The 56896-nt window shown below is 57.3% G+C and carries 52 protein-coding genes (2 of these 52 only partly in view); 28 read left to right on the forward strand and 24 right to left on the reverse strand.

Annotation, left to right across the window (positions count from 1 at the left end):
- The 3 genes from V2S86_RS23150 to asd all read right to left on the reverse strand — a co-directional run.
- A protein-coding gene (locus V2S86_RS23150; RefSeq protein ID WP_330764313.1) for a DUF2931 family protein crosses the window boundary here: on the reverse strand, nt 1-492 show its 5' portion. Its footprint begins 174 nt before the window's first position; the window shows 492 of its 666 coding nt (coding positions 1-492); it begins with the start codon at nt 490-492; its stop codon lies beyond the left edge, outside the window.
- Nucleotides 483-2363 carry a phospholipase effector Tle1 domain-containing protein gene (locus tag V2S86_RS23155; RefSeq protein WP_330764314.1) on the reverse strand — a complete coding sequence of 627 codons (1881 nt, stop codon included), beginning with the start codon at nt 2361-2363 and terminating at the stop codon, nt 483-485. Before V2S86_RS23155 ends, V2S86_RS23150 begins: the two co-directional genes overlap by 10 nt.
- 395 nt (nt 2364-2758) lie before the next feature.
- On the reverse strand, nt 2759-3862 hold the full coding sequence (gene asd / locus V2S86_RS23160; protein WP_065506727.1) for an aspartate-semialdehyde dehydrogenase: 1104 nt from the start codon (nt 3860-3862) through the stop codon (nt 2759-2761).
- 239 nt (nt 3863-4101) lie between these two features.
- Between asd and V2S86_RS23165 the strand changes: the two genes are divergently transcribed.
- Nucleotides 4102-4695 (forward strand): YhgN family NAAT transporter, encoded by a 594-nt coding sequence (locus V2S86_RS23165; RefSeq protein WP_004951434.1) that lies wholly within the window; start codon nt 4102-4104, stop codon nt 4693-4695.
- A 45-nt stretch (nt 4696-4740) separates the two neighbouring features.
- On the opposite strand, the gene gntK is transcribed toward V2S86_RS23165, so the two are convergent.
- The 4 genes from gntK to V2S86_RS23185 form a co-directional block, all read right to left on the reverse strand.
- Entirely contained in the window at nt 4741-5271 is a 531-nt protein-coding gene (gntK, locus tag V2S86_RS23170) for a gluconokinase (RefSeq protein WP_330764315.1), read from the reverse strand.
- A gap of 172 nt (nt 5272-5443) precedes the next feature.
- Nucleotides 5444-6760, reverse strand: coding sequence for a gluconate transporter (gene gntT / locus V2S86_RS23175; protein WP_004951440.1), 1317 nt, complete (start codon nt 6758-6760; stop codon nt 5444-5446).
- Between the two features lie 385 nt (nt 6761-7145).
- On the reverse strand, nt 7146-8141 hold the full coding sequence (gene gntR / locus V2S86_RS23180; protein WP_065506730.1) for a gluconate operon transcriptional repressor GntR: 996 nt from the start codon (nt 8139-8141) through the stop codon (nt 7146-7148).
- Nucleotides 8142-8272: 131 nt separating this feature from the next.
- A complete protein-coding gene (locus V2S86_RS23185; RefSeq protein WP_330764316.1) occupies nt 8273-8968 on the reverse strand; it encodes a pirin family protein in 696 nt (231 codons plus the stop codon).
- Between the two features lie 387 nt (nt 8969-9355).
- Between V2S86_RS23185 and V2S86_RS23190 the strand changes: the two genes are divergently transcribed.
- Together V2S86_RS23190 and V2S86_RS23195 are read left to right on the forward strand one after the other, a co-directional pair.
- Nucleotides 9356-9877 carry a GNAT family N-acetyltransferase gene (locus V2S86_RS23190; protein ID WP_330764317.1) on the forward strand — a complete coding sequence of 174 codons (522 nt, stop codon included), beginning with the start codon at nt 9356-9358 and terminating at the stop codon, nt 9875-9877.
- On the forward strand, nt 9870-11048 hold the full coding sequence (locus V2S86_RS23195; RefSeq protein WP_330764318.1) for a P1 family peptidase: 1179 nt from the start codon (nt 9870-9872) through the stop codon (nt 11046-11048). Before V2S86_RS23190 ends, V2S86_RS23195 begins: the two co-directional genes overlap by 8 nt.
- Nucleotides 11049-11236: 188 nt before the next feature.
- Here V2S86_RS23195 and iolE read toward each other — a convergent pair whose 3' ends face one another.
- Genes iolE through V2S86_RS23220 form a run of 5 tightly spaced genes read right to left on the reverse strand, consistent with a single transcriptional unit; the run spans nt 11237 to nt 16511 of the window.
- Nucleotides 11237-12133 carry a myo-inosose-2 dehydratase gene (gene iolE / locus V2S86_RS23200; protein WP_006328609.1) on the reverse strand — a complete coding sequence of 299 codons (897 nt, stop codon included), beginning with the start codon at nt 12131-12133 and terminating at the stop codon, nt 11237-11239.
- Nucleotides 12134-12189: 56 nt separating this feature from the next.
- Nucleotides 12190-13074, reverse strand: a complete 885-nt coding sequence (locus V2S86_RS23205) for a sugar phosphate isomerase/epimerase family protein (RefSeq protein WP_004951456.1) — start codon at nt 13072-13074, stop codon at nt 12190-12192.
- Nucleotides 13075-13112: 38 nt separating this feature from the next.
- Nucleotides 13113-14126 carry a Gfo/Idh/MocA family protein gene (locus V2S86_RS23210; protein WP_004951458.1) on the reverse strand — a complete coding sequence of 338 codons (1014 nt, stop codon included), beginning with the start codon at nt 14124-14126 and terminating at the stop codon, nt 13113-13115.
- A gap of 48 nt (nt 14127-14174) precedes the next feature.
- Nucleotides 14175-16115: a 3D-(3,5/4)-trihydroxycyclohexane-1,2-dione acylhydrolase (decyclizing) gene (gene iolD / locus V2S86_RS23215; RefSeq protein WP_330764319.1), complete on the reverse strand. Its 1941-nt coding sequence runs from the start codon at nt 16113-16115 to the stop codon at nt 14175-14177.
- A gap of 48 nt (nt 16116-16163) precedes the next feature.
- Entirely contained in the window at nt 16164-16511 is a 348-nt protein-coding gene (locus tag V2S86_RS23220) for a hypothetical protein (RefSeq protein WP_330764320.1), read from the reverse strand.
- Between the two features lie 86 nt (nt 16512-16597).
- On the opposite strand from V2S86_RS23220, the gene V2S86_RS23225 reads away from it, so the two are divergent.
- Nucleotides 16598-18526 (forward strand): bifunctional 5-dehydro-2-deoxygluconokinase/5-dehydro-2-deoxyphosphogluconate aldolase, encoded by a 1929-nt coding sequence (locus V2S86_RS23225; protein ID WP_330764321.1) that lies wholly within the window; start codon nt 16598-16600, stop codon nt 18524-18526.
- Nucleotides 18527-18723: 197 nt separating this feature from the next.
- Nucleotides 18724-19560, forward strand: coding sequence for a MurR/RpiR family transcriptional regulator (locus tag V2S86_RS23230; RefSeq protein WP_065506740.1), 837 nt, complete (start codon nt 18724-18726; stop codon nt 19558-19560).
- 42 nt (nt 19561-19602) lie between these two features.
- Here the strand turns inward: V2S86_RS23230 and iolB are convergent, their stop codons facing one another.
- Both iolB and V2S86_RS23240 read right to left on the reverse strand, forming a co-directional pair.
- Nucleotides 19603-20424 (reverse strand): 5-deoxy-glucuronate isomerase, encoded by an 822-nt coding sequence (gene iolB / locus V2S86_RS23235; protein WP_330764322.1) that lies wholly within the window; start codon nt 20422-20424, stop codon nt 19603-19605.
- An 86-nt stretch (nt 20425-20510) separates the two neighbouring features.
- The gene (locus V2S86_RS23240) at nt 20511-22016 is read right to left on the reverse strand and encodes a CoA-acylating methylmalonate-semialdehyde dehydrogenase (protein WP_330764323.1); all 1506 of its coding nucleotides are present in this window, start codon (nt 22014-22016) and stop codon (nt 20511-20513) included.
- A gap of 558 nt (nt 22017-22574) precedes the next feature.
- Here V2S86_RS23240 and V2S86_RS23245 point away from each other — a divergent pair.
- Both V2S86_RS23245 and V2S86_RS23250 read left to right on the forward strand, forming a co-directional pair.
- Nucleotides 22575-24017, forward strand: a complete 1443-nt coding sequence (locus tag V2S86_RS23245; RefSeq protein ID WP_330764324.1) for a sugar porter family MFS transporter — start codon at nt 22575-22577, stop codon at nt 24015-24017.
- A gap of 31 nt (nt 24018-24048) precedes the next feature.
- Nucleotides 24049-24885: a TIM barrel protein gene (locus V2S86_RS23250; RefSeq protein WP_330764325.1), complete on the forward strand. Its 837-nt coding sequence runs from the start codon at nt 24049-24051 to the stop codon at nt 24883-24885.
- Between the two features lie 42 nt (nt 24886-24927).
- Here the strand turns inward: V2S86_RS23250 and fetB are convergent, their stop codons facing one another.
- Both fetB and fetA read right to left on the reverse strand, forming a co-directional pair.
- A complete protein-coding gene (fetB, locus tag V2S86_RS23255) occupies nt 24928-25701 on the reverse strand; it encodes an iron efflux ABC transporter permease subunit FetB (RefSeq protein ID WP_330764326.1) in 774 nt (257 codons plus the stop codon).
- The gene (fetA, locus tag V2S86_RS23260; protein WP_330764327.1) at nt 25688-26365 is read right to left on the reverse strand and encodes an iron efflux ABC transporter ATP-binding subunit FetA; all 678 of its coding nucleotides are present in this window, start codon (nt 26363-26365) and stop codon (nt 25688-25690) included. Before fetA ends, fetB begins: the two co-directional genes overlap by 14 nt.
- A gap of 53 nt (nt 26366-26418) precedes the next feature.
- Here fetA and V2S86_RS23265 point away from each other — a divergent pair, with 53 nt between their 5' ends.
- Complete coding sequence (locus tag V2S86_RS23265) at nt 26419-26556, forward strand: hypothetical protein (protein ID WP_330764328.1); 138 nt, start codon at nt 26419-26421, stop codon at nt 26554-26556.
- Nucleotides 26557-26589: 33 nt separating this feature from the next.
- Here the strand turns inward: V2S86_RS23265 and V2S86_RS23270 are convergent, their stop codons facing one another.
- From V2S86_RS23270 to V2S86_RS23280, 3 genes are read right to left on the reverse strand one after another with little or no spacing between them, the layout of a single operon-like run.
- Complete coding sequence (locus V2S86_RS23270) at nt 26590-26871, reverse strand: FaeA/PapI family transcriptional regulator (protein WP_126485857.1); 282 nt, start codon at nt 26869-26871, stop codon at nt 26590-26592.
- A 15-nt stretch (nt 26872-26886) separates the two neighbouring features.
- Nucleotides 26887-28068 carry an FKBP-type peptidyl-prolyl cis-trans isomerase N-terminal domain-containing protein gene (locus tag V2S86_RS23275; RefSeq protein WP_330764329.1) on the reverse strand — a complete coding sequence of 394 codons (1182 nt, stop codon included), beginning with the start codon at nt 28066-28068 and terminating at the stop codon, nt 26887-26889.
- A 2-nt stretch (nt 28069-28070) separates the two neighbouring features.
- Nucleotides 28071-28484 (reverse strand): hypothetical protein, encoded by a 414-nt coding sequence (locus V2S86_RS23280; protein ID WP_330764330.1) that lies wholly within the window; start codon nt 28482-28484, stop codon nt 28071-28073.
- A gap of 763 nt (nt 28485-29247) precedes the next feature.
- Between V2S86_RS23280 and V2S86_RS23285 the strand changes: the two genes are divergently transcribed.
- The 9 genes from V2S86_RS23285 (at nt 29248) to V2S86_RS23325 (ending at nt 38135) form a co-directional block, all read left to right on the forward strand.
- Complete coding sequence (locus tag V2S86_RS23285; RefSeq protein ID WP_330764331.1) at nt 29248-29778, forward strand: fimbrial protein; 531 nt, start codon at nt 29248-29250, stop codon at nt 29776-29778.
- Nucleotides 29779-29863: 85 nt separating this feature from the next.
- Nucleotides 29864-30415 (forward strand): fimbrial protein, encoded by a 552-nt coding sequence (locus V2S86_RS23290; protein WP_330764332.1) that lies wholly within the window; start codon nt 29864-29866, stop codon nt 30413-30415.
- Nucleotides 30416-30498: 83 nt separating this feature from the next.
- Entirely contained in the window at nt 30499-33000 is a 2502-nt protein-coding gene (locus V2S86_RS23295; RefSeq protein WP_330764333.1) for a fimbria/pilus outer membrane usher protein, read from the forward strand.
- A gap of 19 nt (nt 33001-33019) precedes the next feature.
- Complete coding sequence (locus V2S86_RS23300; RefSeq protein WP_442995948.1) at nt 33020-33775, forward strand: fimbrial biogenesis chaperone; 756 nt, start codon at nt 33020-33022, stop codon at nt 33773-33775.
- An 11-nt stretch (nt 33776-33786) separates the two neighbouring features.
- Nucleotides 33787-34401, forward strand: coding sequence for a fimbrial protein (locus tag V2S86_RS23305; RefSeq protein ID WP_330764334.1), 615 nt, complete (start codon nt 33787-33789; stop codon nt 34399-34401).
- Nucleotides 34379-35323 (forward strand): fimbrial protein, encoded by a 945-nt coding sequence (locus tag V2S86_RS23310; protein WP_330764335.1) that lies wholly within the window; start codon nt 34379-34381, stop codon nt 35321-35323. Before V2S86_RS23305 ends, V2S86_RS23310 begins: the two co-directional genes overlap by 23 nt.
- Nucleotides 35324-35333: 10 nt before the next feature.
- A complete protein-coding gene (locus tag V2S86_RS23315; protein ID WP_330764336.1) occupies nt 35334-35861 on the forward strand; it encodes a fimbrial protein in 528 nt (175 codons plus the stop codon).
- Between the two features lie 25 nt (nt 35862-35886).
- On the forward strand, nt 35887-37521 hold the full coding sequence (locus V2S86_RS23320; protein ID WP_330764337.1) for a PglL family O-oligosaccharyltransferase: 1635 nt from the start codon (nt 35887-35889) through the stop codon (nt 37519-37521).
- Between the two features lie 2 nt (nt 37522-37523).
- Nucleotides 37524-38135: a helix-turn-helix transcriptional regulator gene (locus tag V2S86_RS23325; protein WP_330764338.1), complete on the forward strand. Its 612-nt coding sequence runs from the start codon at nt 37524-37526 to the stop codon at nt 38133-38135.
- Between the two features lie 12 nt (nt 38136-38147).
- Here the strand turns inward: V2S86_RS23325 and ctlX are convergent, their stop codons facing one another.
- Nucleotides 38148-39074, reverse strand: a complete 927-nt coding sequence (ctlX, locus tag V2S86_RS23330; RefSeq protein ID WP_330764339.1) for a citrulline utilization hydrolase CtlX — start codon at nt 39072-39074, stop codon at nt 38148-38150.
- A 134-nt stretch (nt 39075-39208) separates the two neighbouring features.
- On the opposite strand from ctlX, the gene V2S86_RS23335 reads away from it, so the two are divergent.
- Nucleotides 39209-39631 carry an Lrp/AsnC family transcriptional regulator gene (locus V2S86_RS23335; RefSeq protein ID WP_330764340.1) on the forward strand — a complete coding sequence of 141 codons (423 nt, stop codon included), beginning with the start codon at nt 39209-39211 and terminating at the stop codon, nt 39629-39631.
- 338 nt (nt 39632-39969) lie between these two features.
- Nucleotides 39970-40848, forward strand: coding sequence for a transcriptional regulator (locus V2S86_RS23340; protein WP_330764341.1), 879 nt, complete (start codon nt 39970-39972; stop codon nt 40846-40848).
- 149 nt (nt 40849-40997) lie between these two features.
- Here the strand turns inward: V2S86_RS23340 and V2S86_RS23345 are convergent, their stop codons facing one another.
- Entirely contained in the window at nt 40998-42194 is a 1197-nt protein-coding gene (locus V2S86_RS23345) for an NAD(P)/FAD-dependent oxidoreductase (protein WP_330764342.1), read from the reverse strand.
- Nucleotides 42195-42495: 301 nt separating this feature from the next.
- Here V2S86_RS23345 and pitA point away from each other — a divergent pair, with 301 nt between their 5' ends.
- On the forward strand, nt 42496-43998 hold the full coding sequence (gene pitA / locus V2S86_RS23350; RefSeq protein WP_330764343.1) for an inorganic phosphate transporter PitA: 1503 nt from the start codon (nt 42496-42498) through the stop codon (nt 43996-43998).
- A gap of 75 nt (nt 43999-44073) precedes the next feature.
- On the opposite strand, the gene uspB is transcribed toward pitA, so the two are convergent.
- Entirely contained in the window at nt 44074-44409 is a 336-nt protein-coding gene (uspB, locus tag V2S86_RS23355; RefSeq protein ID WP_004951547.1) for a universal stress protein UspB, read from the reverse strand.
- Nucleotides 44410-45022: 613 nt separating this feature from the next.
- Here uspB and uspA point away from each other — a divergent pair.
- The 8 genes from uspA to V2S86_RS23395 all read left to right on the forward strand — a co-directional run bounded on the left by uspA (nt 45023) and on the right by V2S86_RS23395 (nt 54139).
- Nucleotides 45023-45469, forward strand: a complete 447-nt coding sequence (uspA, locus tag V2S86_RS23360) for a universal stress protein UspA (protein WP_330764344.1) — start codon at nt 45023-45025, stop codon at nt 45467-45469.
- A gap of 197 nt (nt 45470-45666) precedes the next feature.
- Nucleotides 45667-47010 (forward strand): NADP-specific glutamate dehydrogenase, encoded by a 1344-nt coding sequence (gdhA, locus tag V2S86_RS23365; RefSeq protein WP_330764345.1) that lies wholly within the window; start codon nt 45667-45669, stop codon nt 47008-47010.
- Between the two features lie 339 nt (nt 47011-47349).
- A complete protein-coding gene (locus V2S86_RS23370; RefSeq protein ID WP_065506745.1) occupies nt 47350-48336 on the forward strand; it encodes an autoinducer 2 ABC transporter substrate-binding protein in 987 nt (328 codons plus the stop codon).
- Nucleotides 48337-48436: 100 nt separating this feature from the next.
- Nucleotides 48437-49936 (forward strand): sugar ABC transporter ATP-binding protein, encoded by a 1500-nt coding sequence (locus V2S86_RS23375; RefSeq protein ID WP_330764346.1) that lies wholly within the window; start codon nt 48437-48439, stop codon nt 49934-49936.
- On the forward strand, nt 49929-50918 hold the full coding sequence (locus V2S86_RS23380) for an ABC transporter permease (RefSeq protein WP_013814917.1): 990 nt from the start codon (nt 49929-49931) through the stop codon (nt 50916-50918). The genes V2S86_RS23375 and V2S86_RS23380 overlap by 8 nt, the downstream gene beginning before the upstream one ends.
- Nucleotide 50919: 1 nt before the next feature.
- Nucleotides 50920-51873: an ABC transporter permease gene (locus V2S86_RS23385; RefSeq protein ID WP_330764347.1), complete on the forward strand. Its 954-nt coding sequence runs from the start codon at nt 50920-50922 to the stop codon at nt 51871-51873.
- 29 nt (nt 51874-51902) lie between these two features.
- Nucleotides 51903-53540 carry an FGGY-family carbohydrate kinase gene (locus tag V2S86_RS23390; protein ID WP_330764348.1) on the forward strand — a complete coding sequence of 546 codons (1638 nt, stop codon included), beginning with the start codon at nt 51903-51905 and terminating at the stop codon, nt 53538-53540.
- Nucleotides 53540-54139 (forward strand): KpsF/GutQ family sugar-phosphate isomerase, encoded by a 600-nt coding sequence (locus V2S86_RS23395; protein WP_330764349.1) that lies wholly within the window; start codon nt 53540-53542, stop codon nt 54137-54139. Before V2S86_RS23390 ends, V2S86_RS23395 begins: the two co-directional genes overlap by 1 nt.
- Before the next feature lie 36 nt (nt 54140-54175).
- Here the strand turns inward: V2S86_RS23395 and rsmJ are convergent, their stop codons facing one another.
- Both rsmJ and prlC read right to left on the reverse strand, forming a co-directional pair.
- The gene (gene rsmJ / locus V2S86_RS23400; RefSeq protein ID WP_330764350.1) at nt 54176-54922 is read right to left on the reverse strand and encodes a 16S rRNA (guanine(1516)-N(2))-methyltransferase RsmJ; all 747 of its coding nucleotides are present in this window, start codon (nt 54920-54922) and stop codon (nt 54176-54178) included.
- A gap of 7 nt (nt 54923-54929) precedes the next feature.
- Nucleotides 54930-56896, reverse strand: the 3' portion of a protein-coding gene (gene prlC / locus V2S86_RS23405; protein WP_330764351.1) for an oligopeptidase A. Its footprint extends 76 nt past the window's final position; the window shows 1967 of its 2043 coding nt (coding positions 77-2043); its start codon lies off the right edge, out of view — the gene reads right to left on this strand; its stop codon occupies nt 54930-54932.

The following is a 56896-nucleotide window of genomic DNA, read 5'->3' on the forward strand; positions in this document are numbered from 1 at the left end:
GACTAGCCAGACGGCAACCTTACCTTCCGGAGCCAGCCCAACTTGTATGTTGTCGTAATACGTGGGATCCCCCTGATAATCCTTATGCACGCTGGGCTGCCGCATTTTCTCAGTGTCAGATTGAGCAAAAGTAAGCCGGGTTTCATACACCTTTTTGTCAATGATGGAATCCCAGCAGAAAAAAAGATGTCTGGGGGGGGATTTTATTTTATTCCAGTACCCGCTGGGCGCTCGCGAGTCGTTGTTCCACTCACCGATAACCTTATCCATATCGGGAGTACTGTTCAGCGTATTAAATCGATAGTCTGTACCATCCACATCAAGAATAACGGCGAACGTTACCAGCGCAGGCAGCGCCTTAGGCGTGAAAAAATTAAATTTCCACTCTGTTGGTACATCGCTTTTGGCTGCGGTAGCGTTAGGTTGGCCTGCCCCTTGGCAGGCCGTCAACGTCAGTACCGAAAGCAGTCCGGCCAGACGCATTATTTCCATGTTTTATTCCCGTCCATATCGTAGACCGTCCGCTGCCAGCGTTCGTCTGGGCGATTGGTGAAAGTGACCAGTTTCGCTGGCTTGACAGCCCCCGTAACCATCCCCTGTCCGTCGCTTATCACGCTGTTCCAGTTGGCTGAGCAGTGGAGATATTTTTCCGCAAGCCCGTATATTTCCGGCGTGGTAAAACCAATGGCCGATTGGCCGCTGCGAGCGGCACGCCCCATAACGATAGCTTTTTCACACAAACCATTAAGTTCTGGAGGAAGCCTTAACTCTGCATTTGTTTCTCGTATAGGATCAAAACTCGCTCCCGCATCCTGTGCCGCATCAAGCATCACCCGTAGCACCACCTTTGACCAATCATTACGGGTAGGTCGGTCGATAATCAGCGCCGCGCCGCTGCGCTTTTGCGGTGTGCCATAACGATCGGCAGGCATTCTGTCGTCATGCCAGGCGTTGATTTCAATCTCTACGCTCTGAAACACAGGAGCGATAGCCGGATAGGTATCCATCACCTTGAGCTGCTCACAGGTCTGTTGATAAATCCGGGTATGGCTGTCGGCGGTAGACAGGGGCACGGTTTCGAACTGGGGACGGGTAAGAAAATAGGCTTCGTGCTCGTCGGGATTGTAGCCGCCGCCAATGTCTGAGTGCACGCCGGGTAAGGCCAGTTCCGGCCACGCCGGTTTGACGCTGTTCAACGCGAAGTTAGAGCGGCATTCATGCTGTGCGGTGATGTGGAAAACCTTCTCCGCCACACCCGGACGAAGCACAATATTCACCTCACCGGTATCGGCACTGTGTGGGTTGAGGCCGTTAGCCGGGGTACCGATAGCGGCCACCGTATCAAATATCCCCAGAAAACGGGTTTTACCGCCGGGGGTACCTGAGAATTCAACCTCACCCAACCCAGCCTTTATGGCCGCAATAATAGCGCTGTCCTGACCGAACACCCGGTTAGCAAAATGCCGTGCTGCCGCCGCTCCTCGACTAAAGCCGAAAATATCAAACTGCAATTCTTTGATGATGCAAGAGCCGGTGTCGGAGTGCTTGCCCAGATAATCTCGAATGCTGGCAACCAGCGTCGTGACCGCCTTGTCGGTTTTGCTTACTACACCGGTATTGCCTCTGCCAGTACCCATCCCGTAACTACTATCACCTTTGCCACTCTCCGTGCCGATCCCATCGATATAAATGGCACCTTGTCCGTACCCCGTATCAGTGGTGAGTTTTTGGTTATACAGCGTATGGAGCCAGTGCACATTAGTGTAATAGCCAAGATGGCTTCCCGCTGCGGTGCCACTGTAGCCACGCTTTAACTGAACACACTGGAAATAAGCAGACTGAGCATCGGCATTATCCATCCCAAAATGTTCCCCGGAACAGGCATTAAGACTGGCTGCAGTATTATCAGCATTGTTGCCGGTGCCGTCAAAGAACACCCCGATGGTCAACGTAATTTCGCGTTTCTTTTTCTTCGCCGCCTGCGCGTGTTGTTCCGGCTCGTCGGACTGCTGGGCCTTTTTCTCCGCAGCACGGGCGCGTTCCGCTGCCCGTCCGGCGTTACAATCTCGTTCATAGGTGTGCGTATCAACGGAGGGGATGAACCGCGCACGGCACGGACATGAGCTGTAACTGTCAAGAGAACCCGCCCACTCTTTCGCGGCTCCGCCCACCTCATAGGTATCACCCATACCGCCACAAACCCGGAACCGCCCCTCATGCTTCCCGCAGGTCACGGGGTCGTCCTCTCTGACCTGCTGTCGCTCGATACCACCGATTTCGTAGGTGTCGTCAGGTGCGCCGGAAAGAATCCGGCCCCCGCAGGTGGTTTTATCTAGGTGATACAGAAAAAATCCCGTCGCCATATGCCGTCCTTAGCAAGCCTGCGGTAAGCACAAAAAACCGTTCCCCATAGGGGTTCCTTCATTAGCCATTTCACCGAATTGCTCAGCGCTGAAAGGCGATTTATATTGGCAGGCCAGAACATCCGGGGTCAGTTCATTGGTGTAAAAGGGGGTGTTTTGCATGTTGATTATCCTTAATCTAAACGCGAAATGAATCGCCAGCATAAAACATGAGCGCTGATTATCCACATAAAAATTATGATTTTGCGGTGTTGGACCACATACGTATTTGCTCAACGCTAATGCCGCTTGAATGATATCTATTGCAACCTTGCAAAAACAAAAAAGCCCGCAACCATGCGAGCTTTAAGGGTTTTCACGCTTTAGTGATGCCTCCTGCGCTGTAAGTGAATATCCTACAGCAGGATGCGCAGCATACGGCGCAGCGGCTCTGCCGCGCCCCACAGCAGTTGGTCACCCACGGTGAACGCAGACAGGTATTCCGGCCCCATATTCAGCTTGCGCAAGCGACCGACCGGCGTGTTCAGCGTCCCGGTTACCGCAGCCGGCGTCAACTCACGCATGGTCAGCTCACGGTCGTTCGGGATCACCCGCACCCAGTCATTGTGGGTCGCCAGCATCTGTTCGATTTCCGGCAGCGAAACGTCTTTTTTCAGCTTCAGGGTGAACGCCTGGCTATGGCAGCGCAGCGCACCGACACGCACGCACAGACCGTCAACCGGGATCACGCTGGAGGTGTTCAGAATCTTGTTGGTTTCCGCCTGGCCTTTCCACTCTTCGCGGCTCTGGCCGTTATCGAGCTGTTTATCGATCCACGGGATCAGGCTGCCGGCCAGCGGCACGCCGAAGTTATCGGTCGGCAGTTTGCCGCTGCGGGTAGCCGCAGTCACTTTACGTTCGATATCCAGAATGGCCGAAGCCGGGTCCTGCAGCTCTTTCGCCACGTCGGCATGCAGCATGCCCATTTGGGTCAGCAGTTCGCGCATGTGGCGCGCGCCGCCGCCGGAAGCCGCCTGATAGGTAGAGACGGAAGCCCACTCCACCAGATCGTTGGCGAACAGGCCGCCGAGCGACATCAGCATCAGGCTGACGGTGCAGTTACCGCCCACAAAGGTCTTGATGCCTTTATCCAGGCCCTGCTGAATCACCGCGTGGTTGACCGGATCCAGGATGATAATCGCGTCATCCCCCATGCGCAGAGAAGATGCTGCGTCAATCCAGTACCCCTGCCAGCCGCTTTCACGCAGCTTAGGGTAGATTTCATTGGTATAATCGCCGCCCTGGCAGGTAATAATAATGTCGAGCGCGCTCAGCGCGTCAACATCGTAAGCATCTTGCAGCGTGCCCTGCTGGCCGCCGAAGGCCGGCGCCGCAGAACCGTGCTGCGAAGTGGAGAAAAAGACCGGGCGAATGGCATCGAAATCGCGCTCTTCCGTCATGCGTTGCATGAGTACGGAGCCGACCATTCCACGCCAACCGATGAAACCAACGTTTTTCATAATAACTGTCCTGCCTTGGAGGATGACTACTTGGAGTTGTGTGCAATATCTCTCCACCTTACAAAATGTCAGCGCGGGCGCAAAGTGAATTTATTCGATGGGTGAGCGATTCTCAGCAATCCTTCTTATATACCCGCAGTCTTTCAAGCCGCAGCGGTGTTATCAGCGCTTGAAAGCCCTCGGGCATGGCCTGTGCACCGTCGGGATGGGCGGCGTGTTTTTTTAATTCTGAGGTAATAATGACAGAGATGATTTCAGTCACGGTATTGCTGTTTTTAATTATGGATCCGCTGGGCAACCTGCCGATTTTCATGTCGGTGCTCAAGCATCTGGAACCGCGCCGCCGGCGGATGGTGTTGATTCGCGAGCTGCTGATCGCCCTGCTGCTGATGCTGATTTTCCTGTTTGCCGGCGAAAAAATCCTGGCGTTCCTCAACCTGCGTACCGAGACCGTGTCCATTTCCGGCGGGATTATCCTGTTCCTGATCGCCATCAAGATGATTTTCCCCTCGCAGGAGGGCAATAGCAGTGGCCTTTCCGCCGGTGAAGAGCCTTTCCTGGTGCCGCTGGCGATCCCATTGGTCGCTGGGCCTTCGATTTTGGCGGCACTGATGCTGCTCTCGCACCAGTATCCGAACCAGATTTCGCATCTGGTGGTGGCCCTGCTGATTGCCTGGGGTATTTCCGCCGCGATATTGCTGATGTCGAACCTGTTCCTGCGCCTGCTGGGCAGTAAAGGAGTCAGCGCGCTGGAAAGGCTGATGGGGTTGATTCTGGTGATGCTGTCGACCCAGATGTTCCTGGACGGCGTGCGGGCTTACATGAAGTTGTAGTTAACATACTGGCGCCTGGCGGCGCCGGTATCATGACGCAGCCGGTTATTGCGGGGCTGCGACACTGCGAATGTAAGCCAGCGTATCAGCGACCACGCCGTCCAGCGGCTGGTTGATATCAATCGCATGCACGTCCTGCTCCTGCGCGCCCGGCTCTTCAAGCGTCGCGAACTGAGAAACCAGCATCTGCGGCTTGAAGAAATGCCCCTTGCGCTGTTTCAAGCGCTCTTCAATCACCGTCTTATCCCCTTTCAGATAGATAAAATGCAGGTTGCTGTTGCCCTCGCGCAGCCGGTCGCGGTAGCTTTTTTTCAGCGCCGAACACACCAGCAGCGACACGTCATTGGTGCGCTGCATAGCGAAAATGGCGTCGTTCAATGCCGTCAGCCACGGAGCGCGATCGTTGTCGTCCAGCGCGTGCCCGGACGCCATTTTGTTGATATTGGCGCGCGGGTGCAGGTAGTCGCCGTCCAGCATCGCGGCATGGGCCTGGTGGGCGACGTCGCTGGCGACGGCGGATTTACCGCTGCCTGAAACGCCCATCAAAATAAATACGTGGTGTTGCGGATTGTTCATAATTTCATGCCCTTATGGGGACTCACGCAGGTTTGTGCGGTGGATTGCGCCGCCCAATGCGCCCCAAACTCAAAATGATGCCCGGAGCCGCGCGGCATCCGATAGCCTCAGAATATCCTATGAATTTCAAGCTGCAGCCAACCACGCCGCAGCTTGAAAGGCGACGGGTAAATTATACGACCGTTGCCAACAGCAGGCAGCCCACCAGCCCGCAGACCGAGATGATGGTTTCCAGCACCGACCAGGATTTGAGGGTCTCCATGATGCTCAGGTTGAAATACTCCTTGAACAGCCAGAAACCCGGATCGTTGACGTGAGAGAAAATCACGCTGCCCGAACCGACCGCGATCACCATCAGCTCCGGGCTGACGCCGGTGGTGGCAATCAGCGGGGCGACGATACCGCCGGCGGTGATCGCCGCCACGGTCGCGGACCCCAACGCCAGACGCAGCGCCGCGGCGATGGACCACGCCATCAGAATTGGCGATACGTTGCTGCCTTCCATCAGACCGGCGATGTATTTCTCTACGCCGCTGTCGACCAGCACCTGCTTGAACGCGCCGCCACCGCCGATGATCAACAGCATCATGGCGATAATTTTGATTGAATCGGTGATGGTGCCCATCACTTCATCCATGGTGCGGCCGCGGTTAAGACCAAAGGTGAAGATAGCGATCAGCACCGCAATCAGCGTCGCCATCACCGGATCGCCGAAGAACTCGGCAAAGCGCAACAGCGTATGGCCCTTCGGTAGCACCATTTCGGCCACTGCGCGCAGTGCCATCAGGATCACCGGCACCAGAGAAGTGGCAACGCTGATGCCAAAACTTGGCATTTCTTCTTCGGTGAAGATTTTCGGGTTATACAGGCCTTCCGGTACCGGCTTGTCGATGCCTTTCAGGAAGCGGGCGTAGACCGGGCCGGCCAGGATCACCGTCGGGATGGCCAGCAACGTGCCATACAGCAGGGTTTTCCCCATGTCGGCATGGAAGATGGTGGCGATCGCCGTTGGGCCAGGGTGCGGCGGCAGGAAACCGTGGGTCACCGACAGCGCAGCCGCCATCGGCACGCCAACGTACAACAGCGGAACGCGCGCGGAGGCGGCGATGCTGAATACCAACGGCAGCAGCAGCACGAAGCCGACTTCATAGAACAGGGCAAAACCGACGGTAAAACCGGTCAGCACCACCGCCCATTGAATGTGTTTTTTACCGAACTTGTCGATCAGCGTAGTGGCGATGCGCTGAGCGCCGCCACAGTCCGCCAGCAACTTGCCGAGCATGGCGCCAAAGCCCATGATCAACGCCAGGCTGCCCAGCGTGCCGCCAACGCCGGCCTTGATGGAGCCGATCACTTTATCCACCGGCATGCCCTGTGCGATACCTACCGCCAGTGCGACTAAAACCAGAGAGATAAAGCCGTTCAGCTTAAAGCGAATCATCAGCAGCAGCAGCAACGCTACGCCGCCTGCAACAATCACTAATGGCATAATTTTTCTCCAACCCTTTTATCGCGACTCTCTTTACCCTAGACCGTAAAGCGTGCGCTTGTTGTATTTTCAGGCTCTTCCCCGGTGTCAGAAGGCGAGCTGTAGGTGGTACTGAGTCAAAGGTTCTGTCCCTGCTTGCAGGGGGCGATTTACTCGCCCCGCTCCGTGCGGCCGCGGCATGCTGCGCCCCTGCACGGTCATTGACCTCGTTGTTACCGGTATCATGATACCGGTAACAACACGAGTGACGGAATCGGGTAAACGACTAAAATTCGCGTTCTGGGATAGAGATCAAACTTACGGCAGCAATAAGCGGCAAGCGCACAGGCAGGAAGTGAAACGCGCCGAACGGCGCGTGGTTCAAAATGGGATTAGTTGAAAACGATCAAATACTGCCGCCGGGGATAACGGTAAAACCCACGTCTACCATGCGCGGACAGACGGTTTCACCCCGTAACCGCGCCAGCAGACGCTCGGCGCCGATTTGCCCCATCCTTTCACGCGGCGTCAGCACGCTCGCCAGTTTCGGCACCATCACCTGACCGATATCGTGGCCGTGGAAGCCGGCAATCGCCATCTGATCGGGGATCGACAATCCCTGACGCTGACACTCAAAGGTGGCGCCAATCGCCAGGTCATCGTTGGTGCAGAAGATACTGTCAATCTGCGGATAGTCGCGCTGCGCCTGACGCAGCAGTTCGCCGCCGGCGGAATAGGACGACGAACGCGCGGTCATGACGCTGTACGGCTCCAGGCCGGACTCGCGCATTGCCTGCTCATAACCCTGCTGTTTGATAATGGTACGCTCATCCTGACGTGCGCCGAAATACACCACGTGGCGGTGGCCGTGAGCGATGATTTGCTGAGTCATCTGGCGCGCGGCTTCGAAGTTATTGAAGCCCACCGCCAGATCAATGCACGGCGACACGCAGTCCATCAGTTCCACTACCGGGATGCCCGCCACCTCAATCATCTTTAGGGTACGCGGGGTATGGTGGCGTTCAGACAGGATCAAGCCGTCGATATTGTAAGACAACAGCGAAGTCAGGCGCTGTTCTTCACGTTCCGGCAAATAGCCGTAGTGCGCCAGCATGGTCTGGTAATTGTGCGCGTCGGTCACGCTCTCGATACCGCGCAAGACTTCGGCAAACACCTGGTTGGTTAACGACGGCAGCAGTACGCCAATGGCGCGGCTGGTCGAATTGGAAAGGATATCCGGCGCACGGTTGGGAATGTAGCCCAGCTCATCAAGCGCGACGGCAATTTTTTGCTGCAAGGCGAAAGAAACCTGATCGGGATTGCGCAGATAGCGGCTCACCGTCATCTTGGTCACGCCAACCTTGTCTGCAACATCTTGAAGTACCGGCCGTTTTTTCTTCATTATCAATGAACTGGCTAACCGTGAAAGGGCGTTCATGTTAGCAAAAAAAAACCGGGGCCGATATTGTTGGTTGCCGGATGGCTGAATGCAAAAAGGGCTCATCGCGTGAGCCCTTGATATTTACCGCTTAATCACACGGGCGGCAGATCGAACAGCAGGATTTCACTGTCTTCATCGGCCTGAATCGACAGCTCGGCTTCATCCCACACCGCGAAAGCATCGCTGGTGCCGGCCTGTTGACCGTTGATCACCACTTTGCCGCGTACGACCTGGATCCAAACGCGGCGCTGCGCCTCAATCTGATACGCCGACTGCTCGCCTTTGTTCAGCGCCCAGCGTGACAAAGTCATATCCTGGAACACCTTCAGCGAACCCTCGCGCGCATCCGGCGACAGCACTAACTGGCGGCCCTGCGGCGCATCGAACATACGTTGCTCATAACGCGGCTCCAGCCCGACCTGATCAGGAATAATCCAAATCTGATACAGGTGCAGCGGACGATCCTTATTCCCGTTGTATTCAGAGTGGCGCACCCCGGTGCCCGCACTCATGATCTGGAACTCACCGGCCTGGATCTGCTCTTTGTTGCCCATGCTGTCCTGATGTTCTACCGTGCCGCTCAGCACGTAGGTCAGAATTTCCATGTCTTTATGCGGGTGAGTGCCAAAACCCTGCCCCGCGTCGATCACGTCTTCGTTGATCACCCGCAGCGCCGAGAACCCCATAAAATCGGCATCGTAGTAGTTGGCAAATGAGAAAGTGTGCCAGCTGTCCAGCCAACCGTGATTGGCATGACCACGATCTTCTGCTTTACGTAAATAAATCATATTCAACTCTCCTCAACGTTTTTTTACAGTCTAGTCCCGGCAGCAGAATAAGAAAGCGTAAAAAACTCATCCCTCTGTTCAAAAAATTAGATGGATTCGAGAGGTCATTTTCAGCGGAGTTGTTGAAGACGCCAAGGGGCAAAAACAGGCAAAAAAAAAGCCAGCACCCGAGCTGGCTAAGTAACACTGGAAGCAATGTGAGCAATGTCGTGCCTTCGCAGGAAGAGTATCAAAGGGTGATGCTCTCCCCGGAACGCATCGCAATAATAATCATTATCATTCGCACCTGTAAAGCGTTATTTTGCCCCAGCCGAAATAATGTTGACTCGTTAGGATAAACGGATAAATTCAAAGGTTATTCAACCGGTAAGCAACAGGAGCAGCGTCATGAGTGAAATAGTGGTTCGTCACGTAGAAGCGGCAGATGCGCAGGCCTTACATCAGCTTTACTCTCAACCACAACTTTACCGTGACACGCTACAGCTCCCACTAGCCTCTCAAGAACTGTGGCATCAACGTTTAGCCAACCTCGAGCCGGGCACCCACAACCTGGTGGCCTGTATCGACGGGCAGATCGTCGGCCAGCTTGCCGTGATGCTGAACCAGCGCCTTCGCCGCCGCCATGTGGCGACCTTCGGCATTGGCGTCGATGCGCGTTATCACGGCAAAGGCGTCGGCAGCAGCCTGATGAAGGCGATGATCGATCTCTGCGACAATTGGGCAGCCATCGAACGCATCGAACTGACGGTGTTTACCGACAATCAGGCCGCCATTGCGCTCTACCGCAAGTTCGGCTTTGACATTGAAGGTACCAGCCGCGCTTATGCCATGCGCGATGGCGAGCTGGTGGATTCTCATCATATGGCGCGCTTTCGCAGCGAGCAGCGGGAAAAAGCGCATCATGAGTGATACGGAAAATGAATCAGGGCCGGTTAACCGGCCCTTAACCGTCAGCCGCCGCGCTTTTGTACAGACGCTGGCCTGCGTAACGGGTGCCATCGGCATCCTTTCTCCCACCACCTTCCTGGGGGCCGCCATGCCAACCTTTCCCGCCGTGCGGACCGGCGCCCGCAATCTGATTACCGATGTGCCCGGCCTGAAGGTCGGCGTCGCCCAGAGCAGCCAGGTACGTACCGGCACCACGGTTATCCTGCCGGATAGCCCGGCGATCGCCGCCGTCGACGTGCGCGGCGGCGGTCCGGCAACCCGTGAAACCGACGCGCTGGGGGAGGATAATCTGGTGCAAACCGTCGATGCGCTGGTACTGAGCGGCGGCTCGGTATACGGGCTGGCGGCCGCGGACGGCGTCGCCGCCTGGCTGGGGCAACAAGGCCGCGGCTACGCCCTGCGGCCTGCTCCGGGCGTGCCGGTTTCCCCCATCGTACCTACCGCCTGCCTATACGATCTCAACAACGCGGGCGATAAAAACTGGCAGCTTGACCCGCCTTACCGCCAACTGGGGATAGAAGCGGCCGGCAAAGCGGGCCACGACTTCCCGCTCGGCACCGTGGGCGCAGGCTATGGCGCCATGACCGGCATGGGCAAGCTGAAAGGCGGCCTCGGCTCGGCTTCCATCGTGGCGGCTAACGGCGCTACCATCGGCGCGCTGGTGGCGGTCAACAGCCTGGGTTCGGTGGTCGCTCCCGGTACCCGTGCTTTCTGGGCCACGCCTTATGAAATCAACGGTGAATTTGGCAACGGCGGTGCGGCCGCGCTGGCGCAGCTGCATGGCCAGGGCGAAGACTGGATGCCCACAGAGCCGACAGGCGGCAGGAAAAACACCACACTGGCCTGCATCGCCACCGATCTGGCGCTGACCCGGGTGGAGTTGAAACGCGTGGCGATCATGGCGCAAGACGGCATGGCGCGCGCCATTCGCCCATTGCACAGCCCGTTCGACGGCGACGTGGTGTTTGCCTTGTCCACCGGCAAGCGCGAGGTTCAGGGCAGCCGCGAGCTGGCGGTGCTGCAAATTGGCGCGTTGGCGGCAGACACGCTGGCGCGGGCGATCGCCCGTGGCGTCTACGCCGCTACTCCATGGCCCGGCAGCCAGGTCACTACCTGGAAAACCCTTGCCTGATCCCGGCAAATAAAAAAGGTGCCTTGATAACTCAGGCACCTTTTTATTTATACCCAAAATAATTGGAGCTGCATCCAGGCGGCAAGGGTGCTTATCCCGATGAGCTTACTCAAGTAAGTGATTCGGGTAAGTGCGGGCAGCCAACACAGAGGCAGCGTCAAGTATGACGGGTACCTTTCCCGGCCCGATTAAATGCCGGCGGTCTCCTTGATATAACGGCGCGCCTTCACCGCATATTCAAACGGGTTGGCCAGCGCCGGATCCTGTTCGGCCTCCACCACCATCCAGCCCTTGTAGCCCCGCTCATCCAGCAGTTTAAACACCGGACGGAAGTCGATCACACCATCACCCGGCACGGTGAAGGTGCCCTTCTTCACGCCGTCGAGGAAGCTCAGCTTATTGGCCTTCACTTCCGCCACCACCTCGTCACGCACGTCTTTCAAATGCACATGGTTAATGCGCGGCAGATACTTTTCCAGTATCGCCATCATCGCCTGCTGGCTGCCTTCCGAGTAGTAAGCGTGGCCGGTATCAAACAGCAGATAGACGTCGTCATTCACCATGCTCATGTAGCGGTCAATCTCTGCGGTAGTCTGGATGCCGGTGCCCATGTGGTGGTGCAGGCAAACCTGCATCCCCTTGTCGGCGGCAATTTTCGCCAGCTCATTGTAGCCATCGGCCACCCGCTGCCACTCTTCGTCGCTGAAATACGGCTTCTCTTCGAACACCCCTTTGGTGGTGCCCTGGATGCTCTTGCTCTGCTCGGAACAGCCGATCACCCTGGCGCCCATCGCATGCAGGAAATTCATATGGTTGATAAATTCATCGATGGTTTTTTCTTTCTGGCCGTCGGCAAAAAAGGTACTGAACCAGGCGTTGCAGATCTGGATACCGCGAATATCCAGCATCGGCTTCAACACCGCCGGATCGCGCGGGTACTTGCTCCCGACTTCGCTGCCGGTGAAGCCGGCCAGCGCCATTTCACTGACGCACTGCTGGAAAGTGTTCTCTTTGCCCAGTTCGGGCATATCGTCATTGGTCCAGCCGATCGGCGCGATGGCCAGTTTCACGTTGTCTTTGTTCATGTTCAGCCTCAATAATCGGATGCGCGCCAACGGAATTAGCCGACGCGCCGAAAAGGTTATTTGCCCAGCAGCTCTTTCTCGATGCGCTCTCGGGTCGCCACTGCCTGGCTTTTCATTTTTTCCGGGTAGCCGAACAGCGAAGTGCAGATGATCGATTCGCCACCGACCTTGAAGTTGCGGTTGGCGAACTCCATATCGCGCAGGGTCTGGAACAGAGCGTCGAAATCCACCTCGCCTTCGCCAATACCCACGTGCTGGTGCACGGCGGCGTCCACCCCCGGCGGGTTGACGATATAGCGGCAATGTTTGGTATGGTTCATGGTGTCGGCGATCAGCACGTGAGAAAGATCGTCGCCGGCATATTTCAGCATGCCGGCCACGTCGCCCTGGCCCTTGTCGTAATAGAAGCTGTGCGGCACGCTGTAGAGGTACTTGACGTGGTCGCTGCGCAACGATTTCACCATGTCGGCGGTTTCGTTGCTCAGTTCGCAGAAATCCCATGGATGAGACTGGATCTCCATGCGGATGCCTTCGCGCTCAATGATCGGCAACAGCTCCTCCATTGAGCGGTACCACAGCTCCTCGCAAATTTCCGGCTCATTAGGATTGCCGGCCAGCTCGGTGTTGATCACCTGCACGCCCATTTCCACCGCAATTTCTATCATCCGGCGCCAGTTTTTGACCGCCGCCTGGCGGCGATCCTCGCCCGGGCCGGACCAGCGGTACACCACGATAAACGAGGAAATCTCCACACCGGTCGCTTTCAGCGCGTTCTTGTATTCCGCCATCACCTCCCGGCCGGCTTTCGGATGCTTATAGAACGGATTGATCTGCGGGTGCGGCGACTGTTCGATATACCGATAGCCCCAGTCCGCTACCTGCTGAACCATTTTGGTGATGCCCAGGTCCCTGATGACATCAACATCAAAAGCGATCTTCATGGTCATTCCTCTTAAACGTGGGTTCGGCGGTCAGCCCATTAGTGGTTGTAGAATGCCGGGCGCGGCGGCAGAGTCACCGGCACAATCTCGCCGCTGAGCTGCGCGGCCACGCAGGCATCGGCAGTCACAGAGGCCGCATAGCCGTCCCAGGCGGAAGGCCCGGTCAGTTTCCCGGCCAGCACGTCGTTGATAAAGCCTTGCAGCTCAACGTCATAAGCGTCGATAAAGCGGTCTTTCCAGTCGGTCAGGATCTCGGTAGAGAGCTTGGCGCCGCTGCGCATCTGCACCGACGAAGGCTCCGGCAGTTTGGCGATGCCGGTTTCCCCCACCACTTCACACTGGATGTCATAGCCGTACTGGCAGTTAACGAAGATTTCGACGTCAATGCGCGTGCCCTTGGCGGTTTCAAACAGCACAATCTGCGGATCTTTCAGGTGCGGGAACGCCTTGGGGCTTTTACGCGGGAATACCACCTGCACCGAGACATAGTCGTCATCCAGCAGCCAGCGCAGCACGTCGATCTCGTGAATCAAGGTGTCGGTAATCGCCATATCGGTGGTATAGGCCTCTCCGACGGTCGGGTTGCGGTGTGCGCAGTGCAGCATCAGCGGCTCGCCGATCTGGCCGCTGGTCAGCACCTGTTTCAACGCGCGGTAGCCGCGATCGTAAGGGCGCATAAAGCCCACCTGCACCAGGCGTTTGCCGTGCTTCGCTTCGGCTTCGACGATGTTTTTACAGCCCTGTGCGGTGACCGCCAGCGGCTTCTCGCAGAACACCGGCTTGCCGGCTGCGATGGCCGCCAGCACAAATTCTTCGTGGCTCGGGCCCCAGGAGGTGACCAGCACCGCCTGCACGTCCGCCGCCTTGATCAGGTCGTGGCCGTTGTCATACACCTTCGCGTCCAGCTTCAGATCGCTCACAACCTTGGCGGCGTTGTCGCGATTGATGTCGTTGACCGCCACGATGCGGCTGCCCTGCAACACTTTGCTGCAACGGCGAATATGATCCCGACCTATTGCGCCGGTGCCAATAACCCCAATGTTCAATGTCATCTTCGTTATCCTCTTCAAATAGTTGCGGCAGACGCCAGGTCTGGGTAATCAGTAATCGCGGGCCTTATCGATGTTTTCCTGCAGCTTGCGGGCCACGGCGACAATTTTTTCGCTGTCGGCAACCTGGGCACCGCCCACGCGCCACCAGCTGAGATACTTGTGCACCATGGTTTTTGGCAGCACTTTGATGTCCAACAGGGTGGAAACCTTCTGCAGGCGGGCATCGGCCAGCGCGTCGATCAGTTGTTGTTCGGTGGTGACGCTGTAGGTTTTACAGCCGTAAGCCGCCGCCAGCATGGCGAAATTGACCGGCACAAAATTGCCGTCGAGCTTGCCGCCCTGCGGGTTGCGGAAGCGGAATTCGGTGGTGTAGCTGTCCATGCCGTGTTCCATCTGCAGGTTGTTGATGCAGCCGTTGGTCATGTTGTCGAACAGCACCACGTTGATTTTGCAGCCTTCCTGGATCGAGGTGACCAGTTCGGAATGCAGCATCATAAAGGCACCGTCGCCGACCATCGCATACACCTCGCGCTGCGGTTCGGCCAGCTTGACCCCCAGTGCAGCGTTCACCTCGTAGCCCATGCACGAATAGCCGTATTCCACGTGATAACCGTGCTCGCCGTGGTTGTGCCACACGCGCTGCAAGTCACCCGGCAGGCTGCCGGCGGCGGCGACGATCACGCTGTCCTGCGGCAGGTGCTGATTCAACACGCCCAGCACCCGGCTTTGGGTCAGCAGCGAGTCGGTCTGTTCGATAAATTCGGCGAAAACGCGGCCGCGATCGAGATGATCGTCAATTTCCGGCACAAAGCCTTCGCCGGTGTATTCCACCGCATAAACGCGGGCGGTTTCCTGCTGTTGAGCGCTGCGCGCCTCGGCAATGGCATCGCCCCAGCCGGCACGGTAATCGGATTGCGCCAGCAGGGCGCTCAAGGCGACCAGCGCCGCACGGGCATCGGCCAGCACCTGTACGCCGTCGAGTTTGCCGGCGTCAAAACCGCTGACGTTGATATTGAGGAAATCGACATCCGAATGCTGGAACAGCCATTTTGACGAGGTGGTGAAGTCGGTGTAACGGGTGCCTACGCCAATCACCAGATCGGCCTGTTTGGCCAGCGTATTGGCCGCCAGACAGCCGGTTTCGCCGATGCCGCCCAGGTTAAACGGATGGCTGGAAGGCACGGTGCCCTTACCGGCCTGAGTTTCCACAAACGGAATGTGAAAACGTTCGGCAAACTCGCGCAGCGCCTGCCCGGCCTGCGAATACTTCACCCCACCGCCGCACACCAGCAGGGGCTTGCGTTTGGCGGTCAACAGCGCCAGCGCATCCGCCAGCATGCCTTCGGTCGCCGGGCGGCGATCGAGCCGATGCACGCGCTTTTGGAAAAAGTAGTCCGGGTAGTCATAGGCTTCGCCCTGCACGTCCTGCGGCAGGCACAGCGTGACCGCGCCGGTTTCCGCCGGATCGGTCAGCACGCGCATCGCGTTGATGCAGGCGCTCATCAGCTGTTCCGGCCGCACGATGCGATCCCAGTATTTGCTGACCGCGCGGAAAGCGTCATTGGTGCTGATGCTGAGATCGTAGGACTGTTCGATCTGCTGCAACACCGGGTCCGGCTGGCGCGACGCATAGACGTCGCCCGGCAGCAGCAATAAAGGAATGCGGTTGGCGGTGGCGGTCGCGGTGGCGGTGATCATATTGGCGGCACCGGGGCCGACGGAAGAGGTGCAGGCGTAGATCTGCTGACGCAGCTTCTGCTTGGCAAAGCCGGTCGCCGCGTGGGCCATGCCCTGCTCATTGCGCCCCTGATGCACCACCAGCTCGCCGCTGTCTTGTTCCAGCGCCTGCCCCAGGCCGAGGACGTTGCCGTGACCGAAAATCGCAAAGATGCCCTTTACGAATTTGGTTTCCACGCCGTCGACCAGCAGATACTGGTTGTCGAGGAACCTGACGAGTGCCTGTGCCATGGTTAATCTGATCTTGCCCATTTCTCCACCCTCTACATTATGCCTATGGCTTTCCAGCGGTGCCGCTCACTAAACCGACAACGTGAAACGTGAAGCGATTATAAACAAATATATTTTCCATAAAATCACATTACAGAAGAAACATTTCATTTTGCGATAAAGATCGCATAATGATGAAAACGCCATTTCATCCATGCCCTTAGAATTCACCGACTTAGCCGCCCTTTCCCCCCGGCGCGTCCCCATCCCAACCGCGCCAAATCCGCCTTCGCACCCGATGCTACCGGCCTGTGCCCCGCAAAGGTCAACCTCGGTTGCAGCGCGTTTTTCTCTCAGGCGGAGCGCGGTTTTACCCCCCGGTATCCCCGCTTTCATCACGCTTTTAAATGCATCACATTTTTGGGGTGTAAATTTCATTCAATCTTGAAATTGAAATTTTTATTCCTCATACTCCAAAATATGCTTCGCAGTCGGGGTTTTGCTTAATACAGAAGGAAACGGGTATGGCTACACAAGAAAAACAACTTGATGTCATTTGTCTCGGGCGTATCGCCGTCGATTTCTATGCACAACAGATCGGCGCACGCCTGGAAGATGCCAGCACATTCTCCAAGTATCTCGGCGGCTCTTCCGGCAACGTAGCCTACGGTACCGCCATTCAGGGGTTGAAGTCCGGAATGCTGGCCCGTGTCGGCGATGAACATATGGGCCGTTTCCTGCGCGAAGAGCTGCAGCGCGTCGGCGCCGACACCCGGAGCCTGATCGTCGACCCACAGCGCCTGACCGGACTGGTGATCCTCGGCATCAAGGATCAGGAAACCTTCCCGCTGATTTTCTACCGTGAAAACTGCGCCGACATGGCGCTGACGCCGGACGATATCGACGAATCCTATATTGCCTCGTCACGCGCGCTGGCCATTACCGGTACCCACTTGTCGCACCCGAACACCCGCGCTGCGGTGCTGAAGGCGCTGGAATACGCCCGTCGCCACGGCCTGCGCACCGCGCTGGATATCGACTATCGCCCGGTATTGTGGGGCCTGACCTCGTTGGGCGACGGCGAAACCCGCTTTGTCGAATCCGAGAAGGTCACCCGCGAACTGCAAGAGGTGCTGCACCACTTTGATTTAATCGTCGGTACCGAAGAAGAGTTTCATATTGCCGGCGGCAGCACCGACACGCTGACCGCGCTGAGCAACGTACGCAAAGCCACCCGGGCCACGCTGGTCTGCAAACGCGGCGCGCAAGGGTGCTCGGTCTTCGAAGGCGAGATCGCCGCCGACTGGCAGCAGGTAAAACTGCATTCCGGCGTGCGGGTTGAGGTACTGAACGTGCTGGGTGCCGGCGATGCCTTTATGTCCGGCCTGCTGCGCGGTTATCTGAACGATGAAGGCTGGGATCAGGCCTGCCGCTACGCCAACGCCTGCGGTGCGCTGGTGGTTTCGCGCCACGGTTGTGCGCCGGCGATGCCCACCAAGCTGGAGTTGGACGACTATTTGCAGCGCGAACGGGAAGTGAAACGCCCGGACCGCGACCCACGGCTCAACCACCTGCACCGGGTGACCACCCGCAAAAAACAGTGGCCGGAACTGTGCGTCTTCGCCTTCGATCACCGCAAGCAGCTGGCGGATATGGCGCGCGAAGCCAACGTCAGTGAAGAACGCATCCCCCAATTGAAAACCCTGCTATTGACGGCAGCGCAACAGGCCGCAGAAGATGCCGGGCTGGAGGGCAACAGCGGCATTCTGGCCGACACCACTTACGGCCAGGCGGCGCTGAACGAAATCACCGGCCAGGGATGGTGGATTGGCCGGCCGGTCGAGCTACCCAGCTCGCGCCCGCTGCGGCTGGAGCATGGCAATATCGGTTCGCAACTGATCGACTGGCCGCAGGAACACGTAGTGAAATGCCTGGTATTTTACCACCCGCATGACGCCGTCGAACTGCGCCGCGAACAGGATGAACTGATTAGCGACGTCTACCGCGGCTGCTGCAAATCCGGCCACGAGCTGCTGCTCGAGGTCATTTTGCCGGAAAGCAATGCCGATAAAGACGAGGGCTACTATCTGGACATGCTGCAACATTTCTACCGGTTGGGCGTAAAACCGGATTGGTGGAAACTGCCGCCGCTGAGCGCCGAGAACTGGCGACAGGTCGGTGCGTTGATCGAGGCTAACGATCCCTTCTGCCGCGGCGTACTGATCCTGGGGCTGGATTCGCCGGAGGAAACGCTGAAGGCCGGCTTCGCCGCCGCGGCGGATGCACCTTGGGTGAAAGGCTTTGCCGTTGGCCGCACCATTTTCGGCCAGCCTTCACGTCGCTGGTTGCAGGGCGAGCTGGATGACGCCGGCCTGATCGAGCAGGTGAAACAAAAATACCTGACGCTGATCGGTTTCTGGCGCCAATACCGCCCCGGCCACGACGCCAGTTAATCGACAAAGACTCCCCTTACAGCGATTTTCGCCGCTTTAAGGGGATTTTTTTGCCTGTTTTCTGTGAAGTAACGCAACTTGCAATCGAATAAATCGCTTTTAGATGAAATGAAATTTCCGCTCCATCTGTTAGAATGGCCTGTCAACAACTCAGGCGTCAGGCCGACACGCCTTAGCCCCCACTGCGAGCCGAATGGATGAACAACCCAACTCAACTTTCGCTGTTACAGGACGAAATTCGCCACCGTTACGAAACGCTGAGCAAGCGTTTGAAACAGGTGGCGCGTTACATTTTGGATAACAGTAACAGCATTGCTTTCGACACCGTTGCCTCCATCGCCGCACAGGCCAGCGTCCCGCCTTCCACGCTGATCCGCTTCGCCAACGCGTTTGGCTTTAGCGGTTTCAATGAAATGAAACAGGTTTTTCGCCAGCACCTGATGGAAGAAACGGTCAACTACACCGAACGCGCGCGCCTGTTTCGTCAGACCTCGACCGACGACAACGTCGCACCGGAAAAACCGGCGGAAATTCTTAACGTGTTCACCATGGTCAACGCTCAGGCGCTGCAACAGTTGGCGATGCAAACCAGCTCAGAGCAGCTGGACCGTGCCGTTGAATTGCTGAACAACGCCGAGAACATCTACGTGATTGGCCTGCGCCGTTCCTTCAGCGTCGCCTCCTACCTCACCTATGCGTTGCGCCACCTTGAACGCCGGGCATTCCTGATCGACGGGTTGGGCGGCATGTTTACCGAGCAATTGAGCATGGTGAAACCCAAAGACGTGGTGATTGCCATCAGCTACTCGCCGTATGCGCAAGAAGCGCTGGAGCTGGTGGAACTGGGGGCCAAACGCGGGGCGCAACAGATCGCCATCACCGACAGCCAGGTCAGCCCGCTGGCCGCTTTCAGCGACGTGTGCTTTGTGGTGCGCGAAGCGCAGGTGGACGGTTTCCGCTCGCAGGTCGCCTCAATGTGTCTGGCGCAAACCCTGGCGGTATCCTTGGCGCTGAATAATGCCAAAGACGAGTAACGCTGAATAATAACAGGCCCGGCATGCCGGGCCTGTTAACGCTTATTTCGCCGCCGGATAACCGTCGCTGTTAATCCAGGCGTGGTCTTTTTCCCAGGTGAATTTCCACAGCCGCACCGGCCCGGCCATCACGTTGAGGTAGTAGCTGTCGTAACCGGCCAAGGTCGCCACCGGGTGGTAACCGCGCGGTACCTTGACCACGTCACGGTTATACACCGGCATGCACTCATCCAGTTCGCGGTCGTCGGTATAGACTCGCTGCAGGCAAAAGCCCTGTTCAGGCTGAATGCGGTGATAGTAGGTTTCTTCCAGATAGGTTTCATCCGGCGAGTCTTCCTGATCATGCTTGTGGCTGGGGTATGAACTGGTATTGCCTTCATCGGTGTACACTTCCACCACCAGCAGGCTGTCGGCGGGTTCGCTGTCCGGCAGAATGTTGTGCACCAGACGCTGATTGCGCCCCTTGCCGCGCCGCTCGACGCCCACATCCGCCGGCGTAATCAGGCGCGACGGCAGATGCCCTTTGCCCGGTGCGCTGCACACCGCCAGCTCCAAATCGCTTTCCGCCCGCACGGTAATCTTGTCGTGATGCGGCACGTAGACCGCATAAGGCGGCGTACGCTCAAACGGGCTCATGCGTTTGCCGATATGCGGATATTCCGCCCGCAGGGTGGCGACGGAGGCAATGCCGGCGACCAGCACCAGGCACAGCTCTTTATCGCCGCTTTCCAATTGCAGCGTCTGGCCGGCTTCGAGGCGATAGACATCGAACCCAACAAAGCGCCAGTCGGCATTCTCTGGGGTGACGTGCTGGATGCGCCCCTCGGCGTTCGGCTGCTGACATTTGGCGAGCAATGAGGACATGATTATTCTCCTGTTAACCTATAGCGTTACAAATGCAGCGGCCGTCACTCCAATGAAGTAACGGCCCTGGTCTGTCGGTACGGGGATTAACCCAGCGTCGGCATACTGTATTCCGACACCGTCTGCTGCCCGGTCGGCCAGCGCGCTGTGGCGGTTTTCATGCGGGTGTAGAAACGCACGCCGTCGGTGCCGTGCACGTTCAGGGCGCCGAACACCGAGCGCTTCCAACCGCCGAAGCTGTGAAACGCCATCGGGACCGGCACCGGCACGTTAACCCCCACCATGCCGGCCTGCACTTCCTGCACGAACTGGCGCGCATAGTGGCCGTTGCTGGTGAAAATGGCGCTGCCATTGCCAAACTCATGACTGTTCACCGTGTTGATGGCGGTTTGGTAATCCGGTACGCGGACAATGCCCAGCACCGGCCCGAAGATCTCTTCACGGTAGATGCGCATGTCGGAGGTCACGTGGTCAAACAGGGTGCCGCCAACGTAATAGCCATCCGGGTAGCCCGCTACCTGATAGTTGCGGCCGTCGGCCACCAGCGTTGCGCCCTCTTCCACACCCAGATCGATATAACCCAACACTTTCTTCTGGTGCGCCGAAGACACCAGCGGCCCCATTTCGTTTTCTTCGCCGCCCTGCTGGATCCCTGGGCCCACGCGCAGCTGGGCAATCAGCGGTTTCAGCCTGGCGATCAGCTTGTCGGCCGTGTCGTCACCCACCACCACCGCCACCGGCAGTGCCATGCAACGCTCGCCGGCAGAACCGAATGCCCCGCCCATCAGGGCGTTTACGGTCGCGTCCAGATCGGCGTCCGGCATGATGATGGCCTGATTTTTCGCTGCGCCAAAGGCTTGTACCCGCTTGCCGTGGGCGCTGGCAGTGGTATAGATGTGTTCCGCTACCGCAGACGAACCGACAAAGCTCACCGCCTGAATGTGCGGATCGGTACACAGCTGGGCGGCATTTTCGTTAGAACAATGAACCACGTTGAATACGCCGTCCGGCAAGCCGGCCTCTTTCAGCAGCTCGGCCAGCCTTACTGAGGCCGAAGGCACCAGCGCCGGCGGCTTGAGAACGAAGGTATTGCCGCAGGCCAACGCGATAGGGAACATCCACATCGGCACCATCGCCGGGAAGTTGAACGGGGTGATGCCCGCCACCACGCCCAGCGGCTGCATCAGCGAGAAGCTGTCGACGCCGCTGCCGACGTCCGCCGAATACTCGCCTTTGATCAAATGCGGAATGCCGCAGGCAAACTCGACCACTTCCAGGCCACGGGTCAATTCGCCCAGCGCATCGGAATAGACTTTGCCGTGTTCACTGACGATGAGCTGCGCCAGTTCTTCGCGATGCTGTTCCAGCAACGCCTTAAAATTGAACATGATGCGCGCACGGCGCAGCGGTGTGGTGCGCGACCAGTCGGTAAACGCCTGATGGGCGACATCGATGGCCTGTTTCACCTCGGCGGCGGTACTCTGCGTGACGCGACGTTCAACCTGGCCGGTAGCCGGGTTATGCACGTCGACGGTTTGATTGCTGCTGCTCAGGCACACTTGCCCGCCAATAAAGTTACCCACGGTTTTCATGTCTCACCCTCTTTTAAGTCCGCTGTCGCCTGGCCGCATGCGGGGCTGCCGCTCGCCGTGGCGTTTGAGTCACACTGCCAGCTCATGCCCGCAAGCAGGCTAAATCCTGACCGGATAAAGCAAACTCTATTTCATTGAAAAAAAAGTTTCAAATAAATTATTTTAGAAATTTTGTTTTTAGTGCGAGAGGTCGCAATTTTGCCGTGTCGTCATACAGGCTCATTGCATTGCGGTAAAAAAGTGCGCTACCCGCCGGCCCGGCATTGGGCGGCAGTTTATCCTGACTTTTATACAGAAAGAGAGCGGTGGCCGCTCAACGCAGCGGGGCCGGGCGCACGTGAATCCGTCGGTAACGCCAGTTTCCCGTTTACACTTTTTTTTGAACTGGATCTAAAAATCAATATTTCATTATTCACTAATTATGAAATAAATGTTTTTGTTTAAGGAAGAAATGCACCCATATCACCGCCTTGATGACAGGTACGGTTCACGCTTCTGCTCCCTTTTCCCTACAACGCACCATGCGGGCAGAAGCCAGGCTAAAAATCGGAGCAATAAATGTCATACCAGCGTAAGCGCAATACCGGCTACATCATGAAGATTTGCGGGGTCGCCGCTCTGGGTGGCCTGCTGTTCGGCTATGATACCGCCGTGATCTCCGGCGCGATCGAATCCCTGAAAACCTATTTCAACCTCAGCCCGGCCGAAACCGGCTGGGCGGTATCCAACGTGGTGATCGGCTGCGTGGTTGGTGCCTTTGCCGCCGGGCCGCTGGCGGGGCGTTATGGCCGCAAGAAGGCCCTGATGCTGGCGGCGCTGCTGTTCACCGTCTCGGCCATTGGCTCCGCGTTGGCACCGACCTTCACCTGGTTTGTCATTTACCGCATTATCGGCGGGCTGGCGGTGGGCATCGCCGCCACCGTCTCACCGATGTACATGTCCGAAGTGTCGCCGAAAGACATGCGCGGCCGCGCACTCAGCATGCAGCAGTTCGCCATCGTGTTCGGCCAAATCGTGATCTTTTACGTTAACTTCAAGATTGCCAGCATCGCCAGCGAAGCCTGGCTGGTGGAGATGGGCTGGCGCTGGATGTTCGCTTCCGGCGTGCTGCCCTGCATCTTGTTCTGCATTCTGGTGTTCATCATTCCGGAATCCCCGCGCTGGAGCGTGATGGTCGGCCGTGACGATCAGGCGCTGGCGATGCTGACCCGCGTCTCTAACGCCGAGCATGCCAAAAACGTACTGCGGGAGATCAAGGACTCGATACGGCAGGATCAACAATCCAGCAAGCAAAAACTCAGCTACGCCGACAAGCGCGTGCGTTTCATCCTGTTTGTCGGCTGCATGATCGCCATGCTGCAACAGGTCACCGGCGTTAACGTCATGATGTATTACGCGCCGGTGGTGCTGAAAACCGTCACCGAGAATGCGCAGGAAGCGCTGTTCCAGACCATCTGGATTGGCGTGATGCAGTTGGTCGGCTCGGTGATTGGCGCCATGCTGATGGATCGCATGGGCCGTATCCCGCTGATGCGCTGGGGCACGCTGGGGGTCATCGCCGGGCTGCTGATCACCTCTTATGCGCTCTATACCGAGGCTACCGGCTATTTCGCGCTGTTCGGCATGCTGTTCTTCATGGTGTTTTACGCGCTGTCCTGGGGCGTCGGCGCCTGGGTGCTGGTGTCGGAGATTTTCCCCAACCGCATGCGGTCGCAGGGCATGAGCATCGCCGTCGGCTGCATGTGGCTGGCCAATTTTGTGGTTTCTCAAACCTTCCCGATGATCAACGACAATCCGTATCTGTTCTCCCAGTTCCACGGCGCCTTCCCGATGTGGATTTTCGCGGCGTGCTGCCTGTTCAGTTACTGGTTTGTCAGCCGTTATATCCCGGAAACCCGGGGCGTTTCCCTCGAGAAAATGGAAGACGTGGTGATGGCGAAACGCTATCGCCTGCCTTTGTCCGAAACGCAGCCGGTGCCGTTGCAAGACGGCAAGCCCTAAGCTTTCTCAACCCCTTCAGGAGTAATGCATCATGACCATTGCGCCAGAGCGTTTTTGCATCAACCGCAAGATCGCGCCGAATCTCGATTTGGCATCCTTTTTCCGCCTGGTGAAAACATGCGGGCTCAGCAAAGTCGAGCTGCGCAACGATATGCCGAGCGGCAAGGTGACCGACAGCCTGAGCAACGAGCAACTCACTGCGTTGGCGGCCAAATACGGCATCGAGATCATCACTATCAACGCCCTCGGCAGGTTTAACCTGCTGGACGACGAGGCCACGCTGCTGAAAAACGCCGAGGCGCTGCTGTCGCAAGCCCAGGCCATCCATAGCAAGGCGCTGGTGCTGTGCCCGCATTGCAGCGCGGACGATCGCCGCAGCGAAGAGCAGAAAAAGACGGATACGTTGGCAGCCCTGAAGCTGCTCGCCCCGCTGTTTAAACACTACGGCGTGCAGGGCTATGTTGAACCGCTGGGCTTCGGCATCAGTTCACTGCGCTCGTCGCTGCTGACGCAGTCGCTGATCGGGGATTCCGGCGCGCCCTACAAAATCGTGCTCGATACCTTCCACCATTATTTAAGCGAGGTGGCACAACCCGAGTTCGATGCGCAGATTGACATCGATGGCATTGGTCTGGTGCACCTTTCCGGCGTGGAAGATCCGCTAAGCAAAAGCGCGTTAAGCGACGAAGAACGCATCATGCTGAGCGACAAAGATCGGCTGGAAAGTAAAAAGCAGGTGCAGAATCTGGAGCGCCTCGGTTATACCGGCATTTACGCCTTCGAGCCGTTCTCTTCGCAACTGGATAGCTGGTCAGAGGCGGATATAGAACGTGAAATCCGCCGGAGCATCGCCCTGCTGCAAGGGTAGCAGAGAGCATAACGGCCTCTTCGGAGGCCGTTTTTTTTAACGCTACTTCAGCCTACTGACCACCAGTTGATGGCGGGCGTTATAGAACTTACGGTAGGCCAGATAGCAGGCAATAATGGTCGACAGGGCGGCGGTGGAAAGCAGCATAAAGGTCACCATGATCTGGTACTTAATCGCCTTGACCGGATCAATGCCGGCGAAGATCAAACCGGACATCATGCCCGGCAGGCTGACCAGCCCGACGGTTTTGGCCGAGTCCACCGTCGGAATCAACGATGCGCGAATGCTGTCGCGGATCAACGCCGTCGAGGCAAACTTCGGCGACGCGCCCAAACTGAGCATCTCCTGGATCTTCTGCTGATCGCCTTTAAAACGCTGCCCCAGATTGTTGTAACACAACCCAACCGCCACCATCGCATTGCCGGCGATCATGCCGGAAATCGGGATCACCTGCATCGGCGTAAACTCTATCGAACCGGTCAGCACCAACACCACCAGCGTCAATACCGCACCCGTGGTAATGGCGATAAATGAGGTAACAAACGCATGCTCAATATATTTACTGCGCTTTTGCGCGTTATACGCGGCGTTAAAACAAATAAACAGCACCATCAACACCGTCAGAATGGCATTGTTCACGTCAAAAATGTATTTCAGCACGTAACCGACAATAATCAGCTGCACTACCGCGCGGCAAATGCTCCAGATAATGTCTTTTTCCAGCGCCAGTTTTTCTTTATGGCTGATCAAAATGGCGATGACCACCAGTATCATCGACAGCCCTAAGGATTCATTGGTGATGTTATGCTGGTTCATCGGTTTTCTCCTGTGCCCGTGCGCCGTGTGCGCTCAGGGTAATCACATCGTCCGCATGTTTGATTTCGTCTTTATCGTGCGTGACCCATAGCGCCGCGACGCCATGCTGCGTCACCAACTGATGAATAATCTCGTTGACATTGCGCTTATTATCTTCATCCAGCGCGCTGGTAATTTCATCCAGCAACAGCACCTTGGGCATAAATTGCAGGTTGCGGATCAAGGAAATACGCTGTTTCTCTCCACCGGATAATTCGTTAACGCTTTTTTCCAGCTTATTTTCCGCCAACCCAAAACGTGCCAGGTCGGCCTTCATTTTTTGCTCGTCCGGCTTTTGCTTGCGGATCAGGTAAGGTAGCGCAATATTGTCATACACCGTATCGCCAAACAGCGCCGGGGTCTGAAAACAGTAAGAGACCTGTTGGCGGTATTCTTCCGGCGGCATATCGGTGATGGGTTTACCGTCAAAGATAATTTTTCCGCGGGTCGGATCGATCAGAGAGGAAACGATTTTAAGCAGGGTGCTTTTTCCGCAGCCGGACGGCCCGGTAATCAGTTTGAATTCGCCCTGCTTTAGGCCGAAAGAGACGGAATCCAAAATAACCTGGCCGTCTATTTGATAATGAATATCATCCAATAAAAGTATTTCTTTGCTTTCCTTCATAATATACCCGCATCGCCATAAAACGCCGTTCAATCAGCCGGCAAGTATACCCTATGAATTTCAAGTTGCAGCAGGCGGCCGGCTCGTTCATCCCCTGTCAGGGCTGTGGCGCATTGGGCAAAGGGTCGCCGGGTAACAAAACAACCGGGCTGGGGGCGCGCAACCCCCAGACTTATTATGATCCGCTGTGAAAGGTAGTCCAAAATTTGAAACAAAAAGGGGAGTTACGCTTTTTGGGTCGACGTGCAGATATACCAGCGTAACGAATTATTGATGCTGCGGTGGGTACAACGCACTTTTCCCTCTTTTTCCAACGCCAATAACAGCGTGCGCGTGGTGTAAATATTTTCGCCGCATTTGTCTGCCAGCTCCCTTGTTTTAGGCCACTGTTCCGGCGGTGGCGGGTGATGCCCCCCCGCTCCCGTCGCCCGTTCCATACACAGTTTTCGTAACACGTTTAGCATATGCGATTTCCTGATTTCATAGGTTATCGGCGCCTTCGCCATCACGTCCTCCTGGGGTTACTTTTGCCTCTCCTTATCCGGCGGCAGCACGTCGGCCACGCGCAGGGTGTAAATCATGGTGGTGCCTGGCGGGATGGCGGGTGGGCTGCCCTTCTCGCCATACGCCAGTTCCGGCGGCACCACCAGAGTAATGGACCCGTGTTTGTCGAGTTTGCCGATAGCTGCGCGAAACAGCGGCGGGTATTGCGCCAGCGGCAGCGAGATGGTCGTGCCGGCCAGCTCCATATCCTTAATCACCGTGCCGTCGGGCAGGCTTTCACGCACCACGATGCTGACGTTATCGCCCTCTCCTATCCGCCCGTCGCCGGCGTAATCCACGCGGTAATAGAACCCGAGCGCATCCTTTTGCACCCCCGGCCTTGTGGCAAAATCGGCGAGATAGGCTTTACCGTCCTGCTGCAGGCTTTGCTGCCGTTGCCGTTGCGCCTGCTGCAAAGCGCGGTCTGCGGCTTGCAGCGCGCCGTCGATGGCGGCGTTGTCCAACCGAGGTTTGCCGTTCAACGTATCGGCGATACCCGCCAGCAAACGGGCCCGGTCGGCTTCAATACCCAGCTGTCGGTTCTGTTCTTGCAGTTGCACAATGTCGCGCCCGAGCGAGACCCCGGCGGCATACGCCCGTTTATCCGCATCGCTGACCAGCGCCGGCGGCTGTTGCAACGTTGCCAACTGTCGGCTGAGCTGCTGCAGCCGCTGTTTTTGTTCTCCCGCGATCCGCTGTTGACGCGCCAACGATGCCGCCATGGCGATCAGATCCGGCGGTGGCGCAATGGCCCGTCGGATACCCTTCAGCGCCGCCGCCAACGGCCGGATATCCACCACCGCAGGCGCAGTGGAAGGCGGTACGGTAGCCTGAACCGCTAACAGCCGCTCCAGCCGACGGACAGTGTCGGCCTGCTGCTGAATCACCTCGGCCTGTTGACGGAGAGTCTGATTCAGCGCCGTCAGCCGGGCTGCCTCCTCTCTCGGCACGATACTGGGCCTGGGTTTGGCGGCAACCGGCGGAGAAGCCGACGGCGCCTTTTCCGCTACCGACGGTGCCGAAGCCACCGCCTGTTGCTGCTCGGCAAATTTCAGCAGCGCGGGAATACCGTCATCGGCCGGCGTTTTGCCCACCGCCGACACGCTGCCTGCCACCAGTAACAAAAGAAAAGCTGCGGCTCCTTCCGCACACTTTTTCATGGCTACAGGCTCTCCACCCGGCTGGACAGATCGGCCATCAGCTCATGCTCGACGTCGGCACAGAACTTTTCAGTTTTATATTTATAAAGCGCGTCGATAGCCTTACGGGTACTTTCATCGACATGACTGCGAATACCGGCATATCCAGAGGCGTTGGACAGCAGCCCATTAAAATAAGCAATCCGTTTCTGGTAACTTTGCGGATTAATATTCTTAAGTGAATTCACCCGCTGCTGACAAAGTACGATGCGCTGCTCATCAGTCTTTTCGTTAGGATTATTCTGTGAGACTTTTTTCACGGCGACAACGCCCGCGCCATTCTTCCCTGCACAGCCCGACAACATTAAACCGGCCATTATCAAGACGGCAAAGGCAACGGCAGCTCGGCGAGTTGAATCATTAATTATGGTAATCATTCCGTTTATCATCCCTTAATTATCACTTAGGTCATTATTATGTCGCGAAGCCCGGCGAAATCTCACCTTTTTGGATTAATCCGAACGAGTTAAATAACAAAAAACGCGCAACATCGGCGGGTGCCGATAATAATTCGACACACACCATAATTGTTATTTTTTTGTTAACGCAACGAAAGAAAGCCAAGCCGACGCTCTGTATAAAAGCCGCTTTTCAAGCTGGCAATGTCGCCATACCTTTCTTTTAAAACAATGAGTTAATTTTTCATGACGATTAACAGCCGCAATTCATCATCTGCTGTCTGAGAGCGATATTATCAAAACAATATTGTGAATTGTAGTGTCATCGGCATATCTGGCGATCTAAAATCTCGCACATTGCCATTTATATAGTCATTTATTCTGGATAATATTTGTATACGATCTATTGATTTTCAATTATATATATTTCTTTTTCCTTTTGGTTTTATATTCTGTATTTGACCTAACTTAATAAAAGCTATTTCCAACAACACCTATTATTTGCAAGAATATTCTCACCAAGACGCCAGGGTGATATTCATATTTTCATTTTAATGGAATGCGTTTTTACGCCTTCCAAAAACTTTCGTTATTGCTGATCTAATAACGAAGGATGGCGTATTGCCCAGAGCAAAAGGATCTGGCTCCAACTTCGATGCCGGTGACATGACGTTACCGTCGTCGTGGGGGATTTAGATGTGCTTTTCTTTTTATTTAAATACTCTCTACAGGAACTTGAGAAATGAAACTGAATAAATTAATGCTGGCAACCATGATTGCTTTCGCTTCCGCATCTGTTGCTCACGCCGCATCTAACCAGGGCAGCGGTAAAGTGACTTTTACCGGTGAAATCATCGATGCGCCATGCAGCGTAGCGCCGGAATCAACCGATCAGACAGTGCCAATGGGCCAGATCAGCAGCCGTTTGCTGGCTAAGCAAGGTAAGTCCGAATCTCAGCCGTTCAGCATTGAGCTGAAAGACTGCGCGCTGACCACCATGAAAAACGTCAAAGTGACCTTCACCGGCACGCCGGATCCTGACAACGCCAAACTGCTGGCCCTGAGCGGTTCAGCCAGCGGTGCAGGCATCGTGATTTATGACAACCTGCATGCCAAAGACGTTGAGCTGGGCACCGCAACCGATGGCCAGGGTCTAAACGACGGCAACAACTCCCTGAAATTCTCCGCTTACCTGCAAGGCAGCAGCGCGTCCGCCGCCGTGGTCCCAGGTGAATTCACCAGCGTGGCGAACTTCACCCTGGCTTACCTGTAATCCTCTTGGGGGCGCCGTTTCGGTGTCCCCGCTTTTACCTGTACGGATTAGGTAACGAGACAGACGGCAACAGGGAGACGCCAGCATGACAACCCGGATTTGGAGCGCACTGCTTATCGCATTCAGCGTTTGCAGCGCAGAGGCGACGGCGAAAAATCAGGGCCACGGCACGGTCAGCCTGGGCGGCGAAATCGTCGAGACCCCCTGCGGGATTGCCGGCGAAAGCCTGGACCAATCCGTTGATTTCGGGCTTATCTCCATGACCGATGCGGCACTGGGCGCACAGCCGGCGCTGATCGGCAGCCGCCGAAATTTCGAGATCAAGCTGGTGAATTGCGAACTGGCAAGCGTAGTGAAGCCCGACTTTATTTATCGCGCAGCCACCGTCACCTTCAATGGCACGGCGGACAGCCAGGATCCGGCGCTCTTGGGCGTGTACGGCGATGCACAGGGTGTGGCCATTGAGCTGCTCACCGCCGCCGGCAATCCCATCCCGCTCGGCACCACTACGGCGGATTATCAGATCGTCGCCGGCGACAATACGCTGCGGTTTGGCGCTCAGTTACGCCTTCACCCAGGTAAAGCGCGGGCGGGCGAGTTCAATTCGCTGGCGAAATTTACCCTGTCTTATTTGTAGCCGCCGTCATAAAGCACCGAATAACACCACCGATTACGTATTCAGGTCGTACAGGATGACCTGCTGTTGGGCGCGGATTTGCCATGAGTGATTACTCTATGACGTCATTACTGACACGGAAAACAACACGGATTATCGTCATTTTCTCTTTCCTCTGGGGACGTCCGGCCTTTTCTGCCACGGAGTTCAATACTGACGTATTGGATATTGGCGATCGCAGCAAGGTGGATTTATCGCGTTTTTCCGACGCCGATTACGTCATGCCCGGGACCTATCTGCTGGATATCAAGATCAACCAGAAAACCCTGCCGCAGCGCAGCATCCAGTATTATCCTTCGGCGGATAAAAAAGATCGCTCCCGCGCCTGTCTGCCGCCGGATCTGGTGGAAAAAATGGCGCTGAAAGAGGAAGCCGCAAAAAAAGTCACCCTATGGCATGACAACCGCTGCGCCGATATCAGCGGAATCAAAGGGGCGACCCTTTCCGATCGCATCGGCGGCGGAGTACTGACGATCACTGTCCCGCAGGCGTGGATGAAATATTCCGATCCGGACTGGACTCCGCCCGAACAATGGGACGACGGCATTCCCGGCCTGTTGCTGGATTACAGCCTCAGCGGCCAGGTCGGCAAGCAGAGCCACAATAACAGCACGTCGGAAAATCTCAGCAGCTACGGCACGCTGGGTGCCAACATGGGCGCCTGGCGCCTGCGCGCCGATTATCAGGCTAATTACAACCAGCAGGCCGGCCAACGCGACAGCAGCTTTGACTGGAACCAGATCTATGCCTATCGCGCCCTGCCGATGCAGGCTGCCAGACTGTCGCTCGGCGAAATTTATCTCGACTCGAACGTGTTCGATTCCTATCGCTTTACCGGCATCAACCTGGCCAGCGACGAACGCATGCTGCCGCCAAACCTGCAAGGCTATGCGCCGGAAGTGCGCGGCATCGCCAAAAGCAACGCCAAGATCACCGTCTCCCAGGAAGGCCGTACGCTGTACGAAACTACCGTGCCCGCCGGGCCTTTTGTGATCCAGGATCTCAACAGTTCGGTACGTGGCCGGCTGGACGTGAAGGTGGAAGAGCAGGACGGCAGCGTCTCTACCTTCCAGGTCGATACCGCCACCATCCCTTATCTGACTCGCCCCGGCTATGTGCGCTACAACATCGCCCTGGGCAAACCCTCGGCTTACGATCACCGCACGCAGGGGCCGCTGTTCTCGGCCGGCGATTTTTCCTGGGGGCTGACCAGTGCCTGGTCACTGTACGGCGGCACCTTGCTTGGCGACGATTACAACGCCTGGGCACTCGGGCTGGGCCGCGATCTCAACATTTTCGGCGCCCTGTCGGTGGACATGACGCAGTCAATCGCCCGTCTGCCAAACCAGCCGACCGCCAGCGGCATGTCGTTCAAGGTCAACTACGCCAAACGCTTCGATGAGCTGAACAGCCAGATCACCTTCGCAGGCTACCGTTTTTCACAGCGCAAATTCATGAGCATGTCGCAGTATCTTCAGGCGCGTTATAGCGACTATGACGATCGCTACAGCGGGCGCGAAAAAGAGCTGTACACCATCACCGCCAGCAAAACCTTTATGGCGGAAGACAGCGCCAAAGCGATCACCGCCTACCTGACCTATTCGCACCAAACCTATTGGGACAAGCGCGCGCAGGATCGCTACGGGCTGTCCGCCAGCAAATTGTTCAACGTCGGTAACCTCAGCAACATCACCGCATCGCTGTCGGCCTACCGTTCGACCTATCAAGGCCGCACCGATGACAGCGTGATGCTGAATTTCAGCGTGCCGATCGGCGATCGTCGCCATATAGGTTATGCGTTGCAGACCAATAACAGCGACGTGACGCAAACCGCGTCCTACAACGATTACACCGATCCGAACAACACCTGGCAGCTAAGCGGCGGTTTCAACCAGTCGGGCAAATCCTTGACCAACGGCTACTACACCCATAACGCCTCGTTCGGTTCGCTCAACGCCAGCGCTTCGTACCAACAAGACAGCTACTCCTCCGTCGGCGGTACCTTCCGCGGCGGCATCACCGCCAGCCGGTACGGTATCGCCGCGCATCAGAACTCCAGCAATGGCGGTAGCCGGATGATGCTGGATACCGACGGTATCGCCGGGGTGCCGATCAACAACGGCCGCGCCTACAGCAACCGGTTCGGCCTGGCGGTGATTTCCGACATCACCAGCTACTACAACACCGATACCCGCATCGACGTCAACAAGCTGGCTGACGACGTGGAAGCCACCCGTTCGGTGGTGCAAGGCACGCTGACCGAAGGTGCCATCGGCTACCGTCACTTTGAGGTGGTGAAAGGCAGCAAGCTGCTGGCCACCATCAAACTGGCGGACGGCAGTGAACCGCCGTTTGGCGCTACGGTGCTGAGCGAACGTGGGCGTGAAGTCGCGGTGGTGAACGACGGCGGATCGGTCTACCTGACCGGCGTCCAACCGCAAGAGCAACTGGACGTCGCCTGGGAAGGCCAACGCCAATGCCGCATCGTGATACCGGGTGCCGCCAAGCCGTTGGACCAGCTACTGCTGCCGTGCGCCAAACTGTAACCCGCAACACAGAGAATTGATGACTATGAACAACTATCCGTTAGCAAAAATGGCCGCTCTGGGGCTGGCATTGGCCGGCGCGGCTCCGGCCGTCAACGCGGCGATCTCGCTGGATCGCACCCGCGCCATCTACGTCGGTGACGCGAAATCCATCAGCCTGAATATCGTCAACGAAAATAAGGAGCTGCCTTTCCTTGCGCAATCCTGGCTGGAAAACGATCGGCACCAGAAAATCACCTCGCCGCTGGTGGTACTGCCGCCGTTGCAACGGGTAGAAGCCGGCGAACGCAGCGTAGTGCGCATCACCAAAACTCCGGAGGCCGATCGCCTGCCGCAGGATCGCGAATCGGTGTTCTATTTCAACCTGCGTGAAATCCCGCCGAAAAGCAGTAAAACCAACGTGATGCAGCTGGCTCTGCAAACCCAGATCAAGCTGTTCTACCGGCCGAAGGCCATCGTCGCGCCCAAAGGCGAGGTGTGGCAGGAGAAGCTGGTGTTCCGCAAAAGCGCCGGCGGGTTCACCATCGAAAACCCTACGCCGTTTTATATCACCCTGACCGGCATCACCCGCCAGCCGCAGAAACTGGGCGGCGGCGCGATAAGCGACTTCGAACCCGTGATGTTGAAACCGAAATCCAGCGAAAGCGTGAAGCTGCGCGACAACGGCCTGAACAGCTTTGTCGTCACCTACATCAATGACTACGGTGGCCACCCCGAGCTGCGATTCCAGTGCAACGGCACCCTCTGTACCGCCGCGCCGGATGCGAAAAAATAAGGAGATACCGCATGGCTGAATTCATCGGCGGCCGCCTGCGGCCCTTGTTGTTCGGCGCGTTGCTGTTTAGCGGCAGCGCGGCGGCGGCAACGCAGCTTGACGTGGTTGAAGGCACTACCGGCACCGTCAGCTTTTTCGGCGGTCTGCTCAGCTCCCCGTGCAGCCTGACGCCGGACAGCCGGGATCAGACGATCGATCTGGGTGAGGTTAACGCGCGTGACTTCCAGAATGCCGGCGATCGGAGCGCGCCGGTGCGCTTTCGCCTCGCCTTCCGCAACTGTCTGCTCGGGGCCAAAGCGCTGGCGGATAACCCCACCGGCCAACGCAACGGCGATGCCGGGCGGCTCTATTTGCAGGGTGAGCAGGCCGTTACGCTGGTGTTTCTCGGCGACAGCGACGTGAATAATCCGGACTTGCTGAAACTCAACGACGGCGTACAGGGCATCGGCCTGCGGTTGACCGACCAACAAGGCCGCGCGCTGTCGCTCAACCAGCGAAGCCGGCCCTACATTCTGCAGCCCGGCAGCAACACGCTGTGGTTCAGCGCGCAGATCGAATCGACGCAAAAATACACGCAGGCAAGCCAATTTACAGGAGTGGTACATGTCCAACTGGTCTATTTATAAGCCCGGCCTGTTGCTGGCCTGCCTGCTCGCCCCGTTCGGCGCTCAGGCGCTGGAGTGCCATCTGAACACCGCCAATGGCATTACCGAAGAAAACGAAGACATTGGTCAATTGAAGATCCCCGCTACCCTGCCGATCGGCAGCCGGCTGTGGACGTCGCAGCCGATGAGCCGTGGTGTGGTGTGCTGGGGCTACCCGAGCGTACCGCAAGGGGAATGGGTTTATTTCTACCCCAATCCGGACAACAAACCGATCGCCGCCGGTATTTCGATGGGGGTAATTTATAACGGTACCGATCTCGGCATCCTGAATACCCGGGCGCAAACCGACATGTTCCGCAAGCCAAACCAGCAGCAACTGGGCTACGTGAACTATCAGGTTTATTTGCAGAAAACCGGCGAGATCACGCCGGGCGGTGCCAGCCAGATTTCGGTATTCCAGCTCGACGGCGTGAAGGGCATCAACAATAAGCCGGGTAAAAACTACCGCTTCACCCTGACCGGAATGGACAAAATACAGGTCATTCAGTGCTCGGCATCGGTAGAGTTGACCACGCCGGAAGGCGTCGATTTTGGCAATATTCCCAGTTGGAAAGCCAACGCCGGTACCGTGGCGAGCAAAGATTTTACCGTGCTGATCCGTAAAAACGGCTGTAGCGACAATTTCGCGCTGGACGCTAACTTTATGGTGAAAAATGGCTCGCTGGTCGACGCCACCGGTTTGAATATGGACAACGGTTCAGCCTTGCGCATTTTCGACAACTCCAATCCGAAATGGATTAAATACAACCAGTTTTCCGGCTTTGCCGATATGAATGGCCGCGATCAGGTACAGAAATCCTATACCGCTTCCTTACAGGCAACCGGTGAGGGGCAAGAGGGGGATTTCCGTAAAACCATCATATTGCTGATTAACTATATTTAATGGCAGGCAAATGAAAAAACTCATTATTTTAACGACGCTGTGCGGCGCCGGTTATTTATTTCCCGCCATCGCGACAGCGGCGGGTAAGGAAATTGATTTTTTCGGCACCGTGGTGAACCGGCCGTGCAATATTGAGCCGCAATCGGCCGATCAGGTGGTGGAAATGGACACGGTGATCGTCAAAACCCTGTATCGCTATGGCCACAGCAATCCGGTGCCGTTCAGCATCAAGCTGACCGACTGCAAAACGGCGGTGTACCAATCCGTCAACGTCACCTTCAGCGGCACCGAAGACCACGAACTGCCTGGCAAACTGGCGATCAATAACGGCACCCACGGCGCCGCCATCGCGCTGTTTGACGGCAAGGGCGCCGACATTGATTTGAACCGGGCCACCAGCGCGGTGGCCTTGCAGGACGGCGCCACCATGTTGAATTTCACCGCCTATGTGCAAGGCCACCCCAGCGCGATACAGAATAAAACCATTACCGAGGGTGAATTCAGCTCGGTAGCCAATTTTGTGCTGGCTTATCAATAATAAGGCCGAGCTTCAGGAAAGCGTGATGATATCCAACAACAAAACGGCCGGGTTATTCGGGCTGGCGGCATGCTATTGCCTGATCGCCATGCATATTTATTGGCCCAATCGCGGCGGCAGCGGTTTTTATTTGCCGTGGAATCTGGTCGGCGGCATATTTATCGCCCTGTTTATCTTCGGCGCGATGCTGTTGAGCCGGCCGCCGTTGGCCGTGTCCGGTTTTTTCAACCGGCTGGCACCGGGCGCTCTGATTTTATTGTTGCCGCTGCTGTGGGCGAAAAATCCCTGGCTGAGCGAAGCTCTGCCACGCCTGTTGGGGCTGACGCTGGGCGTCGCCGCCTACTTCGCGCTGTTGCAGATACCGCTCGACCGTCTGCGGCGACGCAGGCTGCTGATTTTACTGCTGGCGGCGACGCTGCTCGAGGCGCTGCTGGGCCTGGTACAGTACGGGTTGTTGGAGCCGGGTAACGCCATGGGCTACAACACCGTGAAAAACCGCCCTTACGGCATCTTCCAACAGTGGAACCTGATGGCCAGCTTTATGGCTACCGGGCTGGCGCTGGCACTGTACCTGGTGAGTAACCGGCGCCCGCTGCGCCGGGGCGTGCAATGGCTGACGGGCGGTATGCTGGTGCTGGCGCCGCTGTTACTGATCGTGATCGCCTCACGCATTGGCCTGCTGGCGGCCGTTGTGCTGTCGCCGCTGCAACTGTTTATGCTGTACCGGCTTAATCGCCGCCGCGCCACCGCCGCCCTGCTGCTGTTGCTTGCCGGAATAGCCGCCGGCCTGCTGTTGATCACGCTTAACGGCGCAACGCGGGCGCTCACCGTGACGGAGCCGATTTTCTACCGCCTGACCTACTGGCAGGAAGCGCTGCGCATGATCGCCGAACGCCCGTGGCTCGGCTGGGGTTATGGCCATTTTCAGCACGATTTCCTGCATCACTTCTACACCACCCACCGCAGCGGTATGGAAAGCGTCAGCATCAGCCATCCGCACAACGAGATCCTGCTGTGGGGCATCGAAGGCGGCCTGTTGAGCCTGAGCGGCATTGCCTTGATCGGCTGGGGATTATGGCGCCTGCTGCGACGCACCTGCGCGCTGCCGCTGCGGCCCGCACCCTGGCTGGCGGCGTTGCCGATTCTGCTGCACATGATGGTGGAATACCCGCTTTATCTTTCCGCCGCACACGCCGTACTGCTGCTGGCGATTCTGCGCGCCGGCGATGTACGTTGCCGCCTGCGCCTGTCGCCGCGCCCGCAGCTCACCTTGCGGCTGCTCGCCGCCGGCGTGGCCGCGCTGGCGTTGCCGTATCTGATCAACGGCCTGCACAGCGCTGTGATTATTACTGCCGTAGAAAAAACCGGTCTGCGGCAATTTGCCGCCATGAGCCGGGTGATGACGCCGACGCCCTGGCAGGTGCGTTACGACTACGACATCCAGTTGCAACGGCTGCTGCAATACCCGCGCACCCGCGATCCGGCCGCGCTGCTGAGCTACCAGCGTTGGGCGGAAAATGAAATCCGTGTGCGGCCGGACGCCAATATCTACGTCAACCTGATGGTAACCAGCCGGTTGCTGCAACAGCCGCAGCGGACGAAGGATTTGCAACGTCAGGCACGCCGGCTGTTCCCGCACGATGTGCGTTTTAAGGAGTAACTATGCTTAATATCCGGTTCACCCCGCTGGGCAGCGATATCTTTTATCAACAGGGATTACGGCAGCTGCTGGAAGAGTATCTGCACGACCTGAATCACAGCCGCCGCGGGCATCTGCACGAGCTGCGCAACCTGGAGCCGATCGAGATCGTGTTCCACACACTGGAAGACCAATGCGGCTGCGCCAGTTGCTACCAAAGCCCGTACCAGACGCCGCGCCATCGGCAAATGATCGTGCTGATCCTCGACGATCGCGACACCCGTTATCTGCACGCCCACCCGGCGTTGTTCAGCATTAACCGCCGCGATGACGCCGCTACCGTCCGCAACAAACTGCAGATGGCACTGGAACGCTTTTGCCGGCAACCCTGGATGGCGCTGCACGCCAGCGCCATCTGGAAATGCCGGCAGTGCCGCATCGCCGCCCTGAGCAGCTGCGAAAAGAAGGTGCTGAAACTGATGAGTACCGGCATGTCCGCTTGTACTATCGCCGGAATGCTGCACCGCAGCCAGAAAACCATCAGCGCCCACAAGCGTTCGGCAATGCGTAAATTGAACGTGCGCAAAAATACCGAACTTAACAAAATGCTGCTTAATCAGATGGGGCTGAACTGAAACGGCCTGGGATCAGGCCAGAGCGCGTTTCTTTGGCAGAAAGATCTCCGCCAGCATGCAGCGTGCGCCACCGCCGCCGAGATCTTCGATAATATCGAGCTTCCCCAGCGCCAGCCGGGCGTAGCCGCCAATCAGCGCCTGCTGCGGCGGCGTAAAACTGGCCCAGGCGCGGGTCGACATGGCGTAAACCGGGCTGCCGTCTTTGGCGCGCAGTTCCAGCACGTTGCAGGCGAAGGCCTCCATCTGGGCGTAGCTGACGTCAATCAGGGTTTTGCCGCTGCCTTGCAGCCTGGCGATCAGCGCGCTTTTTTGTTCCGGACTCCGCAGGCTTTCCAGGCAGAGAATGGCGTAGCGCGCGCCGACGCTCATCATCACGTTGGTGTGATAAATCGGCTGATTATGGCGATCTACGGCGTCGAACCAGATAATTTTATAGCCGGAATGGCGCTCAAATTCGCGCCCCACCTCTGGAGAACTGCGTGACGAGAGGCAGGCATAAGCCAACTTGTTAGGGTGATCCAGGATCAGCGAACCTGTGCCTTCCAGGAAGCGCCCGACCCGTTCGTGGGCCGAAAGATCGATACGCCGTTCAATCACGAAATCCTTGGCGAGCTGCGCGATAATATCCTGGCGGCGTTCCCGTCGTCGGTTTTCCGCTTCCATCGGGAAAGTGAACAGGCTGCCGTCGCCCAGCAGCGCAATCCAGTTATTCGGGAATAATGCGTCCGGCGTTTCCTGCCCGTCGATATCATCCATCACCCTCACGTCGACACCGGCCTGTTGCAGGGCGTCAACGTAGCCGTTAAAGGCGGTTACTGCCCCGGCTGCGTGATGTTCATGGCGTTGCATGGCCTTCTGAAAAAAATTGCTGTGCTGGGTCTGTTTATTCGCGGCAAAGCCGGAAGGCCGAATCATCAAAACGGATTGGGTGGTTTGCATGATATTTCTCACAGGGATCGGGGGAATAACGCGACCCTATTATGGAAAATCAATTTGGCGCGAGGCAGTGTGAAAAATGACTACATTGCTCTATATTTTTACACATCGCCACCACCAGCCGACACTTTGCCACCATGAATGATACCGATCGCCACATCCTCGCGCTGCTGCGCGAAAACGCCCGCAGCTCGGTGACCGAGATAGCCAATAAGGTCCGGGTGTCGCGCGCGACGGTGCAAAAAAGAATTGAGGCGTTGGAAGCGCAGGGGATCATTACCGGCTACACCATTCGCGTGAAACCGGGCGTGGAACATAACCGCATTCGCGCCTGGATGTGCGTGGCGGTGGAAGGCACCAAGGCGCAAAGCGTGTTGCAACAGCTGCGCGGCGAACCGGCGGTGTTCACCCTGCACACCACCAACGGTAAGTGGGACATTCTGCTGGAGATCCGCACCGACAGCCTGGAGAGTTTCGATAAAATTCTGGGGCGTATCCGGCGTATCGCCGGTATTTCCAACACCGAAACCAGCATCCAGCTGTCGACGCACAAGGCATAACGCGCCATCAGCGGGAGCGGAACCTCGCCTCCGGCATTTCCACTATCAGCGCCGCGTAGGATTTTGCAGCAACCGCGCCACGATATTTCCCAGCCAGAGGCGATCGATACCGGGGCTACCGGGGGGATCCACCGCTGCCGCGTATCGCTGTACCCGGCGGTTCCTAAATGCGGCAGATCACCGCTGGCCGCTTTGCGTCACGGTAGAGTGATAAATGGTCGGGGATTTGCTGCTCGGGAATTATCCCTGCTATCCATACATCATGCACTTTTCGTTTGGCTGTCGTTTGGTTGCGTGACATTACATTGTTGTTTTCGGCAATAAATGTAAAAAATTATATGAAGAAAACTGTTTTTGGTTGGGAGCCGACAACCCCTGAAGCCTACAGGGAGGCCTATTTTCTCTTTGGGGGAAGTGTATGTACTCACCCTGACGTGATTGAATTCTTAAGTCAGCGGCTTGTTTTTCCTGATTTCTATAGTTACAAAAAGAAAGGTTCGGTTATATCTGCAGCCTTTTCTCTAAAGGGTAACCTTTCACTTAAGGTGAGTGGATATCCGTTTTTTTTTGATGACATCATCATTCCGATTAAAAAAGGCAGCGGTAAGATTGTTATGCCTTTTAAAACCAAACAGTTATCTTCTTATCATAAAGGGGATTTTTACAACTGCATTCATTGGGAAAGGTTAAAAAGAAAGACCTGCCGGGTCAAAGATGATTTTTCCAAAAAAACGCATAAGAAAAGGCTTGGGGAATTCGATAAATTCATAAGTAGCGGCGGGGAGTGTTTATCAATTGACCATTTTTCCGATAGGGCACTAGCCGATATTTACATCTCGCTTTTCAAAAAAAGATGGGGGGAAACATTAGCGTGTTATTCTGAGGAGGTCCTGTTGGAGGTCTTTAGTAAATTACGCCACCTGTTATTTGGTTATGTATTGTTAATAAATGGCAAGCCTTGTGCTTACGACCTGGTATTTAAAGCAGAATGCAGGGAGTGGGTTTTCTTTGATTGCCATAATGGCGGCGTTGACCAAACCTATGCGAACCTCAGCGTAGGAAGTGTTCTTATGTATATGAACATCAAGTTGGCAAAAGAATTATGCCATCAAAAAGGCGTAAAGATGATGTACTCCCTGGGAATGGATAATCCGAGGTGGAATTATAAAAAACAGTGGTGTGAAATAGTCGCTCTGGGTCGAACATTGATGCCCTAAAATCATTCGCTGACTAAAACCTCCCGATCCCCCGGGCCTCACGGCATCGCACCGACCGCATGCGCCTGCCGCAAAACGCCGCGCCCGGGAATGCTATCCCGAACAAGCGGATCGATTGTCACCCGGCTACGGAGCAACAATCATCCTTATTATCCCCGCGCCGCCAGCGCCTGAGCGCAAGCCCAGGCCGAGCTCCAGGCCCACTGGAAGTTGTAACCGCCCAACCACCCTGTCACATCCACCACTTCGCCGATAAAGTACAGGCCGGGCACCTTGCCGGCTTCCATCGTTTTGGAAGAGAGCTCTTTGGTGTCCACGCCGCCGAGCGTCACTTCCGCCGTGCGATAACCTTCGGTACCGTTCGGCTGCACGCGCCAATCCTGCAAGGTTTCGACCAGCGCGGCCTGTTGCGTGGGGTTCAGCTGCTTCAGCGTGGCTTCCGGCAATTGCCCCAGCGTTTGCAGGCACTCCACCAGGCGCTTCGGCAGGTGCAGCGCCAGGGTATTTTTCAGGCTTTGGTTGGGGTGTGCCTGGCGTTGCTCATTAAGGAAGCCCGCCAGATCGAGTGCAGGAAGTAAGTTAACGCTCACAAACTCACCAGGCTGCCAGTAGCTGGAAAGCTGCAATACCGCCGGGCCGGAAAGGCCACGGTGAGTGAAAAGCAGGCTTTCGCGGAAGCTGACGCCGTTTTCGGCGGTGATCACCGCCGGTACGGAGACGCCGGACAGCGTTTGCAGGTGTTCCAGCAGCGGTTTGTGCAGGGTAAACGGCACCAGCGCGGCGCGGGTCGGCAGCACCTTCAGGCCAAACTGCTCCGCCAGCTTGTAGCCGAACGGCGACGCGCCCAGTCCCGGCATGGAAAGCCCACCGCTGGCCACCACAAGTGAGCGAGCGCTCACTTTATCGCCATTCAGCGCCAGTTCGAAACCGGCTTCGGTTTTTTCCACGCTCAGCACTTCACTGCGCAGCCGCGTCGTCACCTGGCCCAACTCGCACTCTTTAACCAGCAGCTCGACCACCTGCTGCGCAGAGTCATCGCAAAACAGCTGCCCCAGCGTTTTCTCGTGATAGGCGATGCCGTAGCGGTTAATCAGATCGATAAAATCCCACTGGGTATAACGCGCCAGCGCCGATTTACAGAAATGCGGGTTGTTCGACAGGTAAGCGGCCGGTTCGGTATACATATTAGTAAAGTTACAGCGTCCACCGCCGGACATCAGGATTTTGCGACCCGGTTTTTTGCCGTTATCGAGCAGGAGCACCCGGCAACCGAGTTGCCCTGCCTGAGCGGCGCAAAACATGCCCGCTGCGCCCGCACCTATTACCACGACATCAAACTGTTCCACCTGCGCCTCTCTGAATAAAAACCACAATCGCGACAAAAGGCCGCCATATTACGCCGAATCGCTACCGGTAACCGACAACTTTACGGCGGCAGATTGTAAAGCCATGCCGCCGCCAGCGCCATAGTAAGAAAATATTACAGCGCACTTATCAGCATAAGGTTCTGATATTTCATACCTTTGTCATATCAGTGCCATCGTTTCGTCATGTTCAAATCAAAAAAACGTCATATTTTCCTTTTCCCCGGCCCCGGTTGTCACTGATAATGCGCGGCGTTCATGTCCACAAACTGGCGTAACGCTTATGCTGCATTTGTTCGCTGGCCTGGATTTCCATACCGGCCTGATGTTAATTCTCGCATTGTTGTTCGTGTTGTTTTATGAGGCCATCAACGGCTTTCATGATACGGCCAATGCGGTCGCTACAGTAATCTATACCCGTGCCATGCGCTCGCAACTTGCGGTCGTGATGGCGGGCTTGTTCAACTTTCTTGGCGTTATGCTCGGTGGTTTGAGTGTTGCTTACGCCATTGTTCATCTGCTGCCTACCGATCTGTTGTTGAACGTCAGTTCAGCGCACGGATTAGCCATGGTCTTCTCCATGCTGCTGGCGGCGATTATCTGGAACCTCGGCACCTGGTATTTCGGTCTGCCGGCCTCCAGCTCCCACACGCTGATTGGCGCAATTATCGGTGTTGGTTTAACCAACGCACTGATGACCCACACCTCGGTGGTGGATGCGCTTAACGTCCCGAAAATGATCGGTATTTTCCTGTCATTGCTCATCTCGCCGCTGGTCGGCATGATGGTCGCCGGGCTGATGGTGTTTGCCTTGCGCCGCTATTGGAGCGGCAACAAGAAACGCCAGCGTATCCACATGACCCCCGCGGAACGTGAAAAGGTCGACGGCAAACGCAAGCCGCCGTTCTGGACCCGTATCGCACTGATCCTGTCGGCTATCGGCGTCAGCTTCTCGCACGGCGCCAACGACGGCCAGAAAGGCATCGGCCTTATCATGCTGGTGCTGATCGGCGTTGCGCCGGCCGGCTTCGTGGTCAATATGAATGCAACCGGCTATGACATCACCCGTACGCGTGATGCCGTGACCCACCTGCAGCAATATTACCAGCAGCACGGCGATGCCTTGTCACACGTGGTGTCCCTGACGCCGCTGGTACCAAGCCCGGAAGACGAGGTTTCGCCGAATAAGCCGACCGAGTTCCACTGCGACAGTTCCCGCGCCATGCCGGCGATTGAGCTGACGCAGGGCCTGCTGAACAATCTGCAAAGTTACGATCAACTGACGGTAGAACAGCGCAGCCATCTGCGCCGCCTGCTGATGTGCGTAACGGATACCGCAGACAAGGTCGCCAAACTGCCGGAAACCTCCGCCGCGGACCAGCGTTTCCTGAAGAACCTGCGTCAGGATCTGCTGCAAACCGTTGAGTATGCACCGCTGTGGATTATCGTTGCGGTTGCTCTGGCGCTGTCACTCGGCACCATGGTTGGCTGGAAGCGCGTTGCCACCACCATCGGCGAGAAAATCGGTAAGAAGGGCATGACCTACGCTCAGGGCGTGTCGGCTCAGATGACCGCGGCCTTGTCGATCGGTGTGGCCAGCTACACCGGTATGCCGGTTTCCACCACCCACGTGCTCTCTTCGGCGGTTGCCGGGACGATGATCGTGGACGGCGGCGGCGTACAAAGTAAAACCGTGAAGAATATCCTGTTGGCCTGGTTACTGACCCTGCCGATTTCGATTCTGCTTTCCGGTTCACTGTACTGGCTGGCGCTTCAGGTTATCTAAGCAGCTTGTTCCATGAGAAAGGCGGCCCGATGTGGCCGCCTTTTTTTTGTCCGTAGCAAGGGAAACCGCCCGGTTTTAATACCAGATCATCAGCGCCAGCAGGCTGACTACCACCAATCCGCACAGGGCGGAAGTCAGCATAAACTGCCCGCGCACCCGCTCACAACGGCGGATAAACTCCGGATCGTGATGCTCGACGTAGCGCTGCGAGAAGATATAGCGCACCAGCCGCAGCTGCTTGCTCGGCTGACCGTGGGCAGTAAAGAAACCGCCGCCGTCGACGTATTGGTACAGCAGCGGATCGCAGCCGCGCAACACCACCAGCAGCGCACGCAGAGAAGAGTAATACCGCACCATGTTTACCACACACACCACACACAAAGCCCAAAACAGCGCGACGGTACTGATCATGATTGCCCCCTCAAGGCGTTGTTATCCACGGCGCTCCGCCGGGTCCAACTGCCCTACCTCGATGCCCATTACTGCGGGAGCCTACCGCTCCGATCCCCTTTTTACCGCTCGGGCCGCGCATACCTCACAGCCTCTGAAACAAGCCGGCCAGGCAAGGTACCTGCAGCGCGATCTGACTCAGAGGAAAAAGGTAAGGCCCATACTCATTATTGTAGGTGAATGAAACGTAAACTGGCCTGAGCAGTAGATAAAATTTACCGCAACCTGCCTATTTGTCATCCATCGATTGGTTATAAGCGATAACCGCCCTGCCCACCGCTCCAGGTCTTTTCCACGGCCCGATGGGCATTTGGGGCTATACTCTGTTTAAGAATGCTTATGTTTCAAGCGGTCAAACGGCCAATAACCCCAGTAACGATAGGATTTTCAACCCGGCGGGTGTAAAACTGACGGGATAGAGATGAAGAGATTTTTTGATGCAACACACTGTGATCGCCCCAACATATCATTGTGTTATCTGAATGATAAAATGCAGGTAAACCTAAAGCGCCAGGCTGGTACGCTGAAATGCCTGCTAACCTTTTAATCGGCATTATATGGAAGGAGTATTCTCATGGCTTACAAACACATTCTGATTGCGGTAGACCTGTCCCCGGAGAGCAAAATTCTGGTGGAGAAAGCCGTATCTATGGCGCGGCCGTACAACGCCAAAGTTTCCCTGATCCACGTAGATGTTAACTATTCCGACCTGTATACCGGCCTGATCGACGTTAATCTCGGCGATATGCAAAAGCGTATTTCTGAGGAAACCCACCATGCGCTGACCGAGCTTTCGCAAAATGCCGGTTACCCGATTACCGAAACCCTGAGCGGCAGCGGCGATCTGGCGCAGGTGCTGGTCGATGCCATCAAGAAATACGACATGGACCTGGTGCTGTGTGGCCACCACCAGGATTTCTGGAGTAAGCTGATGTCCTCTGCGCGCCAGCTGATCAACACCGTGCATATCGACATGCTGATTGTGCCGCTGCGCGATGAAGAAGACAGCGTCGAAGATTAAGTAAGCGCTCGCAAACTTAGCTCGCCAACGCCCGCCTCTTGCGGGCGTTTTTCGTTCTGCCGCCATCATTAATCGCTTGATAATCAACCGCCCTCCAGTGATATAGTCGCTAAAGACACAACATCATCCCCCAGGCTTTATTCATACCAATATTTATAAAAATAGTGGGGGAACATTAATGCTAAAAGGAGTTATCCATGGAAAATGCCGTATCGGTAGAGTCGTTTTTGTCCTCGTTACAGCACCACAATCCCCACCAGCCCGAATATTTGCAGGCGGTAAGAGAAGTGTTCACCTCGCTGTGGCCGTTTATCGAACGCAACCCGCGCTATCGCGAACACGCGCTGCTGGAGCGGCTGGTTGAGCCGGAGCGTGCCATCCAGTTCCGCGTCAGTTGGGTGGACGATCGCGGCCAGGTGCAGGTTAACCGCGCCTGGCGCGTGCAGTTCAATTCTGCCATCGGGCCGTATAAAGGCGGTATGCGCTTTCATCCGTCGGTGAATTTATCGATTCTGAAATTCCTCGGCTTCGAGCAGACCTTCAAAAATGCGCTGACCACCTTGCCCATGGGCGGCGGTAAAGGCGGGTCGGATTTCGATCCGAAAGGCAAAAGCCAGGCGGAGATCATGCGATTCTGCCAGTCGCTGATGACGGAGCTGTACCGCCATCTTGGTCCGGATACCGATGTGCCCGCCGGGGATATCGGCGTTGGCGGCCGTGAAGTCGGCTTTATGACCGGCATGATGAAAAAACTGTCCAACAACACCGCCTGCGTGTTTACCGGCAAGGGGCTGTCGTTCGGCGGCAGTTTGATCCGGCCCGAGGCCACCGGCTATGGGTTGGTCTATTTCACCGACGCCATGCTGCAACGCCACGGGCTGGGCTTTGAGGGAATGCGGGTCGCCGTTTCCGGCTCAGGCAATGTGGCGCAGTATGCCATCGAGAAAGCGCTGGAACTGGACGCGCGCGTGATCACCGCATCTGACTCGGGCGGCACCGTGGTCGATGAAGCCGGTTTCACCACCGAGAAGCTGGCCCATCTGGCGGAAATCAAGAATCAGCGTTATGGCCGGGTGGAAGATTACGCCCGCGAACGCGGTCTGACCTACCTGGCCGGGCAGCAGCCGTGGAGCGTGCCGGTGGATATCGCCCTGCCGTGCGCGACCCAAAACGAACTGGATCTGGAAGCCGCACAGTTGCTGATCCGCAACGGGGTCAAAGCCGTGGCCGAGGGTGCCAATATGCCCACCACCATTCAGGCTACCGATGCGTTCCTGGACGCCGGCGTGCTGTTTGCCCCGGGCAAGGCCGCCAACGCCGGCGGCGTGGCCACGTCCGGGCTGGAGATGGCGCAGAATGCCGCGCGCATCAGCTGGCGGGCAGAAAAAGTGGATGTACGTTTACAACATATCATGGCGGATATTCATCAAGCCTGCGTCGAATACGGCGGTGAAGGGAAACAAACTCACTACGTGCATGGCGCCAATATCGCCGGATTCGTCAAGGTTGCCGACGCCATGCTGGCACAGGGTGTGCTGTAACCCGCCCTTAAGGTGATCTTGTTCACATATCCGTTAAATGCTTCAATGCCGGCTCTCCTGCCGGCATTTTTATCGCCCAAAAACGGCGTTCCCACCCCTGAATGGTTGCATTAATGTAAATGAATATGATTTTCTTTGTTAAATAAATGATGATTTTCCGTAGTAATATTACCACCACAAGATTATTAAACATTTAATTAACATTTAAACCGTCATAATTTTACCTCAATGTGCGTAGATCACATTTCCCCAACTTCGGTTACGCCCCCTCTTCCATTCCTTTGTAATCTGCACTGGTGGAAAAACAGCCACCCCTACAGATAAAAAAGGTACAGCGAAATGAAATTTAACCTCGCATTATTAAATGCATGTGTGGTTTCTGCGTGCATGTTATCGACAACACCTGCTTTTGCCGCTGAAAAGTACGAGATCGCCGTGGTTGCCAAAGTGACCGGCATTCCCTGGTTCAACCGTATGGAAGTGGGCGTAAACGACGCAGCCAAAAAGCTCGACGTCAACGCTTACCAAACCGGGCCTTCCACGCCAGACCCGGCCGCACAGGTCAAAGTGATTGAAGACCTGATCGCCAAAAACGTTAACGCCATCATCGTGGTGCCAAACGACGCCAAGGTGCTGGAGCCGGTGCTGAAAAAAGCGCGCGAGAAAGGCATCGTGGTACTGACCCATGAATCCCCGGATCAGCAGATCGGTCAGTGGGACATCGAAACCATCGACAGCGAGAAGTATGCACAGGCCAACGTTGATGAGCTGGCTAAAGATATGGGCGGCAAAGGCGGCTACGCCATTTACGTCGGCTCGCTGACCGTGCCGCTGCACAACGCCTGGGCCGATTCCGCCATCAAATACCAGAAAGCCAAATACCCGGACATGTTCGAAGTCACTTCGCGCCTGCCGGTGGCGGAAAGCATCGATAAATCCTACGCCACCACGCTGGACTTGATGAAAACCTATCCGCAGATGAAAGGCATTATCGGTTTTGGCTCCCTCGGCCCGATCGGTGCCGGCCAGGCGGTCGCCAAGAAGCGCGCCAAGGACAAAATCGCCGTGGTGGGCATCGCCATGCCGGCGCAGGCCGCCCCTTACCTGATGCGCGGCGATATCAAGAAAGCGCTGCTGTGGGATCCGAAAGACGCCGGCTATGCGCTGGTGACGGTGGCCGACCAACTGCTGCAAGGCAAGGAAGTGACCAAAGACTTGTCGATCGAAGGCCTGGGCAAAGCCGACGTCGATATGGATAAAAAAGTGATTCGGTTTAATAAAATTCTTGAAGTGACCAAAGATAATGCCAAATCGCTAGGTTTTTAACCTTAATTAATATTCGCCACACCGGGAAAGTTATTCAATAACCTAAGGCGCAGCGCCTGCTGCGACCTTAGGATAATAAAAACCAGCACAGGTTAACGCTATGACCACATCCACCGCATTTATCACCCTGGAGAATATCAGCAAAAGATTCCCAGGCGTGCTGGCACTGGACCAGATCAACCTGACGCTGAATATTGGCGAAGTGCATTGCCTGGCCGGACAAAATGGCTGCGGCAAAAGCACCATTATTAAAATTATTTCCGGGGTTTATCAGCCGGAAAAAGGCGCCAATATTTCGCTGGAAGGCAAACTCTTTCATTCCCTGACGCCGCAGCTCTCCGGCTATTACGGTATTCAGGTAATTTATCAAGACCTGTCGTTATTCCCCAATCTGACGGTGGCGGAAAATATCGCCATTCATCGCTATCTGCCCGGCGGCCATTTCTGGGTGCGCAAGCAGGTGATGCGCCAGACCGCGCTGGACGCCATGGCGCGCGTCGGGGTGCATATCGATCCCGATAAAAAAGTGGAAAAACTATCGATTGCCGATCGCCAACTGGTAGCGATTTGCCGCGCCATTGCCGCCGAAGCGCGGCTGGTGATTATGGACGAGCCTACCGCATCGCTGACGCGTCAGGAGGTCAACGGCCTGCTGCGGGTGGTCAACGAGCTGAAAGCCACGGGCATCTGCGTGGTATTCGTCAGCCACCGCCTGGATGAGGTGATGGAAGTCGCCGACCGTATCAGCGTAATGCGCGACGGCAAGCTGGTCGGCACTTACCCGGCAAGCCAGCTCGACAGCCACGAACTGGCGTTCCTGATGACCGGCCAACGCTTCCACTACAGCCAACTACCGGCGCGCCCGCCAGCCGATACCGCCCCGCTGCTCGAGGTCTGCAACCTCAGCCGACGCGGCAAATACCGGGACATCAATCTTTCGCTGCGCGGCGGCGAAATAGTCTCGATCGTCGGGCTGCTCGGCGCAGGCCGCACCGAGCTATGCCTCAGCCTGTTCGGCATGACGCACCCGGACAGCGGTGAAATCAAAATCGACGGCCAACCGGTGCGGCTGCACAACAACCGCGATGCGGTGCGCCACGGCATCGGCTACGTGTCGGAAGATCGTCTGACCCAGGGGTTGATCATGGAGCAGTCGATCTACGACAACACCATCGTCACGGTGTTTGATCAACTGCATACCCCGATTGGGTTGCTGGATCACGCCAAAGCGACCGAGCTGGTCAACCGGCTGATCCGCGACCTGAACATCAAGGTGTCCGACAGCGCTTTGCCGGTCAAAACCCTGTCCGGCGGCAACGCCCAGCGTATCGCCATCGCCAAGTGGGTAGCGACTCGGCCGAAGATCCTGATCCTCGACTCGCCCACCGTCGGGGTGGATATCGCCAACAAAGAGGGGATCTACCAGATCGCCAAAGATCTGGCCGAGCTCGGCATGGCGGTGTTGATGATCTGCGACGAGATCCCGGAAGCCTATTACAACAGCCATCGGGTGATGGTGATGCGCAAAGGCGAACTGATCGCCGAGTTTTCGCCGCACCACAGCACCGAACAACAGATCGCCGAGGTGGTGAATGGATAAGTCATTACTGGCCCGCCTGGCCGGCCGGCACGAATTTTACCTGGGCCTGCTGGTGTTGCTGCTGGCCATTGGCCTGAGCGTCGGCACCAGCGAGTTCCTGACGCTCGGCAACCTGACCGACGTCGCCACCAGCTACGCCATTCTCGGCATTCTCGCCTGCGGCCTGTTCGTGGTGCTGATTGCCGGCGGCATCGACATTTCGTTCCCGGCCATCACCGCCATCGCCCAGTACGTGATGGCGACCTGGGTTATCCAGCACGGCGGCGGTTTCCCTTTGGCATTCGTGCTGGCGATGGGCGTCGGCCTGTTGCTCGGGCTGGTGAACGGTTTTCTGGTGTACTGGCTGAAAGTGCCGGCCATCATCATCACCATCGCCACCCTGAACCTGTTCTACGGCCTGCTGGTGTACGCCACCAACGGCACCTGGCTGTACGGTTTCCCGGACTGGTTTATGGACGGCATCAACTGGTTTTCGTTCCAGGGTGCCGATGGCTACGACTACGGCCTGACGCTGCCGTTGCTGTGCCTGCTGGCGGTGGTGATCGTCACCGGCGTGCTGATGAACTTTACCCGCCTCGGCCGCCAGATCTTCGCCATGGGCGGCAACCGCGATGCGGCGTCGCGCCTGGGGTTAAACCTGCTGCGGCTGCACTTCTACGTTTATGGCTACATGGGCATTCTGGCCGGTATCGCTGCGGTGGTTCAAGCGCAAATCACCCAGTCGGTAGCGCCCAACTCGCTGCTCGGCTTTGAGCTGACGGTGCTGGCGGCGGTGGTGCTCGGCGGCACCAGCATGACCGGTGGCCGCGGCTCGCTGACCGGCACGCTGCTTGGCGTCGTGTTGCTGGCGTTCCTGCAAAACGGCCTGACGCTGCTCAGCGTGTCGGCTTACTGGCACCAGGTGTTCAGCGGCGCGATCATTTTGATCAGCATCAGCAGCACCGCCTGGAATGAAAAACGCAAGCTGGCCAAGGAGCTATGACATGAATTCGCTAACTCGCCTGATCCCGAACGATCGGATCATCCGCCTGCAAAGCGCGATCATCATCGCCGTGGCGCTGCTGTTTGCCGGGCTGCTCGGATCGCGTTTCTTCAGCGTCGGCAACTTCCAGTCGATCGCCTCGCAACTGCCGATCCTCGGCATGCTGGCACTCGGAATGGGCATTACCATGCTGACCGGCGGCATTAATCTGTCGATTATCGCCGGTGCCAACGCCTGCTCGCTGGTGATGGCGGCAATTATCGTCAGTCATCCGGATCAACCGCTGTTTTTAGCGCTGGCGCTGCTGGCCGGGCTGCTGGTCGCGGTTGCGATCGGCGCGCTTAACGGCGTGCTGGTCGCCTGGATCGGCGTTTCGCCGATTCTGGCCTCGCTCGGCACCATGACGCTGATCACCGGCCTGAATATCCTGCTGTCCAACGGCGCGGTGATCTCCGGCTTCCCGGCGGTAATTCAGTACCTCGGCAACGGCAGCCTGCTCGGCATTCCGGTGGCGCTGCTGCTGTTCCTGCTGGTGGCCGTCGGCCTGTGGCTGCTGCTGGAGCACACCACGCTGGGCCGCAGTTTGTACCTGATCGGCTCCAACGAACAGGCCACCCGTTTTAGCGGGGTCAATACCGCCCGGGTGCAGATCGCGGTGTATATCCTGTCCGCCTTGCTCGGCTGGGGCGCAGCCCTATTGATGATGGCCAAGTTCAACTCGGCCAAGGCGGGTTACGGCGAGTCCTACCTGCTGGTGACCATTCTGGCCTCGGTGCTGGGCGGCATTAATCCGGACGGCGGCTTCGGCCGCATACTGGGGCTGGTGCTGGCGCTGATCGTGCTGCAAATGCTGGAAAGCGGCCTCAACCTGCTGGGCGTCAGCAGCTATCTGACCATGGCCCTGTGGGGCGGTGTGCTGATCCTGTTTATCGCATTACAGAATCGAAAAAGCTAGGTTGCGGACACAACCCTTAGGAGAAAACAATGGCGAGTTATTTTATTGGCGTAGATGTAGGCACCGGAAGCGCACGCGCAGGGGTATTCGATCTCAACGGCCGCATGGTCGGGCAGGCCAGCCGGCCCATCGATTTGTACCGCCCGAAGGCGGACTTTGTCGAACAGTCTTCGGACAATATCTGGCAAGCGGTGTGCAGCGCGGTGCGCGATGCGGTCAACCAGGCCGACATCAACCCGATTCAGGTCAAAGGACTGGGGTTCGACGCCACCTGTTCGCTGGTGGTGCTGGATAAAGAAGGCCAGCCGCTGACCGTCAGCCCGTCCGGCCGCACCGAGCAGAACATCATCGTGTGGATGGATCACCGGGCGATCGTTCAGGCCGAGCGCATCAACGCCACCAAACACCGGGTGCTGGACTTCGTCGGCGGGATCATCTCGCCGGAGATGCAAACCCCCAAAATGCTGTGGCTGAAACAGCATATGCCGACCACCTGGGCCAATGCCGGCTACCTGTTTGACCTGCCGGATTTCCTCACCTGGCGCGCTACCCAGGACGCCACCCGTTCGTTGTGTTCGACGGTGTGCAAATGGACTTACCTCGGCCATGAGCAGCGCTGGGACAAAAGCTATTTCAAACAGATTGGGCTGGAAGACGTGCTGGAACACGACGCCGCCAAGATCGGCAGCGACGTGAAAATGATGGGCGAACCGCTGGGCCACGGCCTGACGCAGCGCGCCGCCGGCGAGATGGGCCTGATTGCCGGTACGGCGGTCAGCGTGTCGATCATCGACGCTCATGCCGGCACCCTCGGTACGCTGGGCGCCACCGGGGTTTCCGGTGAAGTGGCGGATTTTAACCGCCGCGTCGCGCTGATCGGCGGCACGTCTACCGGCCATATGGCGATGTCGCGCACCGCGCGCTTTATCGGCGGCGTGTGGGGGCCGTATTACTCGGCAATTCTGCCGGAATACTGGCTGAACGAAGGTGGCCAGTCCGCTACCGGCGCGCTGATTGACCATGTGATCCAGTCTCATCCGTGCTATCAGGATCTGCTGACGCAAGCGAAAACCCAGGGGCAGACCATCTATGAGGTGCTGAACGCCCTGCTGCGCCGCATGGCCGGCGAACCGGAAAATATCGCCTTCCTGACCCAGGATATTCACATGCTGCCGTATTTCCACGGCAACCGTTCGCCGCGCGCCAATCCGACGCTGACCGGCACCCTGACCGGGCTGAAACTGTCGCGCACCCCGGAAGACATGGCGCTGCACTATCTGGCGACCATCCAGGCTATCGCGCTCGGTACCCGCCATATTATCGAAACCATGAATCAAAGCGGCTACAGCATCGACACCATTATGGCCAGCGGTGGCGGCACCAAGAACCCGATCTTCGTGCAGGAGCACGCCAACGCCACCGGCTGCGCCATGCTGCTGCCGGAGGAAAGCGAAGCGATGCTGCTGGGCGGCGCGATGATGGGTACCGTGGCGGCGGGCGTGTTCGACACGTTGCCGGAAGCGATGAGCGCCATGAGCCGCATCGGTAAAACAGTCACGCCGCAGACCAACAAAATAAAAAGCTATTATGACCGCAAATACCGCGTGTTCCATGAACTGTATAACGACCATATGAAATACCGCCGGCTGATGCAGGAGGAAGCCTGATGCAGCAGGAATGGCAGCGAGCGACTGAAGCCTGGGCCGTCTATAGCCGCGAACTGGCGCAACTCAGCCAACGCATCGACGCCCCCACCTGGCAGCGGCTGCTGACGCTGCTGGCGGCGTGCAAGGGCAAGATTGTGGTCACCGGCGTCGGCACCTCCGGCATTGCGGCGCGCAAGATTGCCCATATGCTAGCCTGCGTGGAACGACCGGCCATCTACCTGAACGCCACCGACGCGGCGCACGGCGATTTGGGCTTTCTGCGCGGCGATGATCTGATGATTTTGATTTCGCGCGGCGGCAATTCCGACGAGTTGACCCGCCTGCTGCCGACGCTGCAGGCCAAAGGCGTACCCTTGATTGGCGTGACGGAGAATCCGGATTCGGCGATCGCCCATGCGGCGCAGCTGGTGATCCGCACCGGGGTCGAAAACGAGATAGATCCGCTGAATATGCTGGCAACTACGTCTATCGTGCTGGTTTTGGCGATTTTCGATGCCGCCTGCGCCTGCCTGATGGAACGCAGCGGCTACAGCAAGGAAACCCTGCTGGCGGTACATCCGGGCGGTGACGTCGGGAAGAGCCTGCGCGAGCAGGAATAACAGCGGGGCGAAGATTTTCGCCCCCTGGGAATCGGCTTACAACGGCATATAAATATCGAAGCGGTGGCTTTTGGTCAGGCTGGCCGCGTGTGCAGGCACGTTGGCCAACGGCGGTGCGTAATCCGGCCGCTTCACCACCACGCGCTTGGTCGCCAGGCGGCGCGCAGGCTCCAGCAGGCCGTCGGCGTCGTCATCGCTGCCCACCAGCGACTGAAATACCCGCATCTCTTTCTTCACCAGCGCGCTTTTTTGCTTGTGCGGATACATGGGATCGAGATACACCACGTCGGGCCGAGGATCCAGGCCGGTCAGCGCGGTCAGACTGGAGGCATGCAGCAGCGTCAAACGCTCGCGCAGCCACGCACCGATTTCCGCATCCTGATAGCCGCGTTGCAGGCCGTCATCCAACAGCGCCGCCACCACCGGATTGCGTTCCAGCATCCGCACCTTGCAGCCCAGCGAAGCCAGCACAAAGGCATCACGCCCCAGCCCGGCTGTCGCGTCCACCACCTCCGGCAGGTAATTGCCCTTGATGCCGACCGCCTTCGCCACCGCCTCACCGCGCCCGCCGCCGAAACGGCGCCGATGCGCCAGCGTGCCGGAAACGAAATCGACGTAAATCGCGCCCAGTTTGGGTTCGTCGCGTTTGCGCAGCTCCAGCCGTTGCGGCGTCAACACCAGCGCCATCGGCGCGTCGTCGTCCGACGTTAACTGCCAGCGCTCCGCCAGAATAGACAAGGCGCCGGGATCGGCGCCTTCTTCACACAATAAACACACACTCACCGGTGAGTTATCCTTTAATGCCGTAATGGCGCAGCATAGCATCCAGCTGCGGCTCACGGCCACGGAAGCGTTTGAACAGTTCCATCGGCTCTTCCGAACCGCCGCGCGACAGGATGTTGTCGAGGAAGGATTTACCGGTTTCGGCGTTGAAAATCCCCTCTTCCTCAAAGCGCGAGTATGCATCGGCAGACAGCACTTCCGCCCACAGATAGCTGTAATAACCCGCCGCGTAACCGCCGGCAAAGATATGGCTGAAAGCGTGCGGGAAACGGCCCCAGCTCGGTGAAGGCACCACCGCCACCATTTTCTTCACTTCCGCCAGCGTCGGCAGGATTTGCGCACCTTTTTCCGGGCTGTACTCGGCGTGCATGCGGAAATCGAACAGGCCGAACTCCAGTTGGCGCAGGATAAACAGCGCCGCCTGGTAGTTTTTGGCCGCCAGCAGCTTGTCGAGCATCTCTTTCGGCAATGGCTCGCCGCTCTGGTAATGGCCGGAGATAAAGGCCAGCGCTTCCGGCTCCCAGCACCAGTTTTCCATAAACTGGCTCGGCAGCTCGACCGCATCCCACGGCACGCCGCTGATGCCGGAGACGCCGGCGGTATCGATTTGGGTCAGCATATGGTGCAGACCGTGGCCGAACTCGTGGAACAGCGTCGTCACTTCGTTATGGGTGAACAGCGCCGGTTTGTCGCCCAACGGACGGTTGAAGTTGCAGGTCAGGTAAGCGACCGGCTTTTGCAGCGAGCCGTCGGCCTTGCGCAGGCTGCCGACGCAATCGTCCATCCAGGCGCCGCCGCGTTTGTTCTCACGCGCGTACAGATCAAGGTAGAAGCTGCCGCGCAGTTCGCCGTCGGCATCGAACAGGTCAAAGAAGCGCACTTCAGGATGCCAGGTATCCACATCCTTGCGCTCTTTGGCGGTGATGCCGTAAATGCGTTTCACCACTTCAAACAGCCCTTCTACTACGCGCTGTTCAGGGAAGTACGGGCGCAGCTGTTCGTCGCTGATGGAGAACAGGTGCTGTTTTTGTTTTTCGCCGTAATAGGTGATGTCCCAGGCTTCCAGCTCATCCACGCCGTAATGCTGTTTGGCGAAGGCGCGCAGCTGCGCCAGTTCCTTCTCGGCCTGCGGACGGGCACGCTTGGCCAGATCGCTCAGGAAACCGAGCACCTGCTCCGGGTTTTCCGCCATTTTGGTCGCCAGCGATTTGTCGGCATAGCTGGCGAAGCCCAGCAGTTCCGCCAGTTCGTGGCGCAGCGCCAGCGTTTCCGCCATCACTTCGCTGTTGTCCCATTTGCCGGCATTCGGCCCCTGATCGGAAGCGCGGGTGGCGAAGGCGCGGTACATTTCTTCGCGCAGCGCACGGTTGTCGCCGTAGGTCAGCACCGGCAGGTAGCTCGGCATATCCAGCGTCAGCAGCCAGCCGTCCTGCTCTTTGGCCTGCGCCATCGCCTGAGCCTGTGCCAGCGCGCTTTCCGGCAGGCCGCTCAGCTCGGCTTCGTCGGTAATCAGTTTGCTCCAGCCCATGGTGGCGTCGAGCACATTGTTGCTGTAGGTGGAACCCAGCTCGGACAGGCGCGCGACGATCTCGCCGTAGCGCCGCTGTTTTTCCGCCGACAGACCAATGCCCGACAGTTCGAAATCACGCAGCGCGTTCTCCACCGACTTGCGCTGTGGCGCAGTCAGTTGGCTGAACGCTTCGCCCTCTTTCAGGCTGCGGTAGGCCTGATACAGCCCCTCATGCTGACCCACCCAGGTGCCGTATTCAGACAGCAGCGGCAGCGCCTGCTCGTAGGCGGCGCGCAGCTCCGGGCTGTTTTTAACCGAGTTCAGGTGCCCGACCGGCGACCAGATGCGCGACAGGCGATCGTCCGACTCCGCCAGCGGCTGACACAGGTTATCCCAGGTGAACGGTCCCGGCTGCGCAACCACGCGCTCTACCGCAGCGCGGCAATCGGCCAATGCGGATTGCA

This window comes from Serratia sp. C2(1) (assembly GCF_036352655.1).
GTDB lineage: Bacteria > Pseudomonadota > Gammaproteobacteria > Enterobacterales > Enterobacteriaceae > Serratia > Serratia inhibens.

Excerpts from the sequence above, each read along its gene's own strand:
- V2S86_RS23155 (WP_330764314.1), bottom strand. The coding sequence starts at position 2,363 with ATGGCGACGGGATTTTTTCTGTATCACCTAGATAAAACCACCTGCGGG.
- asd (WP_065506727.1), bottom strand. The coding sequence starts at position 3,862 with ATGAAAAACGTTGGTTTCATCGGTTGGCGTGGAATGGTCGGCTCCGTA.
- V2S86_RS23165 (WP_004951434.1), top strand. The coding sequence starts at position 4,102 with ATGACAGAGATGATTTCAGTCACGGTATTGCTGTTTTTAATTATGGAT.
- gntK (WP_330764315.1), bottom strand. The coding sequence starts at position 5,271 with ATGAACAATCCGCAACACCACGTATTTATTTTGATGGGCGTTTCAGGC.
- gntT (WP_004951440.1), bottom strand. The coding sequence starts at position 6,760 with ATGCCATTAGTGATTGTTGCAGGCGGCGTAGCGTTGCTGCTGCTGCTG.
- gntR (WP_065506730.1), bottom strand. The coding sequence starts at position 8,141 with ATGAAGAAAAAACGGCCGGTACTTCAAGATGTTGCAGACAAGGTTGGC.
- V2S86_RS23185 (WP_330764316.1), bottom strand. The coding sequence starts at position 8,968 with ATGATTTATTTACGTAAAGCAGAAGATCGTGGTCATGCCAATCACGGT.
- V2S86_RS23190 (WP_330764317.1), top strand. The coding sequence starts at position 9,356 with ATGAGTGAAATAGTGGTTCGTCACGTAGAAGCGGCAGATGCGCAGGCC.
- V2S86_RS23195 (WP_330764318.1), top strand. The coding sequence starts at position 9,870 with ATGAGTGATACGGAAAATGAATCAGGGCCGGTTAACCGGCCCTTAACC.
- iolE (WP_006328609.1), bottom strand. The coding sequence starts at position 12,133 with ATGAACAAAGACAACGTGAAACTGGCCATCGCGCCGATCGGCTGGACC.
- V2S86_RS23205 (WP_004951456.1), bottom strand. The coding sequence starts at position 13,074 with ATGAAGATCGCTTTTGATGTTGATGTCATCAGGGACCTGGGCATCACC.
- V2S86_RS23210 (WP_004951458.1), bottom strand. The coding sequence starts at position 14,126 with ATGACATTGAACATTGGGGTTATTGGCACCGGCGCAATAGGTCGGGAT.
- iolD (WP_330764319.1), bottom strand. The coding sequence starts at position 16,115 with ATGGGCAAGATCAGATTAACCATGGCACAGGCACTCGTCAGGTTCCTC.
- V2S86_RS23220 (WP_330764320.1), bottom strand. The coding sequence starts at position 16,511 with ATGAAATTTACACCCCAAAAATGTGATGCATTTAAAAGCGTGATGAAA.
- V2S86_RS23225 (WP_330764321.1), top strand. The coding sequence starts at position 16,598 with ATGGCTACACAAGAAAAACAACTTGATGTCATTTGTCTCGGGCGTATC.
- V2S86_RS23230 (WP_065506740.1), top strand. The coding sequence starts at position 18,724 with ATGAACAACCCAACTCAACTTTCGCTGTTACAGGACGAAATTCGCCAC.
- iolB (WP_330764322.1), bottom strand. The coding sequence starts at position 20,424 with ATGTCCTCATTGCTCGCCAAATGTCAGCAGCCGAACGCCGAGGGGCGC.
- V2S86_RS23240 (WP_330764323.1), bottom strand. The coding sequence starts at position 22,016 with ATGAAAACCGTGGGTAACTTTATTGGCGGGCAAGTGTGCCTGAGCAGC.
- V2S86_RS23245 (WP_330764324.1), top strand. The coding sequence starts at position 22,575 with ATGTCATACCAGCGTAAGCGCAATACCGGCTACATCATGAAGATTTGC.
- V2S86_RS23250 (WP_330764325.1), top strand. The coding sequence starts at position 24,049 with ATGACCATTGCGCCAGAGCGTTTTTGCATCAACCGCAAGATCGCGCCG.
- fetB (WP_330764326.1), bottom strand. The coding sequence starts at position 25,701 with ATGAACCAGCATAACATCACCAATGAATCCTTAGGGCTGTCGATGATA.
- fetA (WP_330764327.1), bottom strand. The coding sequence starts at position 26,365 with ATGAAGGAAAGCAAAGAAATACTTTTATTGGATGATATTCATTATCAA.
- V2S86_RS23265 (WP_330764328.1), top strand. The coding sequence starts at position 26,419 with ATGAATTTCAAGTTGCAGCAGGCGGCCGGCTCGTTCATCCCCTGTCAG.
- V2S86_RS23270 (WP_126485857.1), bottom strand. The coding sequence starts at position 26,871 with ATGGCGAAGGCGCCGATAACCTATGAAATCAGGAAATCGCATATGCTA.
- V2S86_RS23275 (WP_330764329.1), bottom strand. The coding sequence starts at position 28,068 with ATGAAAAAGTGTGCGGAAGGAGCCGCAGCTTTTCTTTTGTTACTGGTG.
- V2S86_RS23280 (WP_330764330.1), bottom strand. The coding sequence starts at position 28,484 with ATGATTACCATAATTAATGATTCAACTCGCCGAGCTGCCGTTGCCTTT.
- V2S86_RS23285 (WP_330764331.1), top strand. The coding sequence starts at position 29,248 with ATGAAACTGAATAAATTAATGCTGGCAACCATGATTGCTTTCGCTTCC.
- V2S86_RS23290 (WP_330764332.1), top strand. The coding sequence starts at position 29,864 with ATGACAACCCGGATTTGGAGCGCACTGCTTATCGCATTCAGCGTTTGC.
- V2S86_RS23295 (WP_330764333.1), top strand. The coding sequence starts at position 30,499 with ATGAGTGATTACTCTATGACGTCATTACTGACACGGAAAACAACACGG.
- V2S86_RS23300 (WP_442995948.1), top strand. The coding sequence starts at position 33,020 with ATGACTATGAACAACTATCCGTTAGCAAAAATGGCCGCTCTGGGGCTG.
- V2S86_RS23305 (WP_330764334.1), top strand. The coding sequence starts at position 33,787 with ATGGCTGAATTCATCGGCGGCCGCCTGCGGCCCTTGTTGTTCGGCGCG.
- V2S86_RS23310 (WP_330764335.1), top strand. The coding sequence starts at position 34,379 with ATGTCCAACTGGTCTATTTATAAGCCCGGCCTGTTGCTGGCCTGCCTG.
- V2S86_RS23315 (WP_330764336.1), top strand. The coding sequence starts at position 35,334 with ATGAAAAAACTCATTATTTTAACGACGCTGTGCGGCGCCGGTTATTTA.
- V2S86_RS23320 (WP_330764337.1), top strand. The coding sequence starts at position 35,887 with ATGATATCCAACAACAAAACGGCCGGGTTATTCGGGCTGGCGGCATGC.
- V2S86_RS23325 (WP_330764338.1), top strand. The coding sequence starts at position 37,524 with ATGCTTAATATCCGGTTCACCCCGCTGGGCAGCGATATCTTTTATCAA.
- ctlX (WP_330764339.1), bottom strand. The coding sequence starts at position 39,074 with ATGCAAACCACCCAATCCGTTTTGATGATTCGGCCTTCCGGCTTTGCC.
- V2S86_RS23335 (WP_330764340.1), top strand. The coding sequence starts at position 39,209 with ATGAATGATACCGATCGCCACATCCTCGCGCTGCTGCGCGAAAACGCC.
- V2S86_RS23340 (WP_330764341.1), top strand. The coding sequence starts at position 39,970 with ATGAAGAAAACTGTTTTTGGTTGGGAGCCGACAACCCCTGAAGCCTAC.
- pitA (WP_330764343.1), top strand. The coding sequence starts at position 42,496 with ATGCTGCATTTGTTCGCTGGCCTGGATTTCCATACCGGCCTGATGTTA.
- uspB (WP_004951547.1), bottom strand. The coding sequence starts at position 44,409 with ATGATCAGTACCGTCGCGCTGTTTTGGGCTTTGTGTGTGGTGTGTGTG.
- uspA (WP_330764344.1), top strand. The coding sequence starts at position 45,023 with ATGGCTTACAAACACATTCTGATTGCGGTAGACCTGTCCCCGGAGAGC.
- gdhA (WP_330764345.1), top strand. The coding sequence starts at position 45,667 with ATGGAAAATGCCGTATCGGTAGAGTCGTTTTTGTCCTCGTTACAGCAC.
- V2S86_RS23370 (WP_065506745.1), top strand. The coding sequence starts at position 47,350 with ATGAAATTTAACCTCGCATTATTAAATGCATGTGTGGTTTCTGCGTGC.
- V2S86_RS23375 (WP_330764346.1), top strand. The coding sequence starts at position 48,437 with ATGACCACATCCACCGCATTTATCACCCTGGAGAATATCAGCAAAAGA.
- V2S86_RS23380 (WP_013814917.1), top strand. The coding sequence starts at position 49,929 with ATGGATAAGTCATTACTGGCCCGCCTGGCCGGCCGGCACGAATTTTAC.
- V2S86_RS23385 (WP_330764347.1), top strand. The coding sequence starts at position 50,920 with ATGAATTCGCTAACTCGCCTGATCCCGAACGATCGGATCATCCGCCTG.
- V2S86_RS23390 (WP_330764348.1), top strand. The coding sequence starts at position 51,903 with ATGGCGAGTTATTTTATTGGCGTAGATGTAGGCACCGGAAGCGCACGC.
- V2S86_RS23395 (WP_330764349.1), top strand. The coding sequence starts at position 53,540 with ATGCAGCAGGAATGGCAGCGAGCGACTGAAGCCTGGGCCGTCTATAGC.